Annotated in this window: 44 protein-coding genes and 1 pseudogene (1 of these 45 running past the window's edge); 17 read left to right on the top strand and 28 right to left on the bottom strand. The window is 66.3% G+C overall.

Annotation, left to right across the window (positions count from 1 at the left end):
- From ACXJKM_RS28795 to ACXJKM_RS28735, 13 genes and pseudogenes are all read left to right on the top strand, one after another.
- A pseudogene (locus tag ACXJKM_RS28795) lies at positions 1-259 on the top strand (xylose isomerase) (its annotated part extends 293 nt beyond the left edge of the window); the annotation flags it as partial.
- Positions 260-434: 175 nt separating this feature from the next.
- Positions 435-3,479, top strand: coding sequence for a TonB-dependent receptor (locus ACXJKM_RS28790; protein WP_457356488.1), 3,045 nt, complete (start codon positions 435-437; stop codon positions 3,477-3,479).
- 51 nt (positions 3,480-3,530) lie between these two features.
- Entirely contained in the window at positions 3,531-5,171 is a 1,641-nt protein-coding gene (locus tag ACXJKM_RS28785) for a DUF5597 domain-containing protein (RefSeq protein WP_457356487.1), read from the top strand.
- A 4-nt stretch (positions 5,172-5,175) separates the two neighbouring features.
- On the top strand, positions 5,176-7,494 hold the full coding sequence (locus tag ACXJKM_RS28780; RefSeq protein ID WP_457356486.1) for a glycoside hydrolase family 95 protein: 2,319 nt from the start codon (positions 5,176-5,178) through the stop codon (positions 7,492-7,494).
- 41 nt (positions 7,495-7,535) lie between these two features.
- Positions 7,536-8,852 carry a GDSL-type esterase/lipase family protein gene (locus ACXJKM_RS28775; RefSeq protein WP_457356485.1) on the top strand — a complete coding sequence of 439 codons (1,317 nt, stop codon included), beginning with the start codon at positions 7,536-7,538 and terminating at the stop codon, positions 8,850-8,852.
- Between the two features lie 103 nt (positions 8,853-8,955).
- Complete coding sequence (locus tag ACXJKM_RS28770; RefSeq protein ID WP_200955234.1) at positions 8,956-10,323, top strand: GH1 family beta-glucosidase; 1,368 nt, start codon at positions 8,956-8,958, stop codon at positions 10,321-10,323.
- Between the two features lie 75 nt (positions 10,324-10,398).
- Positions 10,399-11,862 (top strand): GH1 family beta-glucosidase, encoded by a 1,464-nt coding sequence (locus tag ACXJKM_RS28765; protein ID WP_457356484.1) that lies wholly within the window; start codon positions 10,399-10,401, stop codon positions 11,860-11,862.
- A gap of 225 nt (positions 11,863-12,087) precedes the next feature.
- Positions 12,088-13,536, top strand: a complete 1,449-nt coding sequence (locus tag ACXJKM_RS28760) for an MFS transporter (RefSeq protein WP_457356483.1) — start codon at positions 12,088-12,090, stop codon at positions 13,534-13,536.
- Positions 13,537-13,658: 122 nt separating this feature from the next.
- Positions 13,659-14,669 (top strand): non-reducing end alpha-L-arabinofuranosidase family hydrolase, encoded by a 1,011-nt coding sequence (locus ACXJKM_RS28755; RefSeq protein WP_457356482.1) that lies wholly within the window; start codon positions 13,659-13,661, stop codon positions 14,667-14,669.
- A gap of 61 nt (positions 14,670-14,730) precedes the next feature.
- Entirely contained in the window at positions 14,731-16,335 is a 1,605-nt protein-coding gene (locus tag ACXJKM_RS28750) for a family 43 glycosylhydrolase (RefSeq protein WP_457356481.1), read from the top strand.
- A complete protein-coding gene (locus ACXJKM_RS28745; RefSeq protein ID WP_457356480.1) occupies positions 16,332-17,915 on the top strand; it encodes a GH39 family glycosyl hydrolase in 1,584 nt (527 codons plus the stop codon). The genes ACXJKM_RS28750 and ACXJKM_RS28745 overlap by 4 nt, the downstream gene beginning before the upstream one ends.
- On the top strand, positions 17,912-19,144 hold the full coding sequence (locus ACXJKM_RS28740) for a glycoside hydrolase family 5 protein (RefSeq protein WP_457356479.1): 1,233 nt from the start codon (positions 17,912-17,914) through the stop codon (positions 19,142-19,144). Before ACXJKM_RS28745 ends, ACXJKM_RS28740 begins: the two co-directional genes overlap by 4 nt.
- Before the next feature lie 160 nt (positions 19,145-19,304).
- Positions 19,305-21,821 carry a response regulator gene (locus ACXJKM_RS28735; protein ID WP_457356478.1) on the top strand — a complete coding sequence of 839 codons (2,517 nt, stop codon included), beginning with the start codon at positions 19,305-19,307 and terminating at the stop codon, positions 21,819-21,821.
- Here ACXJKM_RS28735 and ACXJKM_RS28730 read toward each other — a convergent pair.
- The 3 genes from ACXJKM_RS28730 to ACXJKM_RS28720 form a co-directional block, all read right to left on the bottom strand.
- Positions 21,818-22,306: a DUF1579 domain-containing protein gene (locus tag ACXJKM_RS28730; protein WP_457356477.1), complete on the bottom strand. Its 489-nt coding sequence runs from the start codon at positions 22,304-22,306 to the stop codon at positions 21,818-21,820. The genes ACXJKM_RS28735 and ACXJKM_RS28730 overlap by 4 nt on opposite strands.
- Before the next feature lie 5 nt (positions 22,307-22,311).
- On the bottom strand, positions 22,312-23,040 hold the full coding sequence (locus tag ACXJKM_RS28725) for an NIPSNAP family protein (RefSeq protein WP_457356476.1): 729 nt from the start codon (positions 23,038-23,040) through the stop codon (positions 22,312-22,314).
- 111 nt (positions 23,041-23,151) lie between these two features.
- Positions 23,152-23,619 carry an Lrp/AsnC family transcriptional regulator gene (locus ACXJKM_RS28720; protein ID WP_457356475.1) on the bottom strand — a complete coding sequence of 156 codons (468 nt, stop codon included), beginning with the start codon at positions 23,617-23,619 and terminating at the stop codon, positions 23,152-23,154.
- 103 nt (positions 23,620-23,722) lie between these two features.
- Between ACXJKM_RS28720 and ACXJKM_RS28715 the strand changes: the two genes are divergently transcribed.
- On the top strand, positions 23,723-24,097 hold the full coding sequence (locus ACXJKM_RS28715; RefSeq protein ID WP_056194037.1) for a VOC family protein: 375 nt from the start codon (positions 23,723-23,725) through the stop codon (positions 24,095-24,097).
- On the opposite strand, the gene ACXJKM_RS28710 is transcribed toward ACXJKM_RS28715, so the two are convergent.
- From ACXJKM_RS28710 to ACXJKM_RS28665, 10 genes are all read right to left on the bottom strand, one after another.
- The gene (locus tag ACXJKM_RS28710) at positions 24,094-25,248 is read right to left on the bottom strand and encodes a CaiB/BaiF CoA transferase family protein (RefSeq protein ID WP_457320623.1); all 1,155 of its coding nucleotides are present in this window, start codon (positions 25,246-25,248) and stop codon (positions 24,094-24,096) included. The two genes, ACXJKM_RS28715 and ACXJKM_RS28710, sit on opposite strands and share 4 nt — an antisense overlap.
- A gap of 79 nt (positions 25,249-25,327) precedes the next feature.
- Positions 25,328-27,139: a glycoside hydrolase family 127 protein gene (locus ACXJKM_RS28705; protein ID WP_457356474.1), complete on the bottom strand. Its 1,812-nt coding sequence runs from the start codon at positions 27,137-27,139 to the stop codon at positions 25,328-25,330.
- Entirely contained in the window at positions 27,129-29,246 is a 2,118-nt protein-coding gene (locus tag ACXJKM_RS28700; RefSeq protein ID WP_457356473.1) for a formylglycine-generating enzyme family protein, read from the bottom strand. The genes ACXJKM_RS28705 and ACXJKM_RS28700 overlap by 11 nt, the downstream gene beginning before the upstream one ends.
- Before the next feature lie 4 nt (positions 29,247-29,250).
- Positions 29,251-30,141, bottom strand: coding sequence for a ribokinase (locus tag ACXJKM_RS28695; RefSeq protein ID WP_457356472.1), 891 nt, complete (start codon positions 30,139-30,141; stop codon positions 29,251-29,253).
- Complete coding sequence (locus tag ACXJKM_RS28690) at positions 30,138-31,316, bottom strand: serine hydrolase domain-containing protein (protein ID WP_457356471.1); 1,179 nt, start codon at positions 31,314-31,316, stop codon at positions 30,138-30,140. The genes ACXJKM_RS28695 and ACXJKM_RS28690 overlap by 4 nt, the downstream gene beginning before the upstream one ends.
- 68 nt (positions 31,317-31,384) lie before the next feature.
- Positions 31,385-33,562: a TonB-dependent receptor gene (locus ACXJKM_RS28685; RefSeq protein ID WP_457356470.1), complete on the bottom strand. Its 2,178-nt coding sequence runs from the start codon at positions 33,560-33,562 to the stop codon at positions 31,385-31,387.
- 162 nt (positions 33,563-33,724) lie between these two features.
- A complete protein-coding gene (locus ACXJKM_RS28680) occupies positions 33,725-34,600 on the bottom strand; it encodes a LysR family transcriptional regulator (protein ID WP_057297182.1) in 876 nt (291 codons plus the stop codon).
- A gap of 47 nt (positions 34,601-34,647) precedes the next feature.
- Complete coding sequence (locus ACXJKM_RS28675) at positions 34,648-37,029, bottom strand: sodium:solute symporter (RefSeq protein WP_457356469.1); 2,382 nt, start codon at positions 37,027-37,029, stop codon at positions 34,648-34,650.
- Positions 37,026-37,922: an HpcH/HpaI aldolase/citrate lyase family protein gene (locus tag ACXJKM_RS28670; RefSeq protein WP_457356468.1), complete on the bottom strand. Its 897-nt coding sequence runs from the start codon at positions 37,920-37,922 to the stop codon at positions 37,026-37,028. Before ACXJKM_RS28670 ends, ACXJKM_RS28675 begins: the two co-directional genes overlap by 4 nt.
- Positions 37,923-37,974: 52 nt before the next feature.
- Complete coding sequence (locus tag ACXJKM_RS28665; protein ID WP_457356467.1) at positions 37,975-38,862, bottom strand: LysR substrate-binding domain-containing protein; 888 nt, start codon at positions 38,860-38,862, stop codon at positions 37,975-37,977.
- Positions 38,863-38,964: 102 nt separating this feature from the next.
- On the opposite strand from ACXJKM_RS28665, the gene ACXJKM_RS28660 reads away from it, so the two are divergent.
- A complete protein-coding gene (locus ACXJKM_RS28660) occupies positions 38,965-39,570 on the top strand; it encodes a hypothetical protein (protein WP_457356466.1) in 606 nt (201 codons plus the stop codon).
- A gap of 125 nt (positions 39,571-39,695) precedes the next feature.
- Positions 39,696-41,195, top strand: coding sequence for a protein adenylyltransferase SelO (locus ACXJKM_RS28655; protein ID WP_457356465.1), 1,500 nt, complete (start codon positions 39,696-39,698; stop codon positions 41,193-41,195).
- Between the two features lie 45 nt (positions 41,196-41,240).
- Here the strand turns inward: ACXJKM_RS28655 and ACXJKM_RS28650 are convergent, their stop codons facing one another.
- The 15 genes from ACXJKM_RS28650 to ACXJKM_RS28580 form a co-directional block, all read right to left on the bottom strand.
- Complete coding sequence (locus tag ACXJKM_RS28650; RefSeq protein WP_457356464.1) at positions 41,241-41,471, bottom strand: sigma factor-like helix-turn-helix DNA-binding protein; 231 nt, start codon at positions 41,469-41,471, stop codon at positions 41,241-41,243.
- A 122-nt stretch (positions 41,472-41,593) separates the two neighbouring features.
- Positions 41,594-42,226: a hypothetical protein gene (locus ACXJKM_RS28645; RefSeq protein ID WP_457356463.1), complete on the bottom strand. Its 633-nt coding sequence runs from the start codon at positions 42,224-42,226 to the stop codon at positions 41,594-41,596.
- Positions 42,227-42,235: 9 nt separating this feature from the next.
- On the bottom strand, positions 42,236-43,057 hold the full coding sequence (locus tag ACXJKM_RS28640) for a hypothetical protein (RefSeq protein ID WP_457356462.1): 822 nt from the start codon (positions 43,055-43,057) through the stop codon (positions 42,236-42,238).
- A gap of 16 nt (positions 43,058-43,073) precedes the next feature.
- Positions 43,074-44,900: a GspE/PulE family protein gene (locus tag ACXJKM_RS28635; protein ID WP_457356461.1), complete on the bottom strand. Its 1,827-nt coding sequence runs from the start codon at positions 44,898-44,900 to the stop codon at positions 43,074-43,076.
- 41 nt (positions 44,901-44,941) lie between these two features.
- Positions 44,942-46,174 carry a type II secretion system F family protein gene (locus tag ACXJKM_RS28630; protein WP_457356460.1) on the bottom strand — a complete coding sequence of 411 codons (1,233 nt, stop codon included), beginning with the start codon at positions 46,172-46,174 and terminating at the stop codon, positions 44,942-44,944.
- Positions 46,175-46,189: 15 nt separating this feature from the next.
- Complete coding sequence (gspG, locus tag ACXJKM_RS28625; protein WP_457356459.1) at positions 46,190-46,660, bottom strand: type II secretion system major pseudopilin GspG; 471 nt, start codon at positions 46,658-46,660, stop codon at positions 46,190-46,192.
- Positions 46,657-47,118 (bottom strand): hypothetical protein, encoded by a 462-nt coding sequence (locus tag ACXJKM_RS28620; protein ID WP_457356458.1) that lies wholly within the window; start codon positions 47,116-47,118, stop codon positions 46,657-46,659. Before ACXJKM_RS28620 ends, gspG begins: the two co-directional genes overlap by 4 nt.
- Positions 47,119-47,146: 28 nt before the next feature.
- Entirely contained in the window at positions 47,147-47,611 is a 465-nt protein-coding gene (locus ACXJKM_RS28615) for a type II secretion system protein (RefSeq protein WP_457356457.1), read from the bottom strand.
- Positions 47,611-48,108 (bottom strand): prepilin-type N-terminal cleavage/methylation domain-containing protein, encoded by a 498-nt coding sequence (locus ACXJKM_RS28610; RefSeq protein WP_457356456.1) that lies wholly within the window; start codon positions 48,106-48,108, stop codon positions 47,611-47,613. The genes ACXJKM_RS28615 and ACXJKM_RS28610 overlap by 1 nt, the downstream gene beginning before the upstream one ends.
- Positions 48,105-50,384, bottom strand: a complete 2,280-nt coding sequence (locus ACXJKM_RS28605; protein WP_457356455.1) for a hypothetical protein — start codon at positions 50,382-50,384, stop codon at positions 48,105-48,107. The genes ACXJKM_RS28610 and ACXJKM_RS28605 overlap by 4 nt, the downstream gene beginning before the upstream one ends.
- Before the next feature lie 64 nt (positions 50,385-50,448).
- On the bottom strand, positions 50,449-51,051 hold the full coding sequence (locus tag ACXJKM_RS28600; RefSeq protein ID WP_457356454.1) for a hypothetical protein: 603 nt from the start codon (positions 51,049-51,051) through the stop codon (positions 50,449-50,451).
- Positions 51,048-51,527, bottom strand: a complete 480-nt coding sequence (locus ACXJKM_RS28595; RefSeq protein WP_457356453.1) for a hypothetical protein — start codon at positions 51,525-51,527, stop codon at positions 51,048-51,050. Before ACXJKM_RS28595 ends, ACXJKM_RS28600 begins: the two co-directional genes overlap by 4 nt.
- A gap of 158 nt (positions 51,528-51,685) precedes the next feature.
- Positions 51,686-52,141, bottom strand: a complete 456-nt coding sequence (locus ACXJKM_RS28590; RefSeq protein ID WP_457356452.1) for a hypothetical protein — start codon at positions 52,139-52,141, stop codon at positions 51,686-51,688.
- 10 nt (positions 52,142-52,151) lie between these two features.
- Complete coding sequence (locus ACXJKM_RS28585; RefSeq protein WP_457356451.1) at positions 52,152-56,219, bottom strand: RHS repeat domain-containing protein; 4,068 nt, start codon at positions 56,217-56,219, stop codon at positions 52,152-52,154.
- Positions 56,220-56,318: 99 nt separating this feature from the next.
- The gene (locus ACXJKM_RS28580) at positions 56,319-56,894 is read right to left on the bottom strand and encodes a hypothetical protein (RefSeq protein ID WP_457356450.1); all 576 of its coding nucleotides are present in this window, start codon (positions 56,892-56,894) and stop codon (positions 56,319-56,321) included.
- 358 nt (positions 56,895-57,252) lie between these two features.
- Here ACXJKM_RS28580 and ACXJKM_RS28575 point away from each other — a divergent pair.
- The coding region (locus ACXJKM_RS28575) for a hypothetical protein (protein ID WP_457356449.1) at positions 57,253-57,671 on the top strand (419 nt) is incomplete at its 3' end.

Raw genomic sequence — 57,671 nt, 5'->3', positions numbered from 1 at the left:
CCACGGCCACATCGGCGGCATGGACGTGTGCGCGCAGGCGCTGCTGATCGCCGAGAAGATGGTCAACGACGGGCGCCTGAAGACCGCCGTGGACAGCCGCTACGCCGGCTGGGACGCGCCCGCCGGGCAGGACATCCTCAACGGCCGGCGTTCGCTGACCGAGCTCGCCGACCAGGTGCTCGCCGCCAACACCGACGTGGCGCCCGTGTCCGGCCGCCAGGAAGTCTTCGAGAACCWGGTCAACCGCTTCTGCGGTTGACCGCCGATCACCGATTCACCCCCGCCCAACACACCCGAGCCGACACGCTGCCCATGACGAACACCCTCGCTCAAAAGCCATGCGCCTGTCGACCTGGGCGATGTTGATTTCCTTGCTTCCCCGAACCAGCAGTACGACACGGGCCTAGAGCCCTACGACAACGAGAGGAGACAAAGTGACACATCACCATCCCCGCCGAACCGCTGTATCCCTTGCCGCCGCCCAGGCCGCCCTGCTCTGCAGCGGCATGGCGATGGCGCAGACCGCGCCGGCCCCCGCCGCCGCCGCATCCGCACCCACCACCAACCTGGAAACCGTCGTCGTCAGCGGCCGCCGAGCGGCGCTCGAATCGGCACAGAAGATCAAACAGAATTCCGACGAGATCGTCGATTCGATCGTGGCCGACGACATCGGCAAGCTGCCCGACCGTTCCGTCACCGAAGTGCTGCAGCGCATCGTCGGCGTGACGATCGAGCGCACCATGGCTCGCAACGACCCCGAGCACTACTCGGTGGAAGGTTCCGGCGTCAACATCCGCGGCCTGTCCTACGTGCGTTCCGAAATGAACGGCCGGGACACCTTCTCCGCCAACGGCGGCCGCGCACTTAATTTCGAAGACGTGCCGCCCGAGCTGATGGCCGGCATCGACGTCTACAAAAACCCGTCGGCCGAACAGATCGAGGGCGCTGTCGGCGGCCTCGTCAACCTGCGCACGGCGCTGCCTTTCGACTACCAGGGCTTCAAGGGCTCGGTCACCGTGCAGGAGGCCTACACCAGCCTCAACCGCAAGAAGAAGCCGTCCGCCAGCGGCCTGCTAGCCAACAGCTGGGACACCGACTTCGGCCGTTTCGGTGCATTGCTGAACGTCGCCAGCTCCAAGAGCGCGACACGCTCCGACTTCTTCCAGATCGAACCTTATTACCCCCGCACCGATGCCGTGGCCGGCCAGCCGCCCGGCACCTATCTGTGGGTGCCCAAGGGCGCGCAATGGCGCACGCTGGAGTTCGAACGCAAGCGCGACGGCCTGTACGGCGCCTTGCAGTGGAAGAAGGGCGACATCGACAGCTCGTTCACGTACTTCCAGTCCAAGTACCGCATGCAGTGGGACGAGCAGGCCATCTTTGCAGGCACCGACCCCTACCTGATCGTCGTCAACAACGGCAAGTTCAATGACCAGGGCGCCCTGGTCTCGGGCACGCTGACCAACAGGGACGGGTCGCTGCTGAACTTCAACGACGACACCCGCACGGCCACCCGCAACTCCAAGACGGAAGACTTCGGCTGGCGCGTGAACTGGAAGGCGAATGACCGCTGGAGCTTCACGTCCGACCTGCAGTACGTGAAGGCTTCCACCCGCAGCCTGGACTCCACCGTCGCGACCGGCGTCGGCATGCAGAAGGAAGTCCTGGACCTGAGCGGCAGCACGCCCAGCCTGAGCTTCGACGCGGCCGACCGTGCCTACCTCGCGGACCCGAAGAACTACTACTGGAGCTTCACGATGGAGCACCTGGACCGCGGCATCGGGACGCAGAAGAGCTGGAAGGGCGATGCCAAGTACCGCTTCGAACACCCGGTGCTACAGGACCTGCGCTTCGGCCTTCGCTTAACGGACCGCGTGGCCAAGAGCTCGACGAACCCGTCCGGCTACCACTGGCAGGCCATCTCCGCGCCCTGGACGACCGGTGGCCCGGCGTACCTGAGCGACTACCCCGGCGGCACCACCACCAACACCTTCAACAACTTCTTCGGCGGCAAAGTACCAAATCCGCCGTCGGTCGTCTTCCCGTCGGTTGCCCAGGCCGCCGGCTTCCCGGCTTCCTACTCCGTGCTGCACAAGTACGGCGCCGACAATTGCGTGGCCAAGCAGACTGCGGCCGGCCTCAGCACCGACGCCTGCAGCCAGTGGCCGTTCGCCTTCACACCGGAAGGACTGGGCAGTGACCTCAACCAGGACATCAAGAACGGCAGCGGCAACCAGCAGGGCGAGAAGACCCAGGCTGCCTACGGCCAGCTGCGCTTCGGTTTCGAGGAATGGAATGTGCCGGTCGACGGCAACGTGGGCGTACGGGTCGTGCGGACGCAGAACAGCGCCCTCGGCTACACCTCCTTTGCCGGTACCGAGCAGGCCAAGCTCGGCCTTGGCGGCGTGCCGGTGTCCAACATCCCGGCATACCAGAAGTTTGAGACCTTCAAGAACAGCTACACGGACGTTCTGCCCAGCCTGAACCTGAAGTTGCAGGCCGCGCAGGATCTGCAGTTCCGTTTCGCCCTCGCCAAGGCCATTTCGCGCCCCGACTTCGACAGGCTGCAGGCGAGCACCACGCTGGGCCAGACGATCAACACCACCGGCACCACGGTCACCAGCGTCACGCAGACCGGCTCGGCCAAGGGCAATCCGATGTTGCTGCCGACCCGCTCGACGCAGGCCGACCTGACGGGCGAGTGGTACTTCAGCCGCGTGGGCTCGCTGACGGCGGCGGTCTTCCACAAGGACCTGAAGGACATCGTCATCAACAAGACGTCGACCTTCCGCCTGCCCGATGTCAGCGGCAACCTGCAGGACTTCCAGGTCACGAGCCCGGTCAACGGCGCCAACGGCAAGATCAACGGCATCGAGCTGGCCTTCCAGACCTACTTCGACAAGCTGCCGGGCTGGCTCTCGGGCTTTGGCGTGCAGGGCAACGTGACCTACGTCGACAGCAAGAGCAAGTTGAACACCCCGGTCAGCTCGATGTATTGCAGCGGTGGCAACTCGGCGGACAACTTCGTCCTGAACCTGAACGGCTGCGACACCGACGGCCGCCAGTTCGGCAACCTGCCGTTGCAAGGCCTGTCGCGCAAGGCTTTCAACCTCCAGCTGATGTATGACCAAGGCCCGCTGTCCGCACGCCTGGCCTACAGCTGGCGCTCGCGCTACCTGCAGGCCGTCAACGTGAACGGCACGCAGGGCACGGACGGCCTGGTGACCGACCCGAGCAGCCCCAACCTCGGCCAGAGGAACGTGGCCTGGGGCCTGCCGGTCTGGGCTGAAAGCTATGGCCAGCTGGACGGCAGCGTGTCGTACAAGCTGCTCGACGACAAGCTGTCACTTGGCCTGGAGGCGCAGAACCTCAACTCCGCCCGCCAGCGCCAGCTGATGCAGCAGCATGTCGGCTACATGACCCGTGGTCTGTTCTACACCGGCCCTCGCTACGTGGTCACGGCGCGCTACACGTTCTGACCTTGGTTTGCGCCCGGCGGTCCGCAGGATCGCCGGGCGCCTGGAATCCCGATGAAAAGAAACGCACTTCTCTCGGCGGTGCTGGCCGGCTTGCTCTTCCTGCAAGCCGCCGGTGCCGCCGAGGCGCCCCGCCTCGTCGAGCGCGACGGCCGCCACGCACTGCTGGTGGATGGCAAGCCCTTCCTGATGCTGGGCGCGCAGGCGCACAACTCCAGCAACTACCCCGGCGCGCTCAAGCCCGTCTGGGACGCGGCCAAGGACGTCAAGGCCAACACCGTGCTGATGCCGGTGGCCTGGGAGCAGGTCGAGCCCGAGGAAGGAAAATTCGACTTCAGCTTCGTCGACACGCTCGTCAAGGAGGCGCGCCGACAGAAGCAGCGCCTGGTGATCCTGTGGTTCGCCACCTGGAAGAACACCAGCGCCCAGTACACGCCCGCCTGGGTCAAGCTCGACCCCAAGCGCTTCCCCTTCAACGTCGACCGCGAAGGCAAGTCCAACTACAGCCTCAGCCCCTTCGGCACCGAGACGCTCAAGGCCGACAAGCGCGCCTTCGTCGCGCTGATGGCGCATCTGAAGAAGATCGACTCGGCCGAGCGCACCGTGCTGATGGTGCAGGTCGAGAATGAAGTCGGCACCTATGGCCTGGTGCGCGACTTCGGCAAGGTGGCCGAGGCGGCCTTCGCGCAGCCCGTGCCCGCCGCCGTGCTGGCACGCAAGAAAGCCGCCGTGCCGGGCGCTGCAAGCGGCAACTGGCGCGCCGTCTACGGCGACTACGCCGACGAGTATTTCCACGCCTGGGCCATCGCCCGCTACATCGGCGACATCGCCGCGGCCGGCAAAGCCGTCTACGACCTGCCGATGTACGTCAACAACGCGCTGCGCAACCCGCTGGACCAGCCGCCCAAGCCCTGGAACAAGGACTTCGCCAGTGGCGGCCCGACCTGGGACGTCATCGACATCTACAAGGCCGCGGCACCCGCGCTCGACATCGTCGCGCCCGACATCTATCGGCCCGAGTCCGAGCAGGTGAACGCCAACCTGCGCCTGTTCCAGCGCGTCGACAACGCGCTGTGGGTGCCCGAGATCGGCAACGCGGCCATCTACGCGCGCTACCTCTACCCCGTCCTCGGGCACGGCGCCCTCGGCGTGGCGCCGTTCGGCATCGACTACTTCAACTACAGCAACTTCCCGCTCGGCTCCACATCGACCGACCGCGAGATGGTCGAGCCCTTCGCTCGCGTCTTCAAGATGTTCGCCCCGATCCAGCGGCAATGGGCGCAATGGGCCTTTGATGGCCGCACGCGTGGTGCCGCCGAGAGCGATGACCGCAAGCCGCAGCTGCTGGAGTTCCCCGGCTGGGTCGCGAAGCTGAGCTATCGCGAATGGCAGTTCGGCGAGACCAGCTGGAAGATGACCGACAAGTTCCCCGCTGGCACCGAGCAACCCGGCGGCGGCGTCGCCATCGCGCAGATCGGCGACGACGAATTCCTCGTCATCGGCCAACGCACCCGCGTGCGGATGGAGGCGGCGCCGGGCCAGAACGGCTTCATGCTGCGCACCGAGCAGGGCCGCTTCGACGACCAGGGGCGCTGGGTCATGGAGCGCGTCTGGAACGGCGATCAGGTCGACTACGGCCTGAACCTGCCCGCCGAGCCCGTCATGCTCAAGGTCAAGATGGGCCGCCCGCGCTGAGCCTATGAAGCAGAGCCTCCGATCACTGCGGGCCGCTGCAACGCTGCTCGCCTGCTGCCTCGCCCTGCCGCTGCAGGCGGGCGAGCTGGTGCTGCGCTACGACCGCCCCGCAGCCGACACGGCCCAGGGCTGGGAGCAGCAGGCCCTGCCCATCGGCAACGGCCGCATCGGCGCCATGCTGTTCGGCCAGGTCGCCCGCGACCGGCTGCAGTTCAACGACATCACGCTGTGGACGGGCGATGCCCAGGCGCTGGGCGCCTATCAGGCGTTTGGCGACGTGGTGCTCGAACTCGACGGCGCCGACGCGCCCGTGGCCGACTACCGCCGCCAGCTCGACCTGCAGCACGCCCGGCACCGCCTGAGCTACCGCCAGGCCGGCGCCGGCTTCACGCGCGAAACCCTGGCCAGCCAGCCGGCCCAGGTCATCGCCTGGCGCCTCAGCGCCGACCAGCCGGGCCGCTACAACGGCCGCATCACGCTGGCCGACCGGCACGGTGCGGCGCTCTCCGCAGTGGGCGCCGCCCTCACCGCCACCGGCCGCCTGCCCAACGGCCTGGCCTATGCAAGCCAGCTGCGCGTCGTGCCGGATGGCGGCTCGGTGACGGTGGACGGCAACACCCTGGTGTTCCGCGGCTGCGACGCGCTGACTGTCGTCCTCGGCGCCGGCACCAGCCATGCCGACGGCCGGGTCGACGGCCCGGCGCCGCTGCCACGCGTGCAGGCCCAGGTCGCCGCGGCCGCCGCCAAATCCTGGCCGGCGCTGCAGGCGGAGCACGAGGCCGACGTCAAAGGCCTGCTCGGCCGCGTGCAGTTGGACCTCGGTACCAGCCCGCCCGAGCGCCGGGCGCTGACGACCGACGCCCGCCTGGCCGCCTACACCCGGGACGGCGGCGACCCCGAGCTGGAGGCGCTGTACTTCCAATACGGCCGCTACCTGCTGGTCTCCAGCTCGCGCGATTCCCTGCCGGCCAACCTGCAGGGCCTGTGGAACGACAGCCTCACGCCGCCATGGAATGCGGACTATCACAGCAACATCAACCTGCAGATGAACTACTGGCCGGCCGAGCCGACCAACCTGGCAGAGACGGCGCAGCCCTTGCACCGTTTCGTGCAGAACCTGATCCCCGCCTGGCGCCGGCCTGTCGCCGAACGCGCCGCGCTGGCACTGAAAGACCCGAAAGCCCTGCCGCCCGAGACACCCCCGTGGGACAACTCGGTGCAGCCCCCCATCGAGACCTTCGTGACGGCTACGGGCAAGCCCATGCGCGGCTGGGCGCTGCGCACTGCGACCAACCCTTTCGGCGCCCAGACCTACCTCTGGAACATGACGGGCAACGCCTGGTACGCCCGCCACTTCTGGGAGCACTACGCCTTCACGCAGGACAAGGCCTTCCTGCGTGACGTGGCCTGGCCGGTGCTGAAGGAAGTCGGCGAGTTCTGGGAAGACCGGCTGGCGGAGACGGCGGACGGCAAGCTGGTAGCACCCAACGGCTGGTCGCCCGAGCACGGCCCCATCCAGGACGGCGTCGCCTACGACCAGCAGATCCTGTGGGACCACTTCGACAACATGGCCCAGGCCGCCGACGTGCTCGGCGACCGCGCCGCGCGTGACCATGCCGCCTCGCTGCGCGACCGCCTCGCCGGCCCGCGTGTGGGCAGCTGGGGCCAGTTGCTGGAATGGCAGGCCGAGCTCAAGGACGCCGTGCTGGACACGCCCAAGGACACGCACCGCCACGTCTCGCACCTGTTCGCGCTCTTCCCCGGCCGGCAGATTTCTCCGGCGCGCACGCCCGAGCTGGCCGCAGCGGCGCGCAAGACGCTGGAGGCCCGCGGCGACGTCAGCACCGGCTGGTCCATGGCCTGGAAGATGGCCTATTGGGCGCGGTTGCGCGACGGCGACCATGCGCACACGCTGCTGCGCGGCCTGCTGGCCACGCCGGGTGCCCGGGCCGCCCGCGCCGGTGGTGAGGTGAACCAGGGCGGCACCTACCCCAACCTCTTCGACACCCACCCGCCCTTCCAGATCGACGGCAATTTCGGCGCGACCGCCGCGATCGCCGAGATGCTGGTGCAATCGCAGGACGGCGTCATCGACCTGCTGCCCGCGTTGCCTGCGACCTGGCCGCAAGGCTCGGTCAAGGGCCTGCGCGCCCGCGGCGGCTTCGAGGTCGACATCGCCTGGGCAAACGGTCGCATCAAGAGCGCCACCGTACGCTCGGTGGCCGGCGCGGGCGGCGGCCGCGTTCGCATCGGCGAGCGCGTCGTCGCACTGAAGCTCAAGCCCGGCCAGTCGCGCACGCTGTCGTCCCAAGACTTGCTCTGATGATGAATCGCTTCCTGCTCGCTTTCGCTGCCCTGCTCCCAATGACAGCGCAGTCATTGGATCTGGACGTCGGCCGCCCCGCCAAGGGTTGGCAGATCGCCGTCACCGATTTCGAGGGCGAGGCCAAGCTCGTCGGCGACCGCGTCACCGTGCCAAAGCCCGCCAACCCACGCGTGCCGGACAGCCACGTCGCGGCCCGCCGTAGCGCTGACGGTGCGCTGACGCTGCAGTTCAGCAACTCCTGGATCGCCCAGGCCCGCTGGCAGGACGGCCCGCCGCTGGACCTGCGGCCCTACCTGGCCGAAGGCACCGTCGAATTCGACTTGAATGTCATCGATCTCGCCCATGGTGGCATGAAGTTCAAGCTGGGTTGCGGCAATGGCCGTGGACGCCCCCAAAGCCGGGCTGCGCCCAGCCCACCCCCCGAGGGGGCCAAGGAAACTTGGGACGGCCCGGCGTTTCCTTGCGAGCGCAAGATCCCCTTCCTGTTCGCCGGCCGAGAGCTGATCGGCAAAGGCCGTCAGCACCTGTCCTTTGCGTTGAAGTGCTTCTGGCGCGAGGGCGACGATTTCAGCGCCGTCAACGTGCCCTTCGCGCTGGAAGGCACGGGCAACGGCGAGCTGCAGATTGCCCACCTGCGCATCAACAAAAATGGCAAGGCGACCACCGCCTGCCCCGACCACCGCACCCAGTCCGTCACGCCCGAACGGCTGCAGGAATCCTGGGCCGCGGACTGGTGGCTGCCGCGCCATGAACAGAAGCTCGCCGAGATCAAGGCTCATCGCGAAGCGGGCCGGCGCGTGGACCTCGTCTTCCTTGGCGACTCCATCACACAGGGTTGGGAGAACGAAGGCAAGGCTGCGTGGGCAACGCATTTTGCGAAGCACAACGCCGTCGCCCTAGGCTTTGGCGGCGACCGCACCGAAAACCTGCTGTGGCGACTGCAGCATGGCGAGCTGGACGGCATGGCGCCGAAGGCGGTCGTCATGATGATCGGCACCAACAACACCGGCGACCGGCTGGAAGACCCGGCCTTCACGGTGGCTGGTATCCAGAAGAACCTCGACGAGATCCGCAAGCGCCAGCCCCTGGCCAAGGTGCTGCTGCTGGCCCTGTTCCCACGCGGCGAGAAGCCCGACGACCTGACCCGCAGGCACAACGACAGGATCAATGCGCTGCTGCCCGCGTTGGCCGATGGCCGCCGGATCGTCTTCCTGGACATCGGCCGCGCGCTCGCGAATCCGGACGGCACACTCTCCAAAGACATCCTGCCCGACTGGCTGCACCTCAGCCCGCAAGGCTATGAAATATGGGCTCGCAGCCTGACAGCGACCCTGACCCCGTGGCTGACGCCCTGACGGCCGAGCACTCTCCCTCTCCTGGATCGCTATGACTGCCTCTAGCTCCTCCGATTTCATCCGCGGCATCGTCGCAACCGCCCCATTGCCGCAGGATGGCTCCTTGACAGACAACCTCACCTTGACCTACTCCAGCCCCTTCCCTGCCGACTTCCTCTTCGGCGTTGCCGCCGCCGCGCCGCAGATCGAGGGCGCGGCCTTCGAGGACGGCAAGGGCGAATCCATCTGGGACCGCTTCTGCCGCCAGCCCGGCAAGGTGCATGACGGCGACACCCTGGACGTCGCCTGCGACCACTACCACCGCTTCGACGCGGACTTCGCGCTGATGGCGTCGCTGGGGCTCAAGCACTACCGCCTGTCCCTGGCCTGGCCGCGCATCTACCCGAACGGCGACGGTGAGCTGAACCAGGCCGGCCTGGACTTCTATCACCGCCTCTTCGCCAGCATGAAGAARCACGGCATCGAGCCCTGGGTGACGCTCTTCCACTGGGACCTGCCGCAGGCGCTGGAAGACCGCGGCGGCTGGACGTCGCGCGTGACAGTGGACGCCTTCGGTCGCTATGCCGACACGGTCGTCAAGGCCTTCGGCGGCGTCGTCAAGCACTGGATCACGATGAACGAGATCCGCTGCTTCACCGAACTGGCCTATCGCTGGGGCACCAAGGCGCCGGGCCGCACCGAGAGTGCCGCTGTCGTCAACCAGACCTTCCACCACGCGCTGCTGTGCCACGGCCACGGCGTGCGCGCGGTGCGCGAGTTCGGCGGCGCGGGTGCGGTCGTCGGCCTGACGGACAACCTGGACGTCTGCATTCCCGTCACCGAGACGCCGGCCGACATCGCCGCGGCCAAGGCTTGGTTCCTGGAGAAGAACGCCCATGTGCTGGGCGCCATGCATGCCGGCCATTACCCGGCCGACTACCTCGACCGCGTCGGCGCCGACGCCCCCCAGGTCCAGCCCGGCGACTTCGACCTCATCAGCCTGCCGACCGACCACCTGGGCCTGAACATCTACACCGGCACCTATGTGCGCGCCGGCAAGGACGGCGCCGCTTTCGAGGCCCTGCCCAACCCGGTCAACTACCCGCGCGCCGACAGCCCCTGGCTGCGACTGGTGCCGCAGTCCATCTACTGGGCGACGCGCCTGGCCGCTGAGTGCTACGGCCACACCTCGCTCTACATCACCGAGAACGGCTGCGGCTACAACGACGAGCCGGTCGTGAACGGCGAGGTGCTGGACCTGCACCGCCGCGACTTCCTGCGCAGCCACCTGCGCGAAGCCCACCGCGCCATCGGCGACGGCGTGCCGCTGAAGGGCTACTTCCTGTGGAGCTTCATCGACAACTATGAGTGGGAGGACGGCTACCAGCGGCGCTTTGGCATCGTGCATTGCGACTACGAGACGCAGGTGCGCACCCCGAAGCTGTCGGCGCTCTATTACGCCGATGTGATCCGCGAACGTCGCATCCTCTGAAATGAAGCGGGTCCTATATTCCCTCGCACCGCGGCGGGCCTTCGCCCCACGTGCGGCCTACCGAGGACCATCCAGATGACTTCCTTTCGCCCCCTGCGCCGCCGCCAACTCTTCGCCGCCGCCGCGTTGCCCGCGCTGGCCACAGCTTCGCTGGCCGCCACGCCGCAGCGCCGTGGCGCACAGTGCGGGCTGACTTACGAAAGCCCCTTCCCGCCGGACTTCGTCTTCGGCGTCGCCGCGGCCTCCGCCCAGCTCGAGGGTGCGGCCTTCGAGGACGGCAAGGGCGAGTCGGTATGGGACCGCTTCAGCCGCATCCCCGGCAAGGTCCACAACGGCGACACGCCCGACGTCGCCTGCGACCACTACCACCGCTTCGACGAGGACTTCGCGCTGATGGCCTCGCTGGGGTTCAAGACCTACCGCCTGTCCATCGCCTGGCCACGCATCTACCCGAACGGCGATGGCGCGCTCAACCAGAAGGGGCTGGACTTCTATCACCGCCTCTTTGCCAGCATGAAGAAGCACGGCATCGAGCCGTGGGTGACGCTCTTCCACTGGGACCTGCCGCAAGCGCTGGAAGACCGCGGCGGCTGGACGTCGCGCGTCACCGTCGACGCCTTTGCGAAATATGCCGACACCGTCGTCAAGGCCTTCGCCGGGGAGGTGAAGCACTGGATCACGTTGAACGAGATCGTCTGCTTCACCTTGTTTGGCTACGGCACCGGCGGTAAGGCGCCGGGCCGCAAGGAAAGCGCCAAGGTCGTCAACCAGACCTATCACCACGCGCTGCTCTGCCACGGCCATGGCGTGCGTGCGGTGCGCAAGTTCGGCGGCGCGGGCGCCGTCGTCGGCCTGACCGACAACTGCGGGGTGTCCGTGCCCGTGACGGAAACACCGGCCGACATCGCCGCCGCCAAAGCATGGTTCGTCGACCGGAACGCCCAGGTGCTGGGCGCCATCCATGCCGGCAAGTACACCGCGAACTTCCTGGCACACGTCGGTGCGGATGCGCCTGACGTGCGGCCCGGCGACTTCGACCTCATCAGCCTGCCGACCGACTTCCTGGGCCTGAACATCTATAGCGGCACCTATGTGCGCGCCGGCAAGAACGGCGCCGCCTACGAGGCCCTGCCCCACCCCGTCAACTACCCGCGCGCCGACAGCACCTGGCTGCGCCTGGTGCCGCAGTCCATCTACTGGGGCACGCGCTTCAGCCATGAGGTCTACGGCCACCAGGCGCTCTACATCACCGAGAACGGCTGCGGCTACGACGAGGAGCCGGTCGTCAACGGCGAGGTGCTGGACCTGCATCGCCGCGACTACCTGCGCAGCCACCTGCGCGAGGCCCACCGCGTCATCGCCGCCGGCGTGCCGCTGAAGGGCTACTTCCTGTGGTCCTTCATCGACAACTACGAGTGGGAAGACGGCTACCAGCGCCGTTTCGGCATCGTGCATTGCGACTTCAAGACGCAGGTCCGCACGCCCAAGCTGTCGGCGCGCTATTACGCCGAAGTCATCAAGACGAGAAAAATCCTGTGAGATGGAGCCCCTCGTCCAAGGCGTACCTTGGCCGGTCTTGCAGACCGCGCTGCGCCTTGCGCCGCAGCCCTTCGGCAGGCACATCCCGCCCACCGGGCGCGATGTGTCCGGCCTCAGCCCCCGCGGGGACGGCGATGCTCGCGGCGTTGAGCCGCGAGCACATCGCCAAACGCGGGCCGGCTTGGGAGCGGCCCGGCGCTCGGTCCGCAAATTCTGGACACTGAAATGAATCCGCAAACCCTGACTCTGAACGTGGCGCAAGCCGTACCGCCTGCCGACCGCCTGCCCATGCGGCAGAAGATCGGCTTCGGCCTGGGCTCCATCCTGGACATGTGGGGCCACTGGCTCTACCCGTCGCTGGCCTACCAGGTCTTCAACATATTCCTCGGCGTGGCCCCTGGCCTGATCTCGACGGTGCAGATGATCAAGATCTTCATCGACGCCGGCTCGGACGCGGTATTCGGCTGGATCTCCGACAACACGCGCACCCGCTACGGTAGGCGGCGCCCTTTCATCCTCGTCGGCGGCATCCTGGCCGGCATCGGCCTGCCGCTGATGTTCGCCGTCGGCAAGGGCTGGACCCAATCCGAGTACTTCATCTTCATGCTGGTCAGCATGGTGATCTACGTGCCGGTGATGAGCTGCTTCAACATGCCCTGGAGCAGCCTGGGCGCGGAGATGACGCCGGACTACCACGAGCGCACCACCGTCATGGCGATCCGCAACGCCATCCAGAAGGGTCCGGAGCTGGCGATGTTCTTCGCCGCCCAGTTCACGACGCTGGCGATCTTCAATGACGCGAGCACCGGCAAGCCCGACCTCCTGCGCGGCGCCCAGACCTACTGCGCCATCCTCGGCGCCATCATGGTGGCGGTGTCCATCGCCATCTTCCTGCTGGTGCGCGAGCGCTACTACGAGAAGCTGGTGGCGCGCACGCAGACACACATCCCGTTTGCCGACACCCTGTGGCGCACGCTGCGCTGCAAGCCCTTCCGACGCATCCTGGGCATGATGCTGGCCTATGGCATGGGCACGGCCATGGTCGGCACCCTGGGCTACTACGCCACCATCTACTACGTCTGCCAGGGCGACATCGTGCAGGGCGCCAAGTGGAACACGGCCATGGGCCTGGCGGGCATGGCCTTCGGCTTTGCGGGCATCCCCTTCTTCGCGTGGATCGCGCGCCGCCACGGCAAGCGTGCCGGCCTGGCGACGGTGCTGCTGCTGGCCATGTGCGCCTTCATCGGCGACTGGTGGCTGTACAACCCCGCGCTGCCTTACCTGCAGCTGCTGGCCTGCGGCTTCGTCGCCTTCACGGGCGCGGGCTTCTGGACGCTCTACAACGCCACGCTCGGCGACGTGGTCGACTATGACGAGCTCCAGACCGGCCAACGCCGCGAAGGTTCGTTCTCGGCCTGCCAGTCGTGGATCTCCAAGGTCGGCATGGCCATCGGCTGGGGCGCGTCGGGTTGGATCCTGCAGTTCACCGGCTTTGACGCCAAGCTGGAGGGCGCACAAGACCCGAATGCCATCTTCATGATCCGCATCCTGCTGTCCAGCATTCCGGTCATCGGCCTGGTGCTGGCCCTGGTGTCGCTGCTGCGCTTCGAGCTGACCGAGCAGCGCATGGCCGAGATCCGCGTGCAGCTGGAAGCCACGCGGGGGCGCGTATGACGCCGGCACGCACCGATTCACTGAAAACATCAAGCCCGAAAACATCCATCGCTGAAGTCATGCGCAATTACAAATCTCCCTTGAACGGTTTCAACGCACTCTGGTTTGCCTCCTGTCTGGCATTGAGCACCTTCGCTCACGCGGCGGAGCCCGCGAATCGGGCCCAGGATTTCGAATGGAAATCCAGCGAGCCGCTGGTCAGGCCGCCGGCCGACGCAAAGCACATCTTTGGCGTCAAGGACCCCTCCATCGTCTATCACGACGGCCGCTACCACGTCTTCATGACCACGGCGGGGACGAATGGCTGGGGCATGGCCTACGCGAGCTTTGCCCGCTGGGAGGACGCACCCAATGCGCCTCTGTTCATGCTCGACAAGTCCCCCATCGGGCCCGGCTACCGCGCCGCACCCCAGGTCTTCTACTTCGCGCCGCAAAAGCTCTGGTATCTGATCTACCAGGGCGGCGACCCGCTGTATTCCACGACCAAGGACATCAACGATCCCCGCTCATGGACGGCACCGCAGCCCTTCTACAAGACCATCCCGGATAGCGTGAAGGACGACAAGGGCCAGGCGACCTGGCTGGACTTCTGGAATATCTGCGACGACAAGAAGTGCCACCTCTTCTTCACCGGCGACAACGGCAGCTTCTATCGCGGCGAGACGACGATCGAGCGCTTCCCTCAGGGCTTCTCCGAGCCGGTCGTCGTCATGAAGGAAAAGCGCGACGACATGTTCGAGGCGAGCAACACCTACAAGATCGCCGGCACCAACCAGTACCTGACGCTGATCGAGGCCATGCGGCCAGGCGGCCGGTATTTCCGGGCCTGGACCGCTGATCGCCTGGACGGCAAGTGGCAGCCCGTTCCCGGCGCCGAGATGAACAGGTTCGCCGGCGCAGACAACGTCAAGTTCAACGGCCGGATCTGGTCCGAAGGCGTATCCCATGGAGAAATGATCCGCGACGGTGTCGACCAGACGCTGACCATCGACCCCTGCAAGCCGCTGAGATTCCTCTTCCAGGGCCTGGACATGGAAAAGGGCAAGAAGTACGAATACATCGAACTGCCCTATCGGCTGGGGCTGATCACCGCCACGGCCCCGAATGCCATCAGCGCGATGTGCAAGAAATGAACGACCGCGTTGCCGCGCCCACCGCAAGCGCCTGATTCGAACAACATTCCTGGAGACATCGATGTGGACTCGCCGTGCGTTTCCCGCCATCCTGGCCGGCACTGCGGCCGGCTCAAGCACGCTTGCCCGCGCGTCGACGACGGATGCCACGCCCGGATCTCGTAGTTTCGCCTTTGGCATCGAAGGTCAGCGCAAGGCCGACCTGGGCAATGGGACCTATCTGAATCCCATCGTGCCAGGCGACCACGCCGACCCGACCATCCTGAAGGACGGTGCCGATTACTACATGACGTTCTCGTCCTTCCAGTCCTATCCGGGCGCCGTCATCTGGCACTCCCAGGACCTGGTGAACTGGACGCCCGTCACCGCGGCCCTGCATCAGCCCATCGGCACCGTCTGGGCGATGGACCTGATCAAACACGCGGGCCGCTACTTCATCTACATCCCGGTGCTGCAGGACGCCGGCACGGGCGTCTATGTCATCCACGCCGACGACATCCGCGGGCCATGGAGCGCGCCCATCGATCTGAAGATCCCAGGCTGCATCGACCCCGGTCATGTCGTCGGCGAGGACGGACGGCGCTACCTCTTCGTCAACGGCGGCCGCCGCGTGCGGCTCAAGGACGATGGCCTCGCCACCGACGGCGCGTTGGAGAACAACGCCTGGACACCTTGGCAATACCCCAAGGACTGGGTCGTCGAGATGTTCGCGCCCGAGGGGCCCAAGCTGCTCAGGCGTGGCGATTGGTTCTATCTGGTCTCCGCCGTCGGCGGCACGGCCGGGCCGCCCACCAGCCACATGGTCACCGTGGCGCGCTCGCGCTCGGTCCACGGGCCCTGGGAGGACTGCCCGCAAAACCCTATCGTGCGCACGAAGAGCGCCGCCGAGCCCTGGTGGTCGCGCGGCCACGCCAGCCTCGTCGAAGGGCCGGCGGGGGACTGGTGGATGGTCTATCACGGCTACGAGAACGGCATGCGCACGCTGGGCCGCCAGGCGCTGCTGGAGCCCGTCGAGTGGACCCAGGACGGCTGGCCGCGCGCCAAGGGCGGCACGCTGGACAAGCCCCTGCCCAAGCCGCGCGGTGGCAAACGCGGCCCCGCGGGCTTCGCGCTGTCCGACGATTTCTCCAGCGGCAAGCTGGGCCTGCAATGGGCCTTCCATGCGCCAGGGCCCGATGAAGCCAAGCGCCTGCGCTTTGATGAGAAGGCCCTGACCATCCGCGGCAAAGGCAAGGCCCTGCCCGACTCCTCGCCGTTGACCTGTGCCTGCGGCGACCGCAGCTACGAGGTCAGTGTTGAGCTGGAGATCATCGGCGACGGCCATGGTGGCCTGGCGCTGTTCTACGAGGAGCGCGGCCACGTCGGCCTCGGCTTCAGCACCACGCAGATGCTGACCTATGGCTATGGCCAGGAGCACTCGTGGATGCGAGAGAACATGGCCACCCGCCGTGTGCACATCCGCCTCGTCAACCGCGAGAACGTCATCACTTGGCACACCTCGCACGACGCTGGCAAGAGCTGGAAACAGCATTCCTGGCAGATGGAGGTCTCCGGCCTGCATCACAACGTGTTCGGCGGCTTCGTCAGCCTGCGGCCTGCGCTGTTCAGCGCCGGCGCCGGTGAGGTGCGCGCCCGCAACTTCGTCTACAGAGGACTCCCGACATGACTTCACTCCGCTCCCTGCGCCGCCGCCAGTTGCTGGCCGCCACCGCCCTGCCCCTGGTTGCCCCCATGACGCTTGCCGCACCGCAACAGCGCCGCATCGTGCTCGACGTGGCCCAGGCCAAGGAGCCGCTGGACCGCTTCTTCGACCACTGCGTCGGCGCCGACTACCCCGGCACGACCTACCGCCCCGATGCGCTCGCGCAGCTGAAGACCGCGGTCGATGAACTGGGATTCCGCTACCTGCGCTTCCACGCCATCTTCCACGACGTGTTCAAGACGGTGACGCGCGACGCCGCGGGCAAGCTGGTGTTCGATTTCACCGGCATCGACAAGCTCTACGACGCGATGCTGGCCCGGCGCATCAAGCCCTTCGTCGAACTGGGCTTCACGCCGCTGGCGCTGAAGACCTCGGACAACAAGATCTTCTACTGGCAGGGCAACACCTCCCACCCCGAGCCCGCCGGTTGGGTGGCGCTCATCGACGCCTTCATCCGCCACCTGCTGGAGCGCTACGGCGCGGCTGAGGTGCACGACTGGTACTTCGAGGTCTGGAACGAACCCAACCTCGACGGTTTCTGGGAGAAGGCCGATCAAAAGGCCTACTTCGACCTCTACACCCGCACCGCCAAGGCGATCAAGGCCGTCAGCCCGCTGCTGCGCGTGGGCGGCCCATCCACCGCCGGCGCGGCCTGGGTGCCCGAGTTCCTGGCCCACGCCAAGGTCACCAACACGCCGGTGGACTTCATCACGACGCACACCTATGGCGTCGATGAAGGCTTCCTCGACGAGTTCGGCAAGGAAGACCGGAAACTGTCCAAGTCGCCCGACGCCATCGTCGGTGACGTGCGGCGCGTGCGCAAGGAGATCGAAGCCTCGCACCTGCCAGGCCTGCCGCTGTTCTTCACCGAGTGGAGCACCAGCTACAACCCGCGCGACCTGGTGCACGACTCGTACATGAGCGCGCCCTATGTGCTGAGCAAGCTGAAAGCTTCGCAAGGACTCGCCCAGCACATGAGCTACTGGGTCTACAGCGACCTGTTCGAGGAACCCGGCCCGCCGGACGCACCCTTCCACGGCGGCTTCGGCCTGATGACGCGTGAGGGCATCCGCAAGCCGGTGTGGTTCGCCTACCGCTACCTGGCCGCGCTGCAGGGCAAGGAAGTGCCGACCAGCGACTCTTCCACCTGGGCCGCGACCGACGGCGACCAGCTGCAAGCCATCGTCTGGGACTGGCGCCAGCCCGACCAGACGGCCAGCAACCGCAGCTTCTTCGGCAAGCCGCAGCCGGCCCGGGACGCGGGCAGCGCGACCGTCGAACTGCGCCATCTGGCACCCGGCCGCTACCAGCTGACGCAGCGCCGTACCGGTTTCGAGGTCAACGACGCCCACACCGCCTACCTGAAAATGGGCTCGCCGAAGAACCTCGACGCCAAGCAGCTCGCCACGCTGCAGGGGCTGACGACCGACAAGCCGGAAGTGCAGCGCGAACTCCAGGTCGGCGCCAATGGCTCGGCCACGGTGACGCTGAAACTCCGCAGCCACGACGTCGTGCTGCTGAGCCTGAGCAAGATGGCGCCATGAAGCGGCGCGAGGCCGTACTGGGCCTTGCGGCCGGCCTGGCGGGCTGCGGCGGAGGTGGCGGCGCAGCGGTGAGCGCGGCACCGTCACCCGCACCGTCACCCGCACCCGCACCCGCGCCGGCCCCCGCCCCGGGCGGCTCGCCCTATCCCGACTACAGCATCGCGCCCGCGGCGGCCGACACCACCGGCATGGCCGACTCGGCCGTGCAGGCCGCGCAGAAGATGCGCACCGGCCTGAACATCGGCAACACGCTGGAAGCGATGGGCGGCAAGAGCGAGACCTATTGGGGCAACCCCAAGATCACGCGCGACTTCGTGCAGTTCATCAAGACCAGCGGCTTCAACGCCGTCCGGCTGCCGACATCCTGGGATCAGTACGCCGATGCGACGACCGCCAGGATCGACCCTGCCTGGCTGGCCCGCGTCAAGGAGGTCGTCCAGTACTGCATCGACGCCGACCTCCACGTCATCGTCAACATCCACTGGGACGGCGGCTGGCTGGAGGAGCACTGCACGCCCGACAGGCAGGTCGCCAACAACCACAAGCAGCGGGCCTTCTGGCAGCAGATCGCGACCCAACTGCGCGACTTCGACGGGCGGCTGCTGTTTGCCAGCGCCAACGAGCCCAACGTCAAGACGGCCGAACAGATGGCCGTGCTGATGAGCTACCACCAGACCTTCATCGACACCGTGCGTGCCACCGGCGGCCGCAATGCCTGGCGCAACCTGGTCGTGCAAGGGCCGTCGACCGATGTGGAGCTCACCAAACAGCTGATGACGGGCTGGCCGATGGACACGACCAGCGGCCGGCTGATGGCGGAGATCCACTACTACACACCGTGGAACTTCGCCGGCATGACCAAGGACGAGACCTGGGGCAACCAGTTCTTCTACTGGGGCCAGGGCAACCACTCCACCACCGATACCGCCCACAACCCCACCTGGGGCGAGGAGGACGCGGTGGACAGCCTGCTCGGCTCGATGAAGACGCGCTTCGTCGACAAGGGCATTCCCGTCATCGTCGGCGAGTTCGGCGCCCAGCACCGCACCACGCTGACCGGCGAGGCGCTGCGGCTGCACGAGGCCAGCCGCGCCTACTTTTGCAAGACCGTGGCGCAGAGGTCCCGCGCCTTCGGCCTGGTGCCGTTCTACTGGGACACGGGCTCGCTGCTGGATCGCAGCCGCAACGTCGTGCTGGACGCCAAGGTGCTGGACGCGTTGACGGGGTGACCCCATGACCCTGCCCGTCACGGGACGCCGGCGCCGCCATCCCGTGAGGGCGGCGCTTCAGCTCAAGGTGTAAACGGGCGTCACCCGTCGCGCGAGCCGCCACGCAGTTCGACTATCCTGTTAGCAAGCCCGGCAGCCTCGGGCGCCTCAGGGAGCCGACTTGGAATCAAGCAGCCTGCCCCGGGAGGGCGGTGTTCCCACTGAAACCGCGCCGGCGCACGCTCGGCCGGCCTTTCTGCTGGACCAGCCGGCCGGCCCGCGCGAGCGCCGTCATACGCTGATCGTCGCGCTGCTGTCGGTGGCCGTGTTCGCGGCCCTGCTGCCATTTGCCAAGCTCAAGCTGGCGGCGGTGCCGGCCTTCATCCCCATCTACGAGTCGGCCCTGGTGCTGACCGACCTCATCACGGCCGTGCTGCTGTTCGGCCAGTACCGCATCCTGCGCTCCCAGGCCCTGCTGGTGCTGGGCTGCGGCTATCTGTTCACCGCCGCGATGGCGACGGCCCATGCGCTGAGCTTCCCGGGCCTGTTCAGCGCCAACGGCCTGCTCGGTGCGACGACGCAAACCACCGTCTGGCTCTACATGCTGTGGCATGGTTGCTTTCCGCTCTTCGTGCTCGGCTATGTCGCGCTGAAGAGCAGGCCGCAGTTCACCGTGCCGACGTTGACCTGGCCCGCACTCACGCTGCTGGCCGGCGCCGGCTGCATCGCGATGACCACGCTGGGCCATGACTGGTTGCCCGAGCTGCTGGTGGGCGGCCGCTACTCGCTGGCCTTCCAGGTCACCGTCGGCTGCGTCTGGGCCTTCAGCCTTGTCGCCCTGGCCGCACTGTGGCGCCAGCAGCCGCGGACCGTGCTGGACCTGTGGCTGATGGTGGTCAGCCTCGCCTGGTTGTTCGACATCGCACTGTCGGCCATGCTCAACGCGGCGCGCTTCGACCTCGGCTTCTATGCCGGCCGCATCTACGGCCTGCTGGCCAGCTCGGTCGTGCTGATGGAATTGCTGCTGGAAAACAGCGCGCTGTACGCGCGCCTGTTCAAGGCCTACGAGGCCGACCACGCCCAAGGCGAGGCGCTGGCTGCCGCACGCGACCAGGCCGAGGCCGCCAACGCCGCCAAGAGCCTCTTCCTGGCCAGCATGAGCCACGAGATCCGCACGCCGATGAACGCCATCATCGGCCTGACCAACCTCGTGCTGGAGACACGGCTGGACCCGCGCCAGCGCGACTACCTCGGCAAGGTGCAGACCTCGTCCAAGGCCCTGCTGACCCTGCTCAACGACATCCTCGACTACTCCAAGATCGAGGCCGGCAAGATCACGCTGGAGGCCGAGGAGTTCGGCCCCGAGGAGCTGATCGAGAACGTCGGCCATCTGTTCTCGGCGCGGCTGGAAGAGGCCGGGCTGGACCTGCTGTTCGAGTTCGACGAGCGCCTGCCGCATCGCCTGGTGGGCGACAGCCTGAGGCTGACCCAGGTGCTGAACAACCTCGTCGGCAATGCCATCAAGTTCACGCCACGCGGCGAGATCGTCGTGCGGGCGGACCTGGTGGGCGAGCACGACGGCCGCATGCGGCTGCGCATCAGCGTGCGCGACACCGGCATCGGCATGACGCCCGAGCAGGTGGATCGCCTCTTCCAGGTCTTCGGCCAGACCGACGCCTCCATCGCGCGCCGCTACGGCGGCACCGGCCTGGGCCTGGCCATCTGCAAGCGCCTCGTCGAGCTGATGGACGGTAGCTTCGAGGTCAGCAGCCTGCCCGACCAGGGCAGCACCTTTTCCTTCACCTGCGACTTCGGCAAGGCCAGGCCGGGCGCCGAGCGCATCGACCTGCACCGCATCCGCGGCATGCGCACCCTGGTCGTCGACGCCCAGCCCACCGAGCGCCTCATCCTGCAACAGATGCTGCAGAGCTGGCGCTTCCAGGTCGGCGTGGCCTCGTTCGGCGACGAGGCGCTGTACCGCCTGCGCCAGGCCGACCCGGCCCACCCCTACGAATTGCTGTTGCTGGACTGGAAAACGGCCGGCGCCGACTTCGTCGACACGGCCCGCCGCATCGCGGCCGAGCGCGGCGCACCGCCACCGGCCGTCATCGCGCTGGGCAGCCTGCATGCGAGCGAGCGCGTCGCCGAAGAGCTGCAGGGCCGCGCCGGCACCCAGGTCCTCGTCAAGCCCGTCACACCATCGCGCCTGTTCGACGCCCTCATGCAACTGCAGCGCGGCGAGCCGCCGGCCGCAGAGGCGCCGACAGGCGGCAGCATGGCCGACCTGGCCGAGACCATGCGCCCCCTGCACGGCGCTCGCGTACTGCTCGTCGAGGACAACCCGGTCAACCAGCAGGTGGCCTGCGCCTTCCTGTCCATGGTCAAGCTCGACGTCGAGGTGGCCGAGAACGGCCGGGAGGCGGTGGAACGCCTCAAGCACGAGACCTTCGACGCCGTGCTGATGGACATGCAGATGCCCGAGATGGATGGCGCGACGGCGACGCGGCTGATCCGTGCCATGCCTCAACACGCCCGCCTGCCCATCATCGCGATGACGGCCGGCGCCATGGAGCACGACGTGCAGGACTGCCTGGCCGCCGGCATGAACGCCCACGTCAGCAAGCCCATCGATCCGCGCCAGCTGGTGCGCACGCTGCTGGCCTGGGTGGCGCCGCCGGCCCGCGCGCAGCAAGGTTAGGAGGGATCGGGCACGCGCTCGAAGTCCATCTCCCAGTTGACCTCCCAGGTCTGGCCTCCATCAGCCGAGAAGGCCTGCTGCCAGTGCGGCCGGCCCGTGGTGGTGTTCGTCCAGCGGTAGCGAACGCGGATAGGCTGGCCACGCAGCTCGTCGTCGCACTGGAACTCGCCGACACCCTCGGCAAAGCCGCCCACCACCGGCGGATCCAGGCGATGCGGATTGCGGCCGTCCACCCACCAGATGGCCCATTGGCTCGTGGCCGGGTCAAAGGTGCGCATGGACAGGGCGCGGTAGGGGCCGGTGGACAGCTCCAGCACGTTGTCGTCGATGTTGCCAAGGCCGTCTAGCAGGGGCCACATGCGGCAGCTTCCCTCGAAGTTTTCCCAGTCCTCGCAGCCGAGCAGGCGTTCCTTGAGGCGGCGGTGGCTGACCTTCCAGTGGCCGATGAAGAAGTCGAAGTCCTGCGGGGTCGAAGTCGTGATCATGATGTTCAGGTGTGAAGGGCGGAACGGGCCGTGGGCGCCAGGCGCAGGGTCTGAGTGGGCTTGGCCAGCCAGGGCTGAAGTGATGCGGCGAAGTCCCGCGACAGGGCTGCCCTGGCGTCATCGAACAAAGCCAGAGAGACCAGCACGTGTTCGCCTTCGCGCACCGGCAGGCGCGGGAAGTTGTTGGGCGTGGCCTCGGTGACATACCAGGCCAGCTGTCGGGCACCAGCGGCGCGCAGCGCATCGCTGAGCGGGCCGCGGGCAAGGCCCAGCAGTTCAGGGCCGGCCGGCGCTTTCAGGTGGAAGACCGTCGCCAGCACAAGCCCGGGCGGCAGCGCCGTCGCGCCGCGTTCGGCGCGGGGCAGCGCCGGCTCAGGCAGCGCGGCGCCATTCCAGGCCGGGCGCAGCAGCAACACGTTGTCGGAATCGATCATGGTCGCGTTGGCCGTGTTGCGGTGCTGTGTCCAGACTGGCCCGCCATAGAAGGCAGGCAGGCTGTCGCCGCGCGCGGCCATGTCGGCGAAGCCGCGCAGCCAGACAAAGCGGTCAGGCCCGTCCAGGTCGCGGAACTGGCCCAGCACGCGGATGCCGACGGCCTCCTGCGCGGCGACGAACTCGCGGTCGAAGAGCTCGATCAGCGTGTCGCGTTTGCCCGGGTGCAGGGTGTACTGGCGCAGTTCGACGACCTGACAGTCCGGCGCGACGGGCGGTGTGGTTTCGAGAGGCAGAGGCATGGTTCAGAGTCCACGGAGTTCAAGGTCCGTGCAGTCTGCGCCGCCATACCTGTCAATGCATGACGTGTTTTACGACGTGCCGACATCGGCGCCCGAAAACCGCAGGCCGCGTCATTCGGGCACCGGCAAGCTGAGGCCGCGCTTGAGCACGCCCATCGCGACCTGGGTGGTGTAGCGACGCACGTTCGGGTTATCGGCCAACAGCCGGGCCATCAGCGCTTCATAGGCGGTCGTGTCGGGGGCGGTGACGACAAGCACGAAGTCGTTCTCGCCGGTCACATAGAAGGCCTGCTGCACGGCGGCCTCGGCGTCCAGCCAGGCGCGCAGGCGTGACATCGGCTCGGGGCGCTCGCTGTCGACCTGCAGGGCGGCGATGAAGGTGGTCGGCCGGCCGATCTGGGCGGCGTCCAGCACGGCGACCTGGCGCTGGATGACGCCCTGCTCGCGCAGCCGCTTCAGCCGCCGCTGGATGGCCGAGGCCGACAGGCTGACATGCTCGGCCAGCTGCTCGGCGGTCAGCGCGGCATCCTGCTGCACCAGGGTCAGCAACTGGCGGTCAAAGCGGTCCAGCTCGGTCATCGTCGGAAATTGCGGCCAAACGGCAAGGGAGCCGCGCATCTTGCCGGATTTCGCCGCGGCACCCTTTCTAGGATGACAGGCGTCCCCACAGGAGTTTTTCCCGATGATCGATCATGTGTCCCTGGGCACCCGCCGCTACGCCGAGTCGGTGGCCTTCTACAGCCGCGTGCTGGCGCCGCTGGGCCTGGCGCTGCTGCGCGATACCGGCAGCGAAGCCGCCTTCGGTACACCCGAACGCTGGTGCTTCTTCCTCTACCCGGTGCCCGAAGACGAGCCGGTAACGGCGCGCGGTGCCCACATCGCCCTCGGCGCTCCGGACCGCATCGTCGTTGCAGCCATACATGAGGTGGCGCTGGCCTCGGCGGCTCGCGACATCTTCACGCCACGCCCCCGGCCCGACATCAGCGAGACCTACTTCGGCGCGATGTTCCATGACCTCGACGGCCATCGCATCGAGGTGCTGACGAACGCGACCTAAGGCTTGAGCTCGTCGTCGTGCTGGCCGAGGGTCGGCGCGGCGAACGGCTCCGGCCCGGGCGTCCTGCCGAAGACGATGGGCCGCGTGACGCCGCGATAGCTGCCGACGGTCGCGTGCTCGAGGTCGCCGACGATGCCCTCGGCCAGCACCTGCGGATGCTGGAACATGTCCTCGACCTGGCGGGCCGCTGCGCAAGGCACCTCGTCGCCGAACAAGGCCTCCCACTCCAGCGCCGTGCGCGTGGCCAGGGCCGCATGCAGCCTCGTCAGCAGCCCGGCGGCGTTGGCGGCGCGCTTCTTGACGGTGTCGAAGCGCTCGTCGGCCGCGAGATCGTCCAGGCCCGTGATGCGGCACAGCGCCGCCCAGAAATGCGCTGTGTTGGCCGAAATATAGATATGGCCCTCACGCGCCGGGTGGATGCCGGTGACGCCGCCCGAGCGCATGTCGCGGCCGATGTCCAGCGGCTCATCGCCAGCCCAGACCAGGCGGGCCGACTGCATCGTCAACGCGCTGCGCAGCAGCGACACACCGACGTACTGGCCGCGCCCGCTGCGCTCGCGCTCGAACAGCGCCGACGCGACACCTGAAGCGACCAGGGCCGCCGCGTAGTAGTCGACCACCGAGCCGTAGAGGATCTCCGGCGGCCCGCCGCGCTTGCCCTGCAGGGCGCACATGCCGGTCAGCGTCTGCAGCACCTGGTCGTAGCCGGCCTTGTCCTTCAGCGGCCCGGTCTCGCCGTAGCCGGTCACGGCGCAGTAGATGAGGCGCGGGTTCAGCAGCTCCAGCTGCTCGTGGGCGATGCCCAGGCGCTTAGGGACCCCAGGACGGAAGTTGTGCACTAGCACGTCGGCCTCGCGCACCAGGCGCAGCAGGGCGGCGAGGTCGGCGGGCTGCTTCAGGTCCAGCACGACGCCACGCTTGCTCCGGTTCACGCCGATGAAGGCACGGCTCTCGGCAGCCAGCGTGGACGGGTAGTTGCGCAGGTTGTCGCCGGCCGGCGGCTCGACCTTGAGCACGTCGGCGCCCTGGTCGGCCAGCAGCGTGCAGCCATAGGGCCCGGCGATGTAGGCACTCAGGTCGAGCACGCGCACGCCGCTCAGTGGCCCCGGCGGGCCGGGTCGGGTGGAGGGAGGGAAGGCAGCGGCGTTCACGGCGGGGGGCTCGTCAGGATGGCGGCCAGTCTGGGCCAGAAGTCCGGCGCAACTAAGGGCGCTGGCGTTCGCTCAGGCATCACGGAATCTTGGTTGTCGTGGTCACCGGCGCGGTCGACAACCAGGTCAGGCGCCAGGCACCGTCCTCGCGGCCACCGGCGAGGAAATAGGGCTGGAAGTCCAGCGGCGTGCGGTAGCCCAGACTCATGCGCAGCGTCGGCACTTCGGCGCCGGCCACTTCGCTGACCCAGTGTTCGAGCGGCGCCTCGGGCAGCCTCACTGTCTCGGCGGTCTTGAAGCCGTCGATCAGTGGGGTCGAGAAGACGAGGGGGCCTCGCGTCAACGCCACATAGCCCAGATCGAGCACCGTCTGGTGAACGGCGCTGCCGTCGGGCGCGCGCGATTCCTGCACATTGCGGTTGCGGCGCTGGTGCAGCTCGGCCTTCATCGGCAGGCACAGCCTGACGGTATCGCCGGGCTGCCAGACGCGGTCGATGGCGAGATAGCTGCCCGGCGTGCCGGCGAAGCGCTCACCGCCCACCACTGCATGGGCACCCTCGGCCCAGGACGGGCAGCGTAGCTTCAGCGTGAAGCGAGCGGGCGCATCAGGGTCAAGGGTCAGCGCCACGTCGCTTTCGTACGGATAGCCCGTCTCGATGCGCAGGCCCACGCCGCCGACGCGCGCCGTCAGCGGGCCGTGCAGATGCACCGTCAGCTCGCCCTCGCCACCGCTGACGGCCAGCGCCGGCAGCTCCTCCAGCGCCATCGCGCCGCTGCTCTTGCAGCAGCGCCAATACGTGGTGTGCACACGCCGCCCATTGGGGAAGCTGTAGTAGCACCAGTCCTCGCCATTGGGCGCGATAGAGCCCAAGAGATCGTTGTAGGCCGCGCGCTCGATCTCCTCGGCGTAGCGCGCATCGCCGCTGAGCTGCAGCAGCTCGCGGTTGAGCTGGACCCAGGCCAGCGTCGAGCAGGTCTCGACATAGGCCTCGGGCACAAAGCTGCCCGGCGCATTGAAGACCTCGCGCGACCGGTGGGCCACGCCGCCCCAGGGGCCGCCGCCCAGGCTCAGGTGCTTGTCACGGATGCCGGCCCACAGCGCATGCACGGCAGCGAGCAGCTCGGGCCGGCCGGTCGCACGGTGCAGCTTGGCCAGGCCGACGAGGTTCCATAGCAGCTGGTAGGCCTTGCCGGTGGCGATATCGGCCGCGTCGGCGCCGGCCAGCGCGCGGCTCAGCAGGGCCAGCGGCGCGTGGCGGTCGCCCTGTTCGAGGATGCGCTCGGCCAGGTCCAGGTAGCGGCGCTCGCCAGTCACGAAGTAAAGCTCGCAAGCCGGGTCCATCAGCACCGTGGCCGACATGCCGTGGTGGTTGCCGAGGTCGGTGATGTCGATCTCCGCCAGCGCGCTCGCGCAGAGGTCGCCGATGCGGCGGGCCGCTGCCAGCCAGGCCGGCTCCGCGAAATGGCGGTGCGCTTCGAGCAGCCCCAGGATCAGATAGCTGTGTGTCCAGATGTCCCAGGTGCGCAGGCTCGGCGCGCCGTCCCAGGTCGGCGGCTTGGGTGCCTGCTTGACCATGAAGCGACGTGGCGCGGCATAGGTGCCGAGATAGCCGTCGGCTTCCTGCTGGGCGCAGAGGAAGTCGGCGACGGCGCGCACGTGAGACTCCAGCTCGGCGTCACCGCTACGGGCCGCAGCTCGGGAAGCAGCGACCAGCCATTTGCCGGCGTGCTCGCCGTACCAGTCGCCCTCCAGGTTCTTGTCCGCCACGGCGCGCAGGAACAGCGCAATGGCCGGGCTCTCGGGCCCGGCGATGAAGCGGTGCAGCCGGCCGCGGCGGCTGGCTTCGACGGCCTCGCCGAGCACGCCGCCGAGCTGGACCTCAGCGCGCATCGACGACACAGCGGAAACCCAGCATGCCCGAGCGGTCCTTGCACGGCGCCATCAGCAGGTATTTGCCGTGCTGGTCGAGCCGGTAGGCCTGCGGGAAGTACCAGTGCGAGGTCTGTGGCTGATAGCTGCTGCCGCCGCGCAGCACGGCGGCGCGGGTGTGGTTGTCGGCGTATTCATCGGTCCACTGCCAGACATTGCCAACCAGGTCCAGCACGCCAAACGGGCTGGCGCCGCGCAGGTGGGTTTCGACGTCGGCGGGCGGGGTCAGTGTGCGACCGGTATTGGGCGGCGGCACGGCGCTCGCGTCCCAGGCCTCGCCCCAGGGATAGGCGCGGCCGTCGCCGCCTTGGGCGGCGTATTGCCACTCCCAWTCATGCGGCAGGCGCTTGCCTGCCCAGGCGGCATAGGCGCGGGCGTCCTCGATGCCGACCCAGGTCACCGGCTTGTTGGCCCAGCCTGCGGGCGGCTCACCGTTCACCCAATGGCGCAGGAAGTTGTGCGCATCCGCCGGTTGATAGCGCGCGGCCAGCACGAAGGCATGGAACTGCGCGTTGGTCACCGGCGTGCGGTCCATGAAGAAGCGCGGCATGTCCATGCGACGGCGATGCTGGCGGCGCGGGCTGTCTTCCCATGGGTATTGCACGTCCAGGCCCGCCCAGGTCTGGCCCTCGACCTCGACGCCGCCGACGGCGAAGTCGAACTCACCGGCAGGGATCTCGACCATGCCCTCAGGTGCCTTTTCGACGCACGGTGTGGGTGCAATGGCGACGAGCTGCTGCGTCAGCGGCCGCCAGGTCTTGTCCAGCGACTGCAGCGGCGTGCGCGCCAGCTCGGCCATGCGAGCCAGCAAAGACCCGTCCACCGACTCACCAGCCGCAACGGCCAGCAGCGCGCCAAAGCCCCGCGCCTCCAGCGCCACCGAGAAGATCGCCTGGGCACCGTCCACGCGCGGCTGCACCTCGACACCGTTCCACATGTCGAAGTAGCGCGTGCCCTCGGCATGCTCGACGGCGAGCTGCTCGCCATCGACCGCGTACTCGTTGCGGTTGACGATCGTCCACAGCCGCCGCCCGCCAACCGGGAAGGCGCTGGCGAACACACCCGCCTGCAGCGTCGGCGCATAGGGCCGCCAGTCGCGGCTGACCAGCAGCGGTGCCAGCGCGCGGTACAGCGTCGCGATGCGCTTGAGCGTGGCGGCATCCCGGCCGGTGAAGCCGTTCCAGATGCCCCAGACGTTTTCCCAGGCGTTGTAGCCCACGCCGTTGAAGAAGCAGTACTGGAAATCGTTGTTGCGGTCGCGGCTCCAGCGGTTCTCGAGGTTGATCATGTGGCGGGGTTCCAGCCACTTGAACTTGGCGACGACCGGCACGACGTCCTGCGGCACCTTCTTGCCCCAGCTCTGCACATTCCAGATCAACTGCTCCTCACAGGAGATCGTCGACTCCGGCTGCAGCACGACATAGCGCCCGCGCCGCTCGCAGGCGTCGAAGAAAGCTCGCGGCACGCCGTTGTAGGTGTCGCCGTTGATGCCGTCGGCGCCAACGGCCTCGACGATGTGGGCGATGGCCTCCCAGTCGCTCTCGGCGTGCTCGCGGGTGCCGTGGTCCCAGGGCTTGGTGGGGAGGAAGACGCGCACGCCGCGGCGATGGAAGGCGTCCACTGCGCGCTTCAGCCCTGCCAGGCCGCCCGGCAGGTCGTGSGCGAGGTCGRWCTGGTTGCGSTCGTCGATGCCGATGTTSGGGTAGACGTRCCAGATCAGCACGCTGTCSAKGCCRCCAWARCGCTGCTCGAGGTCGTCGAGGTAGCGGTCSACCGTGTAKYCGCCGGTGGCCGCGTCGAAGAAGAAGCGGTCCTCGACCATCATCTGCGCGTGCACGAAATTGCGCTGCGCCCACTGCAGCTCGGGGCGGCGGTAGTTGGCGTCGTCATAGCCGATGCGCACCAGGTGCTCGCGCCGCCAGTCGCGCAGGTCGCGCAGCCAGTCGTCGGCCGTGCCGTTGACGTCCATCTGCCAATGGCCGATTTCGGCAAACGGCCAGCCCGGCGCCTTGCCCGGCGTGGGCAGGTAGCGCTGTGTCGTGACGTGGGAGAACTTGTACTCGGCCATGGATTTATCGGGACTGCAGAAAGGACTCGACCTCGGCACGCGCGGGGATGCTGCTCTGCGCGCCTGGCCGCGTGCAGGCCAGGGCCGCAGCGGCGCAGGCCAAGCGCAGCGCCTCGGGCCAGCGGGCGCCATTCGCCAACTCGGCCACCAGGGCGCCGCAGAAAGTGTCACCGGCCGCGGTCGTGTCGACAACCTCGACCGTAAAGCCGGGCTGCTCGAACCAGGCCGCGCCGCAGCGTGCCCGCACGCCGCGTGCGCCCAGCGTGACGACGACGCAGGGCACGTCCAGCGAGGCGATGGCCGCGTCGATGTCATGCTGGATGCCGCTGATGGCGGCCAGCTCGCCCTCATTGACGACGAGCAGGTCCAGCGCGCCCAGCAGCGCGCGCGGCAGGGGTTGGGCAGGCGCGCCGTTCAGCGTCACGTTGAGCCCGGCGGCATGGGCGACGCGCGCGCAGGCCGTGACGGTGGCCAGTGGCGTCTCCAGTTGCAGCAGCAGGTGGCTGTAATGGCTCAGCGGTGGCAGGTGTTCGGGCGCCAGGCCGGCATTGGCGCCGGGCGCGACGGTGATGGCGTTCTCGGCGTCGTCGGACACGCAGATGAAGGCGGTGCCCGTGGCCAGGCCCTCGGGGCGGACGATGTGGGGCGTCACGCCAGCGGCGCGCAGCGAAGCTTCGAGCTCTGCGGCGTAGGCGTCCTGGCCGAGGGCGACGAGCATGTCCGTCGCCACGCCACCGGCGCGCGCGCAGGCCACGGCCTGGTTGGCGCCCTTGCCGCCGGGGAAGGTCTGGAAGCCGCGGCCCAGCACGGTCTCGCCGGGCACCGGGATGCGCGGCGCGCGCACGACGAAATCGAGATTGGCCGAGCCGGCGACCAGGATGGCGGGAGGCGTCATCGTTCGAGGGCCTGGTAGACGAGGTTGTGGAAGGCGGCCGGCGGCCGCGGCGGGTCAGTGGCGACGCCGCGCGGCACATGCTGCATCAGCAGGATGGCGACGAGACGCTCGCGCGGGTCGACGGTGAAATAGGTGGTGGCCGCACCCGGCCAGCCGAAGGAGCCCTCGGAACCCAGCCGGCCGCGGCGGGCGACGTCCAGCACCATGGACACGCCCAGGCCAAAGCCCTCGCCGGGGCCGAGGTCGTTGCCGACGTCCAGGTGGCCGACCTGGTTCATGCGCATCAGCGCCACGGTCCTGGGCGACAGCAGCTGGCGGCCCCGCCACCAGCCCTCGTCGAGCAGCATCTGGGCGAAGCGCAGATAGTCATTCGCCGTTGAATAGAGGCCGCCGGCACCGCCGTCATAGTCGCGCAGCGCCACGCCCGGCGCGTCGGCCGAGCGGGCCTTGGCGAGCACGAGGCGGCCGTCGTCGGTGACGCTCGTGATGTCGGCGACGCGGTAGCGCTGCGCGGCGGGCACCGTGAAGCCGGTATCGCCCATGCCCAGGGGTTCGAACAGGCGTTCACGCAGGAATTGCGCAAAGGGCCGACCCGACACGACTTCGACAACGCGGCACAGCACGTCGGTGTTGGTGCCGTCGTAGCGGAAGCGGCTGCCGGGCTCGACGGCCAGCGGCACGGCGGCGACGCGGCGCGCGAACGTCGCCAGGTCGGGCGCGGCCTGCGGGTCGACCGGCGCGCCGTCGGTGTCAAAACCCGAGGTGTGCGTCAGCAGATGACGCAGCGTGACCGGCCAGTGCGGCCTGCCGCCTTCGCGCAGACGCTGGCTCGCGAACTCGGGCAAGTGGCGCTCGACCGGGTCGTCCAGCGTCAGCGCGCCCTCCTCCATCAGCATCAGCACCACCACCGACGCGATCGGCTTGGTCATCGAGTAGATGCGGAAGATCGCGTCCAGCGGCATGGCCTCGCGGCGTGCGAGGTCGCGGTGGCCGTGGGCCTGGTGATGCAGCACGCAACCATCGCGCGCCAGCAGCACGACGGCGCCGAGATGGCCGGGGCCGCGTGCGCTGGCACGCGTGTCGCCTTCGAGGAAAGCGTTCAAGCGCCGCAGGCGCTCGACCGAGAAGCCGGCCGAGGCCGGCGTGCAGGCCGGCAGCGCCGGCTCGGCCCGCACCGGCCAGGCGGCCGCGGCCGCAGCGGCCAGCAGCAGGCGCCGTGTCGGTTCGGGTCGAAAGGCAGGGGTCAGAAGGTCACCGTATGCGTCAACGACACGACGCGGCCGCGGCCGGAGGTGTAGTTGCGGAAGCCCACCACCTGCGACCAGCTCAGCACGTAGAACTTGTTGGTCAGGTTCTCGATGCCCAGCGAACTCTTGCCGCCATGGCCCCAGTCCCAGTTGGCGCTGAAGTCGAACAGCGTGTAGCCCTTGGTGTGCTCCTCGGCGCTGGTGCCGACATTGAGATCACGCGAGCTCAGCTTGGTCGCGCCCAGCGTCAAATCGGCCTGGGGCAGGAAACGCCAGGTGGCCGAAGCGCCGAGCTTGTCGGGGTTGATGTCGAGCACGCCCATCTGCTTGGTCAGCGGGCCGCCGCTGGTGAACCAGGTCTTGCCGGAGGTGTGCGAGTACAGCGCCGTGAACTTCAGGTCACGCGTGGCGCGCAGCTCGCCGGTCAGCTCGTAGCCGCTGATGTTGACGGGCTGACGCGACAGCAGGAAGTCGTTGGTGACCGGGTCGATGGACAGCGACTGGCCGAAGTCGGACTTGCTCTTGTAGTAGGAGCCCCCGAAGGAACCCATGGCGCCGCGCCAGTTGAAGCCGACCTCGTTGTTCTTCACGATGACGGCTTGCAGGTCCAGGATGCCTGCGACGGACTGGCCTGGGTAGCTGATGTTGCGCAGCGGGATGCCGACATTGGGCAGCGTGAAGCCCTTGCCGCTGGAGACGAAGGCCGACCAGCCGTTGCCGATCTTCCAGACCGCGCCGATATTGGGCAGGTTGGCCTTGTAGTTCAGCGTGCCGCCCTTGACGTCCACGCGGTTGCGGAAATAGGTCGTCTTGTAGTCGGCCACCTCCAGCTCGCCGTCCTCGCGGCGGAAACCGCCAGAGATCGTCACTGGCCCGATGTCATAGGACGTCTGGAACCACGGCGCGACGCTGCTGTAGTTCATCGGTGGCACCCACAGGCGGTCGGTCAGCGCCAGCCACTGCCTGGCGGTATCGTGCGTCAGGTCGACGCCCCCGCGCACCTCCAGCCCTTCGACGCCGAAGACATCGCCATGGCTGTAGGCATTGCGCAGGCCGTATTTGCGTGTGCGCACCTCGGACTGGTCCACCAGCGTGCCCAGCGGCGCGATCAGCGGGTCCTGTCGGTCGGCACCGTTCTCGGCCGGGTAGCGCATCTTCTGGTCGGCGTAGTAGGCGTCCAGCGACAGCGAGCCGCCCCACAGGTCGTTGTGCTTGTAGGAGAGCGTGCTCTGCGCGAAGTCGTTGATCTCGCTGAGGGTGCCGAACAGGCCCGGCCGCTCGGAGGTGTTGGTGGAGCCCGCCGTGCGGTCGCCGTCGACGAGGTGGTAGTTGCCCTTGCCCTCGATCTTGAACTTGGACAGCGAGGCCTGGATGCGCTGCTCGCGGTTGGCGCCGAAGTTGAAACCGGCCTTGGCGTAGACATTGTTGGCCGTGGAGTCGGCGACCGAGCCGCTGGTGTTCAGGCCGATGCGGCGGCCGTGGCCGTCGTAGGTCATGCCGCGGTCGATGCGCGAAACGGCGCCGATGAAGTCCCAGTCGTCGGCCTTGAAGGCGTAGTTGGCGCCCAGCTTCCAGCCGGCACTGTCGTCCTCGAAGGCCGTCGTGTAGCGCGCCGTCAGCGTGACCTCGCTGCCCATCTTGGTGGGCGACTTGGACAGGTAGTTGATGATGCCGCCTGCCGCGCCGATGCCTTCCGACGCCGACGGGCCGTTGATGACCTCGATGCGGCCGACCAGGCCCATGTCGGTGAAGCTGGCGTTGCGCGTGCCCTCGCGCAGCGGCGAGCCCTGGGGCACGCCATCGAACAAGCGCAACGCGATGCGGCCGCGCAGGTTCTCGCCGGTGTTGCTCATGGCCTGAGATGACTCCGCATAGCCCGGCACCGTGCGCGACAGCACGGCCGTCATGTCGTCGGTCATGTTCAGCGTGTGGGCGATCTCTTCCTTGGTGATCAGCGTGACGGCACCCGGGATCTTGTCGACGGCCTTGGGCACGCGCGTGCCGGTGACGATGACGCGCTGGAGCTCGGTCCCGTCCGCGTTGGTGTCGGCATCGGCAGCGGCCTGCTGAGCCTGTGCGCCGGCCGCGCCCAGAGTGGCAACGACCGCCAGCGCGATGGCGCGGCGGGGGAAACGGGTGGTGTGGCCCTGGCCGGCCGGTGCTTGTCTCGTCATCTTTGTGCTTTCCATCGATCTGTGGGCGCGCCTTCTGCACTGACGCCGGTGGGCGTGGCGTGGCGGGCGCTGTGGCCGCAGTCTCAGCCAGTGCGTGACAAGCTCACACCCTCGCCACCTATGTTCAAGCCCAAGAATTTGTTGTGTGCCGATGCAGCCGGCTCAGGCCAGGCCGGACACCGCACGCGCTTCGCGCAGAAAGGCCGTGACCAGGCGGTGGCGCACCGTCGCGCGCGACCACACGACGCCGATGCGGCGTGGCTCGCTGGGCAGGGGCAGCGGCAGGCAGACGACATCCAGCCCCTCGGGCCAGGGGCGCAGCCAGTCCGGCACCAGCGACACACCCAGGCCCCGGTCCACCATGACGGCGATGGCGTTGAGCGCATTCAGCTCGAAGCGCTCCTGCGGCACGATGCCGGCGCGCTGCAGGTATTGGTCGGCGACGCGGCCGCCCCATTGCGTGCGGTCGTAGCGCACCAGCGGCTCGCTGGCCAACAGCTCATGCGGGTCGCGGCCGGCCCATTTGCGGGGCGCCAGCACAACGAGCTGCTCCTCGCGCAGCAGCTCCCAGCCACAGGTCTTGGGCAGCGGGAAGGGCGCCTCCAGCACGACGGCCGCATCCAGGTCGCCGGCCTCGACGGCGCGGTAGAGCTCGGGCGAATAGCCGGGCCGGATGAAGACCTTGAGCCTGGGATGCAGCTCGACGAGGCGGGCCAGGATGTCGGGCACCAGGCCGGTCAGCGCATTGGTGCCGGCGCCCAGGCGCAGCTCGCCGGCCGGCGTCTCATCGGTGGCGATGGTGCTCAGGTCGGCCACGCCGCGCAGCAGTTCGCGCGTGCGCTCGAGGATGCGCGAACCCGGCTCGGTGACGTGCACCGAGCGGCCGGCGCGGGCGATCAGCGGCGCGCCGATCTCGCGCTCCAGCGTGCGGATCTGCTGGGCCACCGCCGCTGGCGTGATGTTGAGCACGCGCGCGGCGGCGGCCATCGAGCCGTGGTCGACGACGGCCACGAAGGTGTGCAGGAACTGGGTCTCCAACGTGCGTGTCCTGATGCAGCTCTGGGCGGCTGCCTGTGGCTGGGAGGTTACTCCACGGCGTCCTGCCGGTAGATCGTCAGCCCGCGCAGCGAACGCGTCGGCACCGGGAAGAACAGGCTGGCCAGATAGCCCACGACGATGCACAGCATGATGGACATGCCGAGATACAGGTAGGGGTGCAGCAGCTTGAAATACCAGGCCACCGTCGTCAGCAGGATGGCCGCAGCGACGCCGATGGCCACGCCGGGCGAGTTGGCGCGGCGCGTGAACATGCCCAGCGTGTAGGCGCCCGCGAAGCCACCACCGAGCAGGCCGGCCAGCTCGATGGAAACGTCGAACAGCGAGTGGATGTCATAGCGCGACAGCAGCAGCGCGAAGGCGATGCCCAGCAGGCCGGCGGCCACCGTCATCCACTCCGCGAAGCGCACGCTGCGGGCCGGGTCGGGGTTCTTCACGAGCTTCTCGTAGAAGTCCACCGAGGCCAGCGTCGACACGCTGTTGATGATGCTGGACAGCGTCGCCATCGCCGCGGCAAAGATGCCGGCAATGATGAGGCCGGTCAGGCCCGTGGGCAGCTCAGCGGCAATGAACAGGGGGAAGGTCGCGTCGATGCTGAGCAGCGGGTTCATGCGCTCGGGGTGGGCCTTGTAGAAGACGAACAGCGCCGTGCCGATGGTGTAGAAGACGATGCCGCCGGGGATCATGATGGCCGCGAAGGCCCAGATCGAGCGGCCGGCTTCCTTGGCGTTGGCGGTAGATAGCGTGCGCTGCATCAGCACCTGGTCCTTGGGAAAGGTCAGCACCACATCGAACAGCACCAGGAAGAGGAAGCCCCAGACCGTGGCCTTGCTGAGGTCGAAGCTGAAGTCGAAGACGCGGGTCTTGTTCTCGGCCGCTGCCGTGCGCATGAACTCGGCCATGCCGCCGTCCAGCGACCAGACGATGAAGGCGATGGCGAACAGGGCGCCGCCCATCTTGACGACGAGCTGCACGACGTCGGTCCACACCACCGCCTTCATGCCGCCCAGCGCCGTGTAGCAGATGGTGAACAGCCCCATCATCAGGATGCTCCACGTCACCGGGACGCCGGTGATGGTGGCGATGGCCAGCGACGGCAGGTAGAGGATGACGCTCATGCGGCTGCCGAGCTGGGTCAGCATGAACAGGCCGCTGGCCAGCATGCGGATGGCGGGGTGGAAGCGCGTCTCCAGGTAGGAGAACACGCTCATCAGGTCCAGCCGGCGCAGCAGCGGCACGATCCACACCGCGACGAACATCAGGCCGAGCACGGCGATGAGGTTGTTCGTCATGTACTGCCAGTTGGTCTCGAAGGCCTTGGCGGGGATGGCGATGTAGCTGATGGAGCTCGTGTTGGCCGCGTACAGGCTGACGCCCGCGGCCCAGAACGGGATCTTGCGGCCACCGACGAAGAACTCGGTCGTCGACTGGCGTTTCTCGCGCAGATAGAAGTACAGGCCCATGCCGAGCATGGCGGTGAGGTAGACGACGATGACGGCCCAGTCCAGCGGCTTGAGCAGCAGCTTGCCGGACTCGACCTCCAGCGTCGCTGCCTTGCCAGCGCCGTCCAGCCACAGCCAGCCGTCCTGCCAGGGCAGGGCCTGGGCCACGCCACTCAAGGCGCTGTCTGGCAGCTCGGCCCAGGACTGGGTGATGGTCTGCCAGCTCATCAGCCGCGGCGCGCCGCCGGCCAGGGGCTGAATGACGAAGAGGCTGTGCGCCTGGCCGGTTGCGCGCACCCAGGGGCCAGCCAGGCGGCCGGGCAGCAGGCCGCGCGCCTCCCAGCCGGCCTCAAGCGTCCAGCGCCACAGGCTGTCGGGCGCCGTGGGCGTGGCGCCCTCCTCCACGACGAAGACGGCGCGCGTCTGCGCGAACATGGCGCGCGCTGGGTTGGCGCCAGGCCGGGCGGCATGGATCTGCCAGCGCGCATCGGCGGCTTGCAGGGGCAGTTGCAGCAGCACCGGGCGACCCTGGCCGTCCAGGCCGGTCAGCCACAGCTCGTCGGCCGTCAGCGCCGTGCGGGCTGCGCGCAGGGGAGTTGGCAGGGCCGGCAAGGCTTGCGGCACCAGGCGCTGCTGCTGCAGCGTCAGCCGGGCCACGCCGGTGGTCTGGCCTGCTGTGCCCAGCAGCAGCACGGACTGGCCTGCCGCCGTCGCCGCGCCCAGTACCGGTTGCGTCCAGGCCTGCGGCCTCCAGCGTGCCGCGTCCACGTCCAGCAGCCAGGCGCCATCACCGCTGAAGGCGACCGCGCGGCCATCGACGGCGGCCAGCACCTGGGCGGTCGCAGGCAAGGCTGGCAGCGCCGAGCGGCGCAGGTTGACGAGGCTGTCGGCGCGCGCCGCGCCGGCCAGCAGGGCGAGCAGCAGCAACACGAAGAACGGCCGGCCCCAGGCCAGGAATCGGTCGGTCAAGGGGTCACTCCGCGGGAAGCTTGCAGCAGATGGCGCGCACGCTGGACAAAAGGAGCATCGATCATGCGGCCATCCAGCACGACGACGCCACGACCCTCGGCCGCGGCCTGACCGGCCGCGGCGACGACGCGTTCGGCCCAGGCCAGCTCATCGGGGCTGGCACCGAAGACCTCGTTGGCCAGCGCGACCTGGCGCGGATGGACGCAGCTCTTGCCGGCAAAGCCCAGGCGCCGCGCCATCTGAGCCTCGGCGCGAAAGCCGTCGAGGTCGGCGATGTCCGGGTAGGCGCCGTCATAGGCCGGCACGCCGGCAGCGGCCGCCGCCATGCGCAGCGCGTGCAGCGTGGCATGCACATTGGCGCTGTCGTGACGGGCGATGCCCAGGGGCTCGTAGAGGTCGGCCAGGCCAAGTTGCAGCCCGATGACGCGCGGATGGGCGGCACCGATGTCGGCGGCACGGCCGAGCGCGGCGGCGCTTTCGATGTTGACGAGCAGGCCGACCGGCGTGGCGCGCCCAGCGGCGGCCTCCAGGTCACCCAGCAGCCTGGCGGCGTGCAGCACGTCGGCAGCCGACTCGGCCTTGGGCAGGTTGATCCAATCCAGGCCCGGCTGCATCAGCGCACGCAGGTCGTCCTCGAACCAGGGCGTGCCCGGCGCATTGACGCGCACGATGACGAGGGGCCGTTGCCGCAGCGCGGCGGCGCGCGCCAGGGCCGCGGCAACGTCGGCGCGAGCACGCGGCTTAGCCTCGGGCAGCACGGCATCTTCCAGGTCGAAGGAGAGGGCATCGGCCGCGCCACTCAAGGCCTTGTCGAACAGCTCCGGGCGCGCACCGGGCACGAAGAGCTTGCTGCGAAAGCCGCGCAGGGTGGCGGCGGGAGGCGGGCTGAACATGGCCGGCAGTGTGGGCTAACAGACCCCCAACCAAACCTGCTGTCCGGCATCTTCAAACGATAGTTTTGCTTGCGCCCGGCGGCGGCGCGGCGGCGGCGAGCTGGGTCGCCAGCCACTGCTCGAAATGCGACGGCGGCGCCTCGGCGGGCGCCAGCAGCCAATAGCTGTCGGGGCCCTGAACCACCGTGGCAAAGGGCGCGAGCAGCTCGCCGCGCTCACACAGATCGCCGAACAGCACGGGCGACAGCAGGGCCACGCCCAGGCCCTGTACGGCGGCGCGCGCCTCCAGCTCGTAGTTCGGAAAGCGCGTCGCGACAAAGTTCGGTCGCGCGCCAGGCCGGCCTGCCGCCTGGAACCAGGCGGGCCAGCGCGGGTCGGGGATCAGTGGCAGGCCGAGCAGGTCGTCCACCGTCCAGCTCTTGTTCTGCCCTGCCAGCCGCGGGCTGAGCATGGGCGTGCCTTGCTCGGGCAGCAGCTGGGTCGCGCGATAGCCGGGCCAGGGCCCGCTGCCGCTGCGGACGGCGACATCGAAGCTGCCGGCCGGTGACAAGCCCTGGCCGGCGTCCAGCTCGATCGCGTCCGCTCCGGCGAGCACCTGGTAGCTGGCCAGGCGCGGCACCAGCCAGCAGGCAGCGAAGGTGGGCGCGCAAGTCACGCGCAACGGCGGCCGCGCGCGCCGGCAGTCGTCGACAGCCGTGCGCATCAACGCCAGCGCCTGCTCCACACCGGCCGCCAACGCCGCGGCGCGCGCCGTCACGATGAGCCTGGGGCCGTGACGGCCGAAGAGCTTGACGCCGAGCTGAGCCTCGAGCGCGCGCATGCGCTGGCTGACGGCCGTCGGCGTGATCGCCAGCTCGTCGGCCGCGCGCGAGAAATTGCCATGTCGCACGCAGGCCGCAAGGACGCGCAGCGACTCAAGCGGCAGCGCGGGCGAGTTCATGGCCATTTGAAGAGCGGCTTCACATCAAGCGCAGCAATCATCGTTTTGAGCGGCACCGGAGAGATTCCTAGACTGGGTTTCCAACCAGCGAGAGACCACCACATGCCCACATCATCGACTCAAAACCTCGCCGCCTTTGCGATGCTCACCGCGCTGGCATGCACTCCTGCAGCCGCTGCCGACCCGCCCGGCTACACGCTGGCGCGCCAGGGCGACATGCACGACTTCGACTTCCTCGGCGGCGCCTGGACCACGGTGCAGCGCCGCCTGAAGGCGCGCAACACCGGCAGCCGCGACTGGGAGGAGTTCCCGGCCAACCTGTGCCTCACTCAGTACCTGGACGGCATCGCCAACGTCGACGAGCTCCACATGCCCACGCTGGGCCGCCGCGGCCTGACTTTGCGGGCCTTTGACACGCAAAAGCGCCAGTGGTCCATCTACTGGGTCAGCAGCCCGTCGGGTCGGCTCGATCCCATCCCCGTCGTCGGCGGCTTTCAGGGCGGCCGCGGTGAGTTCTATGGCGAAGACAAGGACGGCGACAAGCCCGTCAAGGTGCGCTTCATCTGGGAGAACCTGGACCGCGACCATGCCCGCTGGGCGCAGGCTTTCTCCTACGACGACAAGACCTGGGAGACCAACTGGACCGCCGAGTTCACGCGCGCGGATCCGGCACGACTCTGCGACCAGGGCCGGCCGCGGCGGTCCTGAATTTCCCGGAAGACAAAGCCCGCATCGCATGCGGGGGTAGCACGGGTGGTGCGACCCTGCTAAAGCCTCCGCCGCAAAGGCCCACTGTTTGCCGGCACACTTGCGTCCGACATACCAGGATCCAGATGCATCGCTTCGGTTTCACCCATACCTACGCCCGCGAACTACCCGGCGCCGCCGTGGCCTGGAAGCCTGCCGTGGTGCCAGAGCCGCGCCTGCTGTTCGCCAACGCTGAATTGGCCGAAGAACTGGGCCTGCCGGCTGGCGTGTTGAGCGGCCCGGACGCTGCGGCCCTCTTCTCGGGTAACCTCCTGCCGGACGATGCCGAGCCCATCGCGCAGGCCTATGCGGGCCATCAGTTCGGCGGCTTCTCACCGCAACTCGGCGACGGCCGCGCGCTGCTGCTCGGCGAGGTGGTCGACGCGTCGGGCCGGCGCCGCGACATCGCCTTCAAAGGCTCGGGCCGCACACCATTTTCGCGCGGCGGCGACGGCAAGGCGGCCGTCGGCCCGATGCTGCGCGAGGTACTGATCGGCGAGGCCATGCATGCGTTGGGCATCCCCACCACGCGCGCCCTTGCCGTGGTGGCGACCGGCGAGCCGGTGTACCGCGAGACGCCGTTGCCCGGCGCGGTGCTGACCCGCGTGGCCGCCAGCCATCTGCGCGTCGGCACCTTTCAGTTCTTCGCGTCGCGTGGCGACCTGGACACATTGCGCCGCCTGGCCGACTACACCATCGCCCGCCATGACCCCACGCTCGCCGGGGCCCCCGACCGCCATCTCGGGCTGCTGCGCGCCGTCGCAGAGCGACAGGCCAGGCTGGTGGCGCAGTGGCTGAACGTGGGCTTCATCCATGGCGTAATGAACACCGACAACATGGCGCTGTCCGGCGAGACCATCGACTACGGCCCTTGCGCCTTCATGGAGGCCTATGACCCGCAAGCCGTCTTCAGCAGCATTGACCACGCCGGCCGCTACGCCTACGGCAACCAGCCCGGCATCGCGCGCTGGAACCTGGCGCGCTTCGCGGAAACCTTGCTGCCGTTGATGGCAGACACCGACGACGAGCCGGCCATTGAGCGCGCCGTGGCCGAAGCGACGGCCGTCATCGACGCCTTTCCCGCGGTGCTGGCCGGCGAACTGCTGCGTGGCCAGCGGCAAAAACTGGGCTTGCTCGCTGCCACGCCAGCCGACGACCAGGCCGACGCCGCGCTGGCGGACGACTGGCTGAAGTTGCTGCACATGCAAGCGGTCGACTTCACGCTCGCCTGGCGCCATCTGGCCTCCGCGGCCGAAGGCCGCCCCGAGCCGCTGCGCGACCTCTTCGCCGACCGCGCGGCGCTGGACGCCTGGCTGTCCCACTGGCGCGCGCGTTGCGCCCGTGATGGCGAGGTCGCCAGCGCGGAACGCGCCGCGCACATGCGCCGCGCCAGCCCCGCGGTCATTCCGCGCAACCACCTCGTCGAGGAAGCACTGGCCGCCGCGACCGAGGGCGATCTGCAGCCCTTCAATTCGCTGCTGGAGGCGCTGCTGAACCCCTGGCAAGAGGTTGCGCTGCTGACGCGCTATGCAGTGCCAGCGCCCACAGAGGTGACGGCGCGATTCCGCACTTTTTGCGGCACTTGAACCGCACCGGCTCGATCGTCAAGGTGAGCTGGCCGGACGCTCACGCTACGACGGCGTGGCTGTGCTGAAAGCGCGCTCATCAGCCCAGAAATCTCCGCTGTTGAGTTCGCGAATGTGATCGCGCAATCGCCGCAGACCAGCATGGTGGAGCTTGGATATGCGCCCCTTTGTCAGGCCCAGGCCGCGTGCGATCTCATCAAATGGCAACTGCTGAAAGTAGTGCCTGACGATCACTCGTCTTTCACTTTCAGGCAGACGTTCTGTCGGTTTAGCCACCCGCCGGCGCAGTTGCTTCAGTTAAACCCGGACATACGCGTTATCCGGAGTGCTTAGCTCTTCCGAGTGACCTGCAACCCGCCCCTCCGCCCAGGCAATAGAGAAGAGTCCGCGGAGCTACGTCATTTCCACACGACCACCGCTTGCACATTCGTTGCACCGGGCGCTGTCTTTGACTCTGCCGGCACAGCCCAAGGCTGGCGAACGTTCAAGTTTGCTTGGCCGCTCGCGCTGGGCGACGACGCATGCTGCGATGAAGTTTGAAGGTCGAGCGCGGTCCCAGATTGCGCACTTCCAGAACTGACGGACTGCAGCTGCCACCGGCTGTCAGCGCCTTGGGCTGCAAGCCCCTCCAGGAAGAGCTGCAAATTCGCCGCGGAGGAGGCTTCGACGATGGCAAGCGCACGGTGCTCAGCCGTATCGATTTCCAACGAGACTACTCGCGTGCCCGGCACATCGACCCGCTCGAGGACCTCAAGCGCAGAGTTGAGAGGAAACTGGGAAATGCTCACCAGCGTGCCGAGCGCATCGAGATAGGGGGGCTTTACAAGCGCTGCCTGTCTGCGCGCCTTCAGCTCTACAAGGCCTACCTCCAGCCGTGCATTTGACTTTGAGAGTTCTTCAATCTCACAGCGCACCAGCCAGTTCGCCCATGCCAGCATCACAGTTCCGAGTGCTGCGGCGCCGACCACCACCCACATCCCCACGGAGCGCCATGGGAACGCCGGCTTGAGTTCTACGTTCAACGGTTTCATCAGATGCTGTCAAACACTGGCAAGTTCAAAGGGGCGCAACACCCAAAGTTCCCCGAGCGGCTGGCGATCGCCGGTCGGCATTTCATCTGAGTCGGCCGAGGCTGGCCTCGCACCCGCGCTCTCTACGTTGGCAAGCCCGATCTCAAACTGAACAGGGTGCGTGGGCTCCACCTCTAACCCAGAGACCACTCGCAAGATGACATTGCGCCGATTCAGCGCATCCTGAGCTGCGTCAACCGTCATCACAGCAGCAAATCCATCGTGCTGGTCGGCCTGCACTGCCTCGTCACCCTTCTTTCCAGCCAGGACGGTGACGGAATCAGGGTCACGCACCAGCAACATGTCGGGAGCGTCATGACCATCACGTTCGCCGGAAAGCGCCACCTTCAATGCCAGGCGCCACAAAGGCTGAACCGACACAAGCCTCACCCGAGTGAGCTTGCGAAACGAAGCCAAAAGCTCGCGGAGTTGCTGCAGAGGTATCGCTGCGCCGACCTGATGTGCCCCGCCCGCGATCGCACCTTCGTTCATCACGGGCGATAGCCAGATTTGCACGGGCTCAGAGAATCCCGTCCGCGCTTTCGCGGCTGCGTCGATGGCCAGCTGTCGTTCAGCGGGAGAGAGCGGCGGCAACTCAGGCAAAAGAAACGGGCGGCATAGCGCGCCACTGAGATAGATCGTTGCTCGCGAGGGAGCCCACCACCTCCCAGCGCCGTGCCTGCGCAGCCATTGCTGCAAAGACGAAATCACGTCAGACTGGGCCAGCGCCGTTTCGGCGTGAAGGAGCGAGCCGTCTTGGCAGACCGCCCATCCGGTGCGCGTGAGCAGCACCTCTAGCGCGTGCGATTCAGTACCAACCCACCACACGCTTGATTTCCTCGGTTGTGGTCATGCCGTCAGCAATCAGCCGTGCACCTTGCTCGGCAAGCGACAGCACTCCCGCTTGCATGACATGTTCTCTCAGTTGTGAGACTGGCGCGTTCAGGGTGACCAGGTCACGCAACCGATCATCCACCCGGTGCACCTCTGCAATGACCAGTCTGCCCTTGTAGCCGGTCTGCCGGCACTGTGAGCATCCCGCGCTCGCCGGCACGCGATCCAGCGGGCGCTTCACCGATTCGAGCCACTGCTGTTCTCGTGCGTTAGGTATGCGCAAGCCGGTGCAGTGAGGACAGAGCCTTCGAACCAATCTCTGAACGATCACGCCGTTGAGCGCGGACATGAATCCGAACATATCAAGCCCGAAGTGCTTGAACCGGCCCGTCACGTCGAACACGCTGTTCGCATGAACGGTCGTGTAAACCTGGTGGCCCGTCAATGCGGATTGCACAGCAATCTCTGCGGTCTCCGCGTCCCGGATCTCGCCAACCAGAATCCGGTCCGGATCATGCCGAAGAATGGACCGTAACCCGCGGGCGAAGGTAAGGCCCTTCTTCTCGTTGACCGGGATCTGCAGAACGCCGCTGAGTTCGTACTCCACGGGGTCTTCGATGGTGACGATCTTCTCGTCGCCCGTGTTCACCTCAGACAAGATGCCATAAACCGTCGTTGTCTTGCCGCTGCCGGTCGGGCCTGTGATGAGCATCATGCCGTGGGGCAATTCGGACAGTGCGCGAATGGCCTGCACGCTCCGGTCGTCGAAGCCGAGCAGGTCCAGCGATACAGCAACCTCGGTCGAGCGCAACTGGGCCTTGTCGAGCAGACGAAGCACTGCATCCTCACCGAACACGCTTGGCATGATCGACACACGCAGGTCGAGTTCGCCGCCAGAGAAACGGAACCTGAATCTACCGTCTTGCGGCACACGTCGTTCAGTGATGTCCAGTTGGGCCAGCACCTTGATCCGGGAGATCACTTCTTCCGCGCGCTGCATGCCGGCGATCGAGGAGTGATACGTCATCACGCCGTCCTGCCGTAGCTTCACTGTCATGCCCGCGCGGCTGTACTCGAAATGGACGTCGCTCGCCCCGGCAACAAAGGCGGACTGGAGCGCCTGGTTCACGAAGCTGACCACTTCAGCAGGCTGATGGTCTTCCTCCATGACCACGATGCCCTGATCGAAGCCATAGCCCTCCATGGATTCCAGACGGTCCATCTCGTCATCGCCAGGAGCCGCCCGGACCCCTCGGCCGAACAACGTCGAGGGGGCCGAGTCCTCGCGCTTCGCAGCAGACCTTCCGCTGGCGGCCCGCCTCGAAGCATCTTGAGCCTGCGCGGCAAGCTTGTCTGCCGCAAGGGATTGCCACGGCTGGAGCAAGCGCGAAGGCAAGGCCACAAACGTGACTTGGGCATCGACCCCAATACAGGCCGTCGCCCGAGCGTTAGCCTCTAGGTCCCAGGGATCGGACGCCCCCACCCACAAAGCCTGACTAGGCTCGTGCCTCAATGGCACCATGCCCATTTGAGCCAGTTCGGGCAAAGCCGGGTGGCCCTGCCAGAGCTGAAGGGTCTGATCGTCGAACGCTGCCTGCGCTCCGCTGGCCAGAAGCAACAACTCTCCCAGTTGGAGCAGTTCAGGCGCACCAAAGGACTCGCCTCTCGCTTCGGTTAGTTGAAGCAACAGGCAGTCCCAAACGGTCTGGTCCGCTGTGCGCTCCCGCCGCGCCCGTCGAAGCGCATGGCGCACGTCCGCCACGGTTGGCAGAGTTCGCCCCGACACGGTCTCGTCACCCATGGACGCGTGGAGGGCGCCTTTGTCGGCCATACCCGCTTCCGTCATCTGATCGTGCTCGCTATGTCGAAGACGGGCATATACATCAATAGCACCACCGAGCCGACAAGTACGGACACCAAGAAGAGCATCACAGGCTCTACCACGCGCGTGGCGCGTTCCACGAACAGCGAGAAGTTCGACGAGTGTCGGCTTGCGATGACCTGGAGGATCTGGTCGAAGTTTCCCGTGCGCTCGCCAACGGCCAATAGACGCGTGGTGACTTCGTCGGTGAGACCCGCTGAGCTCAATGACGCCGACACGCGTCGCCCGTGTACCAAGTCGCTGCGAACCGCATGGAGCCTTGGGCGCAAAGATGGATGAATTCGAAGCCCAGCACACAACTCGACTGTCTCGGCAAGGGCATAGCCACCACGCGTCATCAAGGCCATCGCCTGGTACAGCTTCGCCAAACGGAACTCCCGCAACTGCCGTTGCAGGAAAGGAATGCGGTCCACGATCCACTGAAAACCCAAGGCCACCCAGCCCCGGTGCCAAGCCCACACAGCCCCGATGGCGAGAGCCGCAAAGAGCGCCATCGCAATGGGAAAGTGATCGTGCAGGAACGTGCTGGACACGAGCAGAAGCTTGGTGGCGGGCCCGACCGCGCCTTGGCGATTGGCATAGACCTGCGCAAACCTCGGGATGACGAAGACAAGCAGAAACAAGGTGATGGTCATGCCCAGGCTGAAGACGAGCGTCGGGTAGATGGCTGCACTCACCACTTTGCGCCGGAGGTTGTCCAGCAATTCGTGATACCGCAAGAAGTCGTCCAGTGATTCGATGAGATTGCTCGTGCGCTCGCTGGCCTTGACACTGGCTGTCAGCACAGGAGGGAAAGCGTTCGTCGAAGCCATGGCATGGGACAGCGACATGCCGGATTGGAGGCTGTGCACCAACTGCCGATGGACAAGTCTGCGAAAACCCTCCGGCGATTGCGCCCTGAGGGTGTCCAAGGCCTCAACGACCGTCATCCCAGCCGCCAGGAGCGTGCGCAACTCGCGGCACCACCAAGCGACGTCCAGTCGCCCATCCTTGGGTCCGGTGCCAGCGGTCGGCGCTCTCGCCAAGGAACCGGGAGCCCTGTCATCTTGCGAAGGTCCGGACACCTCCAAGGCCAGGACGGTCAGCCCTTCCGATTCGAACTGTGATCGGGCCGCACTCGCGGACGCCGCAGTGACCTGTCTGGCGTGAACCTGACAGGACCCGGGGTCGAAAAGCTTGGCGGTGAAGTCCATGCCCTGACGTGTCGTTCAAGGGCCGGAGTTCAGGAAGACCGCACCGCCGCTGCCATCTGCAGCCCCCGTCTTGGACGGCCCCATGCTATAGAGGTCGTAGTCCCGCCCAGGGTGACCCGGGAAGGCATATTGGTAGGGCTGGCCCCATGGATCATTGCCCACGGCGCTTTGGAGATATGGACCCGCCCATTGCGGCGCCGATTGCGGCACGACGCTCAATGCCGCGAGCCCTTCCTGGGTAGTAGGGAAACGCTTGTTGTCGATGCGGAAGGCTTGCAGTGCCTTGTCGATTGCCGCGATCTGCCCACGAGCCGCGGTCACTTCGGACGTAGCCATCTGACCCAACAAGCGAGGCGCGACGATCCCCGTCAGCAAGCCGATGATGAGGATGACCACAAGCATCTCGAGCAGCGTGAAGCCATGCGCGAGCATTCGGGAGGGATAAGGCAGAGAAACGGGGCGATGGCCTCGGTCTAGCATCGTCATGGCGGAGCTCCGGTAGTCGAAAGAGTGAAGTCGGTGAGTGTGGGATCAGCAAGAAAAATCCAGTCTGAGTAGTGCTGGGCGTCGGGAACTGGGGCCAATGTTGATGCAGGGCCTAGAGGCTGCGCATGGTTGATGCTGAACACGCCGACGATGCCTCCATTGGTGTCAATGGCGAGGCCCCAGTGATTGTTCGGTTGCAACGGGTCCGGATGAACTTTTCTAAGGTATCGCACGACGCCCACATAGCGAGGATCGCGAGTCAGCCATTCCAGCGAATTTGGGTAGCGCTTCAGGTTGCCTGGCGCGGAATCGTAGTAGCGCTGCAGGGCACTTGCGTACATGCGCCCCACTGTCAGCAGCTCTTGCTCCTTGTCGCGCTGAACTTGCGCCGTGTAGCGCGAGCTGGCCAGAGCCAGGCCGGCCGATGCCACAGCGATCAAGCCAAGTACGACCAGCATGGTGAAGCCACCGTGGGAGCGCGACGTGCTACCAAGATGCATACGGCGTTCCGTCTGAACCAAGGCCGCTGGCCGTTGAATGAACATCTCCCACGCCGATCAGTACGGTGCCTCCTGGCGCCGACGCAGCGGGCGGCAAGCCGGACTGCCAGCTGACCAGGACAGCGGTCGGCGCAGACGTCGCCCACGTCACGGCACTGCCGGTTATTGGATCGACAGGGATGCTCGACAGATATCCAACGGCGACCAGCTCGCTCAACGTCGATGGGTATCGCCCCTTGTCTGCAGCGAACTTGTCGATGCCATCGCGCATCACTTTCAGATCCTGACGCAGCGTCACCTCACGGCTGCGATCAATGTGCTGGATATAGCGCGGCGCAGCAATGCTCAGGAGCAGTGCAACTGCGGTCATGACCACCAACATTTCGATGACCGTGAAGGCTCTGTGCCTTGCGGTGCGATACGAACGTCGTTGCCCCACCATTGCGCCCATCACCAATCCTTGAGCCAGGTCCCATCAAGGGCCTGCTGCGTCGACAGCGAATAAACGTCGTAAACGTCTGCTCCCGCCTTTGGCGCGTTGGCCTCAGACAAATAGCTGCGCATGCCCCAAGTCTGCTCAGCCGACAACTTTGGGTCGGCGAATGGATCTCGCGGCACCCGGCGCAAGAATCGAATCATCTGACCACCGGCTCCTGGTCGCGTGTCTGCCGTGAGCTGGGTGAGCGCAGTCAGCGAGGGAGGGCACACCGAGACTCCTTCCATCACACCCGAAGATGATCCCGCCAGCACCATCTGGTAGGCGTCGATTGCCGCGCGGATCTCACGCAGGGCAATCTTCAGTTCTTGCTCACGCTCCCGCTGTACCGTGATACGCGCCAGAGGCATGGCCATGCTGGCCAGCACCGCCATGACGGTCAGCACGACCAGGAGCTCCACGACAGTGAAGCCCTGCGTCGACCGCCTGGCTGGGTTTTGCTGATGCGTCATGGCGTCACTGTCACAACGAGCGCGGGCGGCAAGGGCTGTGACGGTGCGGGTGCATTGAGGGACAGCGGTGTGGCCCGCGTCAAACGAATTTCACCGCTGGTGCCGGACGCGATCGCCCTGAAGCGAAGCGTTGCGACTTTGCCTTTTCCCTGAGCACCGGTTGCCTGCATGCGGATGACGCCCAATGTGACCCGCCCTGAACTGGCATCGATCGCTTTCGAGAACTTCGTTTCCGCATCCCCCTGCTTGAAGAACACCTCTTCCGTCGCCTCCAGGAGTGCGAAACGGGTGGTGTCATAGCTCAGTTCGGCCGGCAGCCCTCGCAAAGGCAGCGAGGCATCCAGCACAAGCTGCACGTCGAAGGTCTGTCCCAGTTGGACCTGCTGCGGCCCAGCCAACAGCAACTTGAACCCAGCGACGCTTGCGCCGGCATCGCCAGTCTGGGGCGCGGCGGCAGGCGTCGTTGGTCGCCGTTCGGCGGTTTCCAGCGGCGTGTTGCTCTTGGTGCCTTTGTCGTCTGAAGGGGACCCGATGTTGAACCCGCCGTAGGGGCGCAACCGCGGTGACAGCTCGGTACCCACCCAGGTTTCTGCCTCATGGGCCAACGGCTGCCGGACATTGCGCAGGACGCGCGGCGTGACTGCCAGGACCAGCTCCGTTTGGTTGTTGACATCCTGGTGATCGGCAAACAGTCGACCGAGCAGGGGAATTTCGCTCAGCCCGGGCCAACCCGTCTTGCTGGACTCCCGATTCCGACTCAGTAGCCCAGCGAGCAGCTGCGTCTCCCCGTCCTTGAGGCGCAGTACCGTGGTCGCATTGCGGGTGCTGATCTGATAGGCCGTGCTGCCACCGCTGGACTTGACTGCTGCACCAAGGGTGCTGACTTCCAGAGCTATCTTGATGGCGACTTCGTCATTGGGGAAGACCGTCGGCTCAACATTGAGCTTCAAACCGACGTCCTGGTAGTTGATGCTCTCTGAAACGAAGCCGCCGGTGCCGATCGTCGAGGTGACCACCGGAATCTTGTCGCCAATCATGACGCTGGCTTTCTCCCGATTTCGCGCTCGCAGCTTGGGATTGGCAAGCGTCGTGACATCGCCAGACGAGCTCTTCGCGTTCACAGAGATGCCACCCACATTCGCTTGGACATGGCGGCTATCCAGATTGCGCAGGATGTCATACAAAGTCATGCCGTTGGATGACGAGCCAGAGGAGCCAGTGCTGCCTTGCCCGGTCGTGATGGGAGTCGTTGGCAGGGGCGTCAGCGAAAAACTCGTGGGTGGGCTGACACCCAACTGCAGCAGCCGATTGGTTGTGACTTCGAGCACCTCGACGTCCAGCATCACTTCAGGTTCATTGGCATCGAAGACCGCCAGCAGCTTTTCTGCCAGAACGATGTTCTCCTTGGAGTCCCGCAAAGCCAGTGAGTTGGATTTCTCGTCGACGAAGGGATCCTTGACGCGCAGCATCGCCTTCAGGAAGTTACTCGCCGCGCGCACGTCAACGTTCGCCAGATAGAAGACGCGGACGACTTGCTCTTGATGTTCCTTCTGCTTCTCAGGCGTCGCCGGGTAGATCAGCACCGTCTTGCTGTCGAGCACCTTCTTCGCGAGCTGGTGGGTGTTGACGAGCAGGTCGAGTGCGTCCTCGACCGGTGTGTTCTTCAAGAAGACCGTGACCCGGATCTCGGGCTTGACGCCGGGGTCGAGCACAAAGTTCAAGCCGCTGCTGCGCGACACAACATCCAAGACAGTGCGCAGGCTGGCGTCCCTGAAATCCAGGGAGATGGGGCGCTTCTCCGCCAACGATGACTGAGACAGCGCGATCTCTTGCTCACGCTGCTTGGCGCGCAGCGTGCGCTGGGCAGCGAGCAGACCTGGGTGCGTCGGCGTATCTCGCAAGGCCTGCTCCGCCAGCGCCAGCGCCTGGGTGGATTTGCCGGCTGCGGAAAGGGACTCGACTTCGTCCAACCTTTCTTTCTGGGTGACGGCGACTGCCAGGCTGGCCAGGCGTTCCTGGACCCTGCCGTTGGCCGGGTCCAGAGCCAGCGCGCGCTGCAGGGTCTCGTTGGTCTCCTGAAACCGGCCTGCCGATTCGGCCACCCTGGCCTTGTCGATGAGTTCGCCGACCAGTTGCGTTCGCAGAGAGAGCTCGCCCACCTTCAGCGTGACGCTGTCCGGCCGCTGAGCCCGCGCGCGTGCCAGGTCGCCCATGCCTTCCTCAAGCCGCCCGTCAGCTATGGCGTCTTCCGCCAAGCGGCGCTGCCGTTGGTCCATGGCACAGCCAGCGACGGTCACCGCACAAAGTGTCCCCGTCACGACTCGCAACCAGGTCTGAGGATCAGCGAGGCGGTTCATCGGAATCAGGAATGCGGATTTCAAAGGGGGTGTTCGTGGCGACGTGCACGATGGTGATGCGGTTAGCCTGGATGTCCGCGACGCTGAACCCATCGTCGAGCAGGCTGCCTCGCGAAACAGTGACCTCCTTGTCGCCCTTGGCGATCAAGAGCAGTCGCTTGCCTTCCGGATCTGTAAGTTGGCCCAGGTAGCGATAGTTCATGACGGGCACGACCACTGGCGCAACAGTCGGTGCTTCTGGCGCAGGAGGCGGTGCAGCTACTGCGGTGACGGATTCGGCGGGTGGTTGCGTTGTACGGAAGGGGTCGCGGATGGCACTACTCAGCACCTGATGCACGAGGGTGTCGGGCCATTGCTCAAGGCTCACTGCTGTGTTGGTTGTTAAGCGCGAAACCGAAGGTGCAGCGCCAATGGCGCTCGGCGTCGGCAGCGATTCACCAAGCCGGTCAACCAAAGCAACCCGTGCACGGGCCGACGCGGGAATCAGGGGCTGCGGCGGTGATGACGGGCTGCCCTTTGTGAAGGCCAGCACCGCCATGGTCAGCAGTACCACCCCGCCGAGCGACCAACGCAGACCAGTTCTCACGGCGTCACCCCAGGGTGTGCTGACCTAACTGGCTGCTCGATGCTCCATGCCTGCAGGCTCACCTTGGCTTGGACGCTGGGGCCTTCTCCGTTCAATAGAAGATGAGATAGCCAAAGCTCGGGCGACTGATCAAGCAGTTGGGCCAAGAAGTCTTTCACGTCGGGATAGTTGCCACTCAATTGCAGCTCCCAGACGTGTTGGCTGAGACCGGCAGCTGAGGCCTGGCCGACAGCTTTGGAAGGTGCAAGGCGGATCAGGAAGACGCTGTTTTGCGCGGCAAGCCGCTGAACTCGTGTCAGGACTGCATTGGTATCGATCAAACGGGGAAGACTACTTGCGAGCCCTCGCGCCAGCGGCGCTTTAGATATTTCATTTCGCAGTCGAATTTCCGAATGCTCAAGCGAACCGCGCTGAAATTGGGCATCTTCCCTGCTACGCGACTGTTTCCAAAGAAGCGCGCCGAAGAAGACAATCAAGAGACTTTGGATAGCAATTACCGCGACAGGTAACAAACTGGGTCGCATGGACTGGAGTAGCCCGGTCTTTTTGAACTCGCGCTCCCAAGCACCCTGCTTGGCGTGCAAAAGCCAGTTGGTCAGTCGTTTTAAGAGCAAAGTATCAGGAGCTCCAGCCGTTAATTGCGCGCAGTGCCATTCTTCTTTCGCACTTCATCAGCGCGAAAGAAATAATACTCACCAATTAGCGGCGCGCATTGAGTCATAAAGTTTTCCATAGCAGTCTCGTCTTGGGATTTCGAAGACAAAAAACCTCTTAAATCGAATTCTCGACTGGTTGGATTCAAAAATATCTGATACTCTTTATTCAACTCAAGCCCGCCCAGGAAACCGAACTCTATATTGGAAACGTTTTTTTCCCCCTTAACAGTTCTCGTCACCCTCGCTTTATAGATACAGCCGCATTCCTTAACATCGTGCTTGACGAAAGCAATATCGATAACACGCACCTCGTAAACCAAGGCTGCCCGTCCAAATGAGCGCGACTTTGATTCCGGTGCAATGGAGGTACCGAACGACGCCTGATGCGGCGCAAGCAATGTCATAACAATGACACAAGAAAGGAGTTTCGACATTATCTTCATATTACCTGCCTGGATAGTATTCGGAACGCTGACCACTTGTGGCATTATTAAAATAAGTATCCATCTTATTTGGCAGTCGCTGAGACGGAGCGATTTTCAACAGCCTAATGGCGAATCCGTCGGCAGCCGCTTCGAAATTCGGCGTCAGCATAATCCAACTGTTATCCGGCCGCCCAACAGGCAGCAGATGGCCAAATTCATGCGCCGTCAGAAAAGTCTGACCATAATCACTTAAACTCAAAGAGCCTCGATAGAAGGTGATCTGGCTTCCCTTGGCCGTTGCGAGGATGCGATTTCCGTTTTTGTCATAAGGATCTGCATCAACATACCTATACTCCGCGATTTTAGCCTTGGCTATCCATTCCTCATTCCCGCTCGCGAGTAAAAGTTCATTGACTACTGCGACATTTCCAGCCATTTCCGTCGGAACGTTTCCGTACTTTCGCTTGTTCCAGCAATCATGGGCGCCGCAATTAAAAAGATATCCAAAAGCGGCAGTCCTTGCCCCGTTGGCGAACTTTCCTCCACCTAAGACCGACGCAGTGCCGCCGATAATGACGCTGGTGATAACGCCGCTATAGCCGCTCGCCTGCCAACCATTGACGGTAGCAATCTCGCTGAAAGCCGCAGACAGAGCACCCGGACCACATTTGCCGCCCGACACTTCGGAGGTCACACATCCGGCCACGGCGTGCAGCATCACACCTTCAGTAGGGCTTAGGGTGTACCCATCTATCAACGACCCCACGCCGTAAAACACTCCGGCGGTGAACGCCCCCTGCATTGCACCCTTGACGTTGCCGGACGCGATGGCACCGCTCACGAAGCCGGCCGTTGCAGCGTTGGCTAAGCCGGAGCCGGCTCCTTCGAACAGGGCGCCTGGCCCTCCTGGACCAAGCACGAACGCTGCGAAGATGCTGCCGATCATGCGCAAGGTGGGATTGCGCCAGCCGTAGTGCCACGTGTCGACGAACGCGTGGCGCATATCGCTCCATGAGTCGTAGCCGCTGGGATCAGTACAACTCAGCGGGTTGTTGAAGCAGTAGCCGTAGCGGTTGTAGTTCTGCAGGTTGCGCTGATCCCCGACAAGGGGGTCGGCCTGCATCATGATTCCGAGGTTGGGATCGAAGAGCCGCCCGTTCATGTGCACGATGCCCACGTCGTCGAGGTGCTCGTGGCCCGTGTAACCGCGGTCAGTACCCGCGTTCTGGGTGCTCACCCAGTCCACGATCAGCGCGCCGAAGGGGTCGTAGGTCCCGCTGGTGTAGCGGCGCTTGCCGAAGGGGTCGTAGGCGTAGCGGCCGGTGACGTTGCCGACATGGTCGGTCGTCGTGATCAGGCTACCTAAGTGGTCCTTGTGCCAGTACTCGACCTTCACCAACGTTGCGCTCGTGAGCGTCGGCGGCGTGGTCTGGTTGGCGCCCAAGGTGGGCAGCGCACCGGTGCGCACGAGCACGCCGATAACCTGGCCGCCTGCCGTGAGGTAGTGCCGGTTGCTGACGAGGCCGTTCGGTGCAGTCTCGCTTTCGAAGCCCAGGCCCCCTTGGTTGTCAGGGTGCATGTACCAGGTTGTACGGGTGCCACTGCCGTCCTGGTGGGTCTCCCGGATGCGCGCGTGGTTCTCGTCGTACTGCCAGCTGTATTTGGGCAGGCCATTGGCGCCTTGCAGGCCATTGCCACCGTCAGGCAGGTTGAAGCTCGTGTAGCTCAACGAGCGGTATTTGCCGGTGCTGGTGCTCGTGAGGTTGCCGTTGGCGTCGTAACCATAGCTGGTGTTGAGCACGCCGGTCACGCTTTGCAGGGCGTGGGGCTTGCTGCCAGCTGCGCCGCCCTGGGCGCTGTAGGTGTAGTTGGCGACGTCGCTCTTGTAGAGCAGCATGCCCAGGGCGTTGTATTGCAGCGTGACGCTGCGGCTGAGGTTCGGGATAGCCGGGGCGCTGACGGTGTAGCCGGTGAGGCGGTTGAGGCTGTCGCCGTAGCTGAAGGTCTCGGTGACCGCCCCGGTGTTGCCGTCGCCGTTGTCATCACCTCGGCTTTGCAGGTTGCTCAGGCTGTCCCAGACGTAATGCTGGGCGAGCACGTTGTTGGTGCCGCTGCCGCTGGCCGCCGCGGTGAGGTCCGTGATGCGTCCGGTCCCCGCTTGGAAGGTGGCTTTGTTGGTGACGTTGTTGCCGTAGCGCTGTTGCTCGACCTTGCCCCAGGCGCCCACGACTTGGGCTTGCCACAGCACGGTACCGGCGGCCAGGCTCGCGCCGGCTGCGGTCTGCCCGCTGGCATTGGGCAGCGGAGCGACGGTAGCCGGCGTATTGAGCAGGAGCTTTTCCAGGAAGCCGCGCGGGGTGTAGCTGTAGCCGATTTGCACGCCGGTGGGATAGGTCTGGCTTTGCACGCGCCCCAGGCTGTCGTAGCTGACACTGCTGGCGAAGCTCGGGCCATTGCTGACGCTGGTGCGGCTGCTGGTGGGCCGGCCCAGGCTGTCGTAGACGTACTGGCGGCTCACGCCGTTCTTGGTGCCGCTCTGGCAGAGCTTTCCTTTGCCTTGGTTGGCATTGGCATTCATGCAGGAACTGCCGTCGGCGTTCTTGTCGTAGGTCCAGGTGCTGATGTACTCAGGCTCGCCGCGGCTGGTCAGCCGGCCCAGTACGTCGTAGACCATGGTGGTCTCGGAGACTGGGGCGACCTGCTGGTTGGGGCTTTGTTGCCAGACGAGTTGGCCCAGGGCGTCGTAGTCGTAGTTCCAGGTCCCGGTGTCGGGGTCCTCAAGTTTGGTCTTGCGGCCCCGAAAGTCGTAGGTCAGCTTGGTAAGGTTGCCCAGCGCGTCCTTGGTCTGCACGAGGTTGCCGAAGGCGTCGCGCTGGTGGATGAGCGTGGCGCCGCTGGCATCCGTCACGCGCACGAGTTCGCCCAGGGGGTTCTTGTCTTCTTTGCGGGTCTGGCCTTTGTCGTTGGTGACGGTGGTGGTGAGGCCGCTGTAGTCAAAGCTGGTTCGCGCCGCGGTTCGAGCACCGTAGATGCCGAAGCTTTGCCCACCAGCGTTGCCGTTGGGGTCGGCCACGTAGACGACCATCGGTCGGCCCAGGATGTCCACGACGGTAAGGCTCAGGCCGACGTCGCCGCTGCCGCCGGTCGTGGAACTGCCGCTACCCGCGAAGTAGGCCTGCGTCTCGACGATCTTGACGCCGAAAACGTTGTAGACGGCGTCCTTGTAGACCAGTGCACCGGACTTGCCTGCCGCCTGAGCGCTGCCGTCGAAGGCTTCGGTGACGCTGCGCAGGTCTCGGCCCAGGCGGTCCTTGTAGACGCGCACGAAGGGGCCGATCTTGCTACTGCTGCTGTCCCGGGGTTCGGTGTGCACGAAGGACACTGCGTCGCTCGGCGCATCAGCGCTGGCGTTCGGGCAGCTCAGCGGATCGCCGTTGGCCGTGTTGCTGTTAGCCGTGGTGTCCAGCCCAAATCCACCGAGGGTGCAGTAGGCGCTGACGGTTTGGGTGCCGTCAGCACGGATCTCCTGGGTGAGGCGGCCGAAGTCGTCGACCTTCCAGTTCGTGGGAAGCTGGTTGGGCCCCGTCAGCCTCAAGGGCGCCCCGAAGCGAGGGTCGTAGGTCTTGCTCTCGCCATGGCTCAGGGCATTGGTGCTGCTGCTTGCAAACAGGCCGGCAGGAACCGCAACGTTGACGCTGCCGCTGCCCACGCTGATCGCCTGGCTGGTCACGGCTGCGAAGGCGCTGCTGCTCGTGCGGGTTTCAAACAGGGCTCGGCCGCTGGCGCCAGCGCAGTTGGCCGTCGTCGAACTGGTCTTGTTTCCGTAGGCGTCGTAGTCGTAGGACGTGACAACGCACAGCTGGGCTTTGCTGGGCTCGATCGTCTCGCTCTTGAGAAGACCTGCCTTGGCGCCGTCGCCCGTCCCGTAGTAGACAAAGCTGCTCGTGCGGCTGTAGCTGTAGATGTTGCTCGGGACTTGCGCTTGCGCTGCACCGGCCAGTACAAGTGCGAAGAGCGCCGGGATCACCAGAAGTCGCCGACGGCGCGTTAATGACGCGTTGTGCAAACGGCTGGACTGATTGTGCATTGTTTGATTCCCTCCGAGACGACCTAAATCTTCGAACTACGCTGTCTGAACCTACTGTTTCGAGTACTTTCAGCTAGCTTCTGCGATTTCGGTCATCGATCATTGGCAAGTACTGGTAGGCGGCGCATTCTTAGTCAGCCAATTGCCAAGCACCGAGCCCGCCGCAGTCGTCAACAGTGGCGCCACCGAATAGTCGTCTTGAGTGCAGTCCGAAGCAGGGGCGAAGACGATCACCGTGCAACTGCCGCCAGCTGTGACAGATCCATTCAACGCGCAAGTGCCGCCGTTGATGCTCGCGCCCATCTTGTCCCCACTTGCGCCGAACTGAAGCGACAAACCGGTTATGGTCTTTGCCGTCGAGTTCTGATTGGTAAACGTCCAGGTGCTAACTGACGGACCCGCCACCGTAAACGTCGTATCTGCAGGCGCGTTCACAGTCAGATTGGCGGCGGCTACGGTCAAGCTACCTGCGGCGTCCGAAGCGACCACTTGGCAAGTGGCCATACCAGCACTGCTGGTGCTCACGTTGATGGTGCCGCTGGTGCCTGTGCCAGTTGCAGTAGCACCAGCACCGGAGCAACTCACGCTGGCAGACGTGGCGTTGATCGTGGTCCAACTGAAGGAGCTGCTGCTGCCAGCCGGCACGCTGGTTGGATTGAAGATCGTGCTGGTCACGCTCGGAGGTTGAACTCCCACACCAGTGAACGTAAACGTGGGTGCCGTACCGTTGCTCAAAGTGATGCTCAGCGGACTGGAGTAGTTCTGAGCTGCTTGCGGTTGGAAGCTCGCATAGAAGGAGCAACTCGCCCCACCTCCAGGCAGAGTGGTACCGCAGGCGTTGCTGTAGATCGACCACCCGGAAGGCGCCGAAATTGCCAGCCCAGTGGCTGTCGTGGCGCTGTTGTTCGTCAATATGAATGCGTTCGAGCCAGCGGTCGAACCCACCGTCCGAGTACCCCAGTCGATAGTCGTATAGCCAGGATAGCCACTGTAGGCCAGGCTAAGGCTTGCCGGCTGGCTGGCGACACTGAGATTGGCAGAACCCGTCGCCGGGCTGCCCGCGAGATTGACGGCAGAGACGGTGCAGGTTGCTGTACCAGCGCTGCTGGTACCCACGCTGATGCTGCCGCTGGTGCCCGACCCCGTCGCCGTCGAACCCGCTCCCGAGCAACTCACGCTGGCGGATGAGGCATTGGCCGTGCTCCAGCTGAAGGTGCTGCTGCCACCGGCCGTCACGCTGGTCGGGCTGAAGCTGGCTCCGCTCACACTCGGCGGCAGCACAACATTAATGGTGCTGCTGCCGGTCGTGGTGCCGCCCGCACCGGTCGTCGTGACGGTGCAGGTCCCCGTCCCCGCGCTCGTGCCTGCCGTCGCGGTGAGACTGCCTCCCGTCGCAGTCCCAGTGGCACTACCGCTGATCGCGCCGGTGCAGGCAGCCGAGCTGCTGGTTGC

It is taken from the genome of Roseateles sp. P5_D6, assembly GCF_054049415.1.
Note: the sequence above shows the minus strand (reverse complement) of the source record. Positions and strands in the feature narration are given on the sequence as shown.

Excerpts from the sequence above, each read along its gene's own strand:
- ACXJKM_RS28785 (WP_457356487.1), top strand. The coding sequence starts at position 3,531 with ATGAAAAGAAACGCACTTCTCTCGGCGGTGCTGGCCGGCTTGCTCTTC.
- ACXJKM_RS28780 (WP_457356486.1), top strand. The coding sequence starts at position 5,176 with ATGAAGCAGAGCCTCCGATCACTGCGGGCCGCTGCAACGCTGCTCGCC.
- ACXJKM_RS28775 (WP_457356485.1), top strand. The coding sequence starts at position 7,536 with ATGACAGCGCAGTCATTGGATCTGGACGTCGGCCGCCCCGCCAAGGGT.
- ACXJKM_RS28765 (WP_457356484.1), top strand. The coding sequence starts at position 10,399 with ATGACTTCCTTTCGCCCCCTGCGCCGCCGCCAACTCTTCGCCGCCGCC.
- ACXJKM_RS28760 (WP_457356483.1), top strand. The coding sequence starts at position 12,088 with ATGAATCCGCAAACCCTGACTCTGAACGTGGCGCAAGCCGTACCGCCT.
- ACXJKM_RS28750 (WP_457356481.1), top strand. The coding sequence starts at position 14,731 with ATGTGGACTCGCCGTGCGTTTCCCGCCATCCTGGCCGGCACTGCGGCC.
- ACXJKM_RS28745 (WP_457356480.1), top strand. The coding sequence starts at position 16,332 with ATGACTTCACTCCGCTCCCTGCGCCGCCGCCAGTTGCTGGCCGCCACC.
- ACXJKM_RS28740 (WP_457356479.1), top strand. The coding sequence starts at position 17,912 with ATGAAGCGGCGCGAGGCCGTACTGGGCCTTGCGGCCGGCCTGGCGGGC.
- ACXJKM_RS28730 (WP_457356477.1), bottom strand. The coding sequence starts at position 22,306 with ATGATCACGACTTCGACCCCGCAGGACTTCGACTTCTTCATCGGCCAC.
- ACXJKM_RS28725 (WP_457356476.1), bottom strand. The coding sequence starts at position 23,040 with ATGCCTCTGCCTCTCGAAACCACACCGCCCGTCGCGCCGGACTGTCAG.
- ACXJKM_RS28720 (WP_457356475.1), bottom strand. The coding sequence starts at position 23,619 with ATGACCGAGCTGGACCGCTTTGACCGCCAGTTGCTGACCCTGGTGCAG.
- ACXJKM_RS28715 (WP_056194037.1), top strand. The coding sequence starts at position 23,723 with ATGATCGATCATGTGTCCCTGGGCACCCGCCGCTACGCCGAGTCGGTG.
- ACXJKM_RS28705 (WP_457356474.1), bottom strand. The coding sequence starts at position 27,139 with ATGCGCGCTGAGGTCCAGCTCGGCGGCGTGCTCGGCGAGGCCGTCGAA.
- ACXJKM_RS28695 (WP_457356472.1), bottom strand. The coding sequence starts at position 30,141 with ATGACGCCTCCCGCCATCCTGGTCGCCGGCTCGGCCAATCTCGATTTC.
- ACXJKM_RS28685 (WP_457356470.1), bottom strand. The coding sequence starts at position 33,562 with ATGACGAGACAAGCACCGGCCGGCCAGGGCCACACCACCCGTTTCCCC.
- ACXJKM_RS28670 (WP_457356468.1), bottom strand. The coding sequence starts at position 37,922 with ATGTTCAGCCCGCCTCCCGCCGCCACCCTGCGCGGCTTTCGCAGCAAG.
- ACXJKM_RS28665 (WP_457356467.1), bottom strand. The coding sequence starts at position 38,862 with ATGAACTCGCCCGCGCTGCCGCTTGAGTCGCTGCGCGTCCTTGCGGCC.
- ACXJKM_RS28660 (WP_457356466.1), top strand. The coding sequence starts at position 38,965 with ATGCCCACATCATCGACTCAAAACCTCGCCGCCTTTGCGATGCTCACC.
- ACXJKM_RS28655 (WP_457356465.1), top strand. The coding sequence starts at position 39,696 with ATGCATCGCTTCGGTTTCACCCATACCTACGCCCGCGAACTACCCGGC.
- ACXJKM_RS28645 (WP_457356463.1), bottom strand. The coding sequence starts at position 42,226 with ATGAAACCGTTGAACGTAGAACTCAAGCCGGCGTTCCCATGGCGCTCC.
- ACXJKM_RS28635 (WP_457356461.1), bottom strand. The coding sequence starts at position 44,900 with ATGGGTGACGAGACCGTGTCGGGGCGAACTCTGCCAACCGTGGCGGAC.
- ACXJKM_RS28630 (WP_457356460.1), bottom strand. The coding sequence starts at position 46,174 with ATGGACTTCACCGCCAAGCTTTTCGACCCCGGGTCCTGTCAGGTTCAC.
- gspG (WP_457356459.1), bottom strand. The coding sequence starts at position 46,660 with ATGACGATGCTAGACCGAGGCCATCGCCCCGTTTCTCTGCCTTATCCC.
- ACXJKM_RS28620 (WP_457356458.1), bottom strand. The coding sequence starts at position 47,118 with ATGCTGGTCGTACTTGGCTTGATCGCTGTGGCATCGGCCGGCCTGGCT.
- ACXJKM_RS28615 (WP_457356457.1), bottom strand. The coding sequence starts at position 47,611 with ATGGGCGCAATGGTGGGGCAACGACGTTCGTATCGCACCGCAAGGCAC.
- ACXJKM_RS28610 (WP_457356456.1), bottom strand. The coding sequence starts at position 48,108 with ATGACGCATCAGCAAAACCCAGCCAGGCGGTCGACGCAGGGCTTCACT.
- ACXJKM_RS28605 (WP_457356455.1), bottom strand. The coding sequence starts at position 50,384 with ATGGACCAACGGCAGCGCCGCTTGGCGGAAGACGCCATAGCTGACGGG.
- ACXJKM_RS28590 (WP_457356452.1), bottom strand. The coding sequence starts at position 52,141 with ATGTCGAAACTCCTTTCTTGTGTCATTGTTATGACATTGCTTGCGCCG.
- ACXJKM_RS28585 (WP_457356451.1), bottom strand. The coding sequence starts at position 56,219 with ATGCACAATCAGTCCAGCCGTTTGCACAACGCGTCATTAACGCGCCGT.